Source organism: Flavobacterium sp., from assembly GCF_040402955.1.
Lineage (GTDB): Bacteria > Bacteroidota > Bacteroidia > Flavobacteriales > Flavobacteriaceae > Flavobacterium.
This window is the reverse complement of record NZ_JBBALQ010000012.1, coordinates 1-45106: the sequence shown is the minus strand read 5'-3', so window position 1 is coordinate 45106 and position 45106 is coordinate 1. Positions and strand designations below refer to the sequence as shown.

36 protein-coding genes and 1 tRNA gene are annotated in these 45106 nt (G+C 31.9%); 21 read left to right on the top strand and 16 right to left on the bottom strand.

Annotated features, from left to right (window positions below; genetic code table 11):
* Together ABWP78_RS06730 and ABWP78_RS06725 are read right to left on the bottom strand one after the other, a co-directional pair.
* On the bottom strand, positions 1-1626 hold a 1626-nt coding region (locus ABWP78_RS06730; RefSeq protein WP_353170012.1), incomplete at its 3' end, for a hypothetical protein.
* Positions 1627-2033: 407 nt separating this feature from the next.
* Positions 2034-2106 (bottom strand) — tRNA-Met (locus ABWP78_RS06725).
* A gap of 247 nt (positions 2107-2353) precedes the next feature.
* Here ABWP78_RS06725 and ABWP78_RS06720 point away from each other — a divergent pair.
* On the top strand, positions 2354-3106 hold the full coding sequence (locus ABWP78_RS06720; protein WP_353170011.1) for a DUF2490 domain-containing protein: 753 nt from the start codon (positions 2354-2356) through the stop codon (positions 3104-3106).
* Between the two features lie 96 nt (positions 3107-3202).
* Here ABWP78_RS06720 and groL read toward each other — a convergent pair whose 3' ends face one another.
* From groL to ABWP78_RS06680, 8 genes are all read right to left on the bottom strand, one after another.
* Positions 3203-4828 (bottom strand): chaperonin GroEL, encoded by a 1626-nt coding sequence (groL, locus tag ABWP78_RS06715; RefSeq protein ID WP_353170010.1) that lies wholly within the window; start codon positions 4826-4828, stop codon positions 3203-3205.
* Positions 4829-4926: 98 nt separating this feature from the next.
* Complete coding sequence (locus ABWP78_RS06710) at positions 4927-5202, bottom strand: co-chaperone GroES (RefSeq protein WP_291240988.1); 276 nt, start codon at positions 5200-5202, stop codon at positions 4927-4929.
* A 137-nt stretch (positions 5203-5339) separates the two neighbouring features.
* A complete protein-coding gene (secG, locus tag ABWP78_RS06705; protein ID WP_353170009.1) occupies positions 5340-5678 on the bottom strand; it encodes a preprotein translocase subunit SecG in 339 nt (112 codons plus the stop codon).
* Between the two features lie 10 nt (positions 5679-5688).
* Positions 5689-6519: a tetratricopeptide repeat protein gene (locus ABWP78_RS06700; RefSeq protein WP_353170008.1), complete on the bottom strand. Its 831-nt coding sequence runs from the start codon at positions 6517-6519 to the stop codon at positions 5689-5691.
* Positions 6520-6620: 101 nt separating this feature from the next.
* Positions 6621-7124: an LptE family protein gene (locus ABWP78_RS06695; protein WP_353170007.1), complete on the bottom strand. Its 504-nt coding sequence runs from the start codon at positions 7122-7124 to the stop codon at positions 6621-6623.
* 15 nt (positions 7125-7139) lie between these two features.
* Entirely contained in the window at positions 7140-8408 is a 1269-nt protein-coding gene (locus ABWP78_RS06690) for a sigma-54 interaction domain-containing protein (protein ID WP_353170006.1), read from the bottom strand.
* Positions 8409-8443: 35 nt separating this feature from the next.
* Complete coding sequence (miaB, locus tag ABWP78_RS06685; protein WP_353170005.1) at positions 8444-9949, bottom strand: tRNA (N6-isopentenyl adenosine(37)-C2)-methylthiotransferase MiaB; 1506 nt, start codon at positions 9947-9949, stop codon at positions 8444-8446.
* A gap of 161 nt (positions 9950-10110) precedes the next feature.
* Complete coding sequence (locus tag ABWP78_RS06680; RefSeq protein WP_353170004.1) at positions 10111-12522, bottom strand: DUF7619 domain-containing protein; 2412 nt, start codon at positions 12520-12522, stop codon at positions 10111-10113.
* Positions 12523-12688: 166 nt separating this feature from the next.
* Between ABWP78_RS06680 and topA the strand changes: the two genes are divergently transcribed.
* From topA to ABWP78_RS06645, 7 genes are all read left to right on the top strand, one after another.
* A complete protein-coding gene (gene topA / locus ABWP78_RS06675) occupies positions 12689-15190 on the top strand; it encodes a type I DNA topoisomerase (RefSeq protein ID WP_353170003.1) in 2502 nt (833 codons plus the stop codon).
* Positions 15191-15194: 4 nt separating this feature from the next.
* The gene (locus tag ABWP78_RS06670) at positions 15195-16337 is read left to right on the top strand and encodes a formimidoylglutamase (protein WP_353170002.1); all 1143 of its coding nucleotides are present in this window, start codon (positions 15195-15197) and stop codon (positions 16335-16337) included.
* A 137-nt stretch (positions 16338-16474) separates the two neighbouring features.
* Entirely contained in the window at positions 16475-17851 is a 1377-nt protein-coding gene (gene porK, locus ABWP78_RS06665; protein WP_353170001.1) for a T9SS ring complex lipoprotein PorK/GldK, read from the top strand.
* Positions 17852-17914: 63 nt separating this feature from the next.
* Complete coding sequence (porL, locus tag ABWP78_RS06660) at positions 17915-18550, top strand: type IX secretion system motor protein PorL/GldL (protein ID WP_353170000.1); 636 nt, start codon at positions 17915-17917, stop codon at positions 18548-18550.
* Between the two features lie 54 nt (positions 18551-18604).
* A complete protein-coding gene (porM, locus tag ABWP78_RS06655; RefSeq protein ID WP_353169999.1) occupies positions 18605-20146 on the top strand; it encodes a type IX secretion system motor protein PorM/GldM in 1542 nt (513 codons plus the stop codon).
* A gap of 18 nt (positions 20147-20164) precedes the next feature.
* Positions 20165-21064, top strand: coding sequence for a type IX secretion system ring subunit PorN/GldN (gene porN, locus ABWP78_RS06650; RefSeq protein ID WP_353169998.1), 900 nt, complete (start codon positions 20165-20167; stop codon positions 21062-21064).
* Between the two features lie 242 nt (positions 21065-21306).
* Entirely contained in the window at positions 21307-22362 is a 1056-nt protein-coding gene (locus ABWP78_RS06645; protein ID WP_353169997.1) for an NAD(P)/FAD-dependent oxidoreductase, read from the top strand.
* On the opposite strand, the gene ABWP78_RS06640 is transcribed toward ABWP78_RS06645, so the two are convergent.
* The gene (locus ABWP78_RS06640; RefSeq protein WP_353169996.1) at positions 22351-22743 is read right to left on the bottom strand and encodes a DUF983 domain-containing protein; all 393 of its coding nucleotides are present in this window, start codon (positions 22741-22743) and stop codon (positions 22351-22353) included. The genes ABWP78_RS06645 and ABWP78_RS06640 overlap by 12 nt on opposite strands.
* Positions 22744-22806: 63 nt before the next feature.
* Between ABWP78_RS06640 and ABWP78_RS06635 the strand changes: the two genes are divergently transcribed.
* Complete coding sequence (locus ABWP78_RS06635; RefSeq protein ID WP_353169995.1) at positions 22807-24717, top strand: ABC-F family ATP-binding cassette domain-containing protein; 1911 nt, start codon at positions 22807-22809, stop codon at positions 24715-24717.
* 66 nt (positions 24718-24783) lie between these two features.
* Here ABWP78_RS06635 and ABWP78_RS06630 read toward each other — a convergent pair whose 3' ends face one another.
* The 5 genes from ABWP78_RS06630 to ABWP78_RS06610 all read right to left on the bottom strand — a co-directional run bounded on the left by ABWP78_RS06630 (position 24784) and on the right by ABWP78_RS06610 (position 31421).
* Positions 24784-26931: a S46 family peptidase gene (locus ABWP78_RS06630; RefSeq protein WP_353169994.1), complete on the bottom strand. Its 2148-nt coding sequence runs from the start codon at positions 26929-26931 to the stop codon at positions 24784-24786.
* Between the two features lie 178 nt (positions 26932-27109).
* The gene (locus ABWP78_RS06625; protein ID WP_353169993.1) at positions 27110-28390 is read right to left on the bottom strand and encodes a zinc-dependent metalloprotease; all 1281 of its coding nucleotides are present in this window, start codon (positions 28388-28390) and stop codon (positions 27110-27112) included.
* Positions 28391-28441: 51 nt separating this feature from the next.
* Positions 28442-29443, bottom strand: coding sequence for a GTPase ObgE (gene obgE, locus ABWP78_RS06620; protein WP_353169992.1), 1002 nt, complete (start codon positions 29441-29443; stop codon positions 28442-28444).
* 99 nt (positions 29444-29542) lie between these two features.
* Positions 29543-30817, bottom strand: a complete 1275-nt coding sequence (locus ABWP78_RS06615) for a hemolysin family protein (RefSeq protein ID WP_353169991.1) — start codon at positions 30815-30817, stop codon at positions 29543-29545.
* A 31-nt stretch (positions 30818-30848) separates the two neighbouring features.
* On the bottom strand, positions 30849-31421 hold the full coding sequence (locus ABWP78_RS06610) for an adenylate kinase (protein WP_353169990.1): 573 nt from the start codon (positions 31419-31421) through the stop codon (positions 30849-30851).
* 80 nt (positions 31422-31501) lie between these two features.
* On the opposite strand from ABWP78_RS06610, the gene ABWP78_RS06605 reads away from it, so the two are divergent.
* From ABWP78_RS06605 to ABWP78_RS06550, 12 genes are all read left to right on the top strand, one after another.
* Positions 31502-32053: a HEAT-like fold family protein gene (locus ABWP78_RS06605; RefSeq protein ID WP_353169989.1), complete on the top strand. Its 552-nt coding sequence runs from the start codon at positions 31502-31504 to the stop codon at positions 32051-32053.
* 60 nt (positions 32054-32113) lie between these two features.
* Entirely contained in the window at positions 32114-33265 is a 1152-nt protein-coding gene (locus ABWP78_RS06600) for a 5-(carboxyamino)imidazole ribonucleotide synthase (protein ID WP_353169988.1), read from the top strand.
* A gap of 312 nt (positions 33266-33577) precedes the next feature.
* Positions 33578-34063: a 5-(carboxyamino)imidazole ribonucleotide mutase gene (purE, locus tag ABWP78_RS06595; protein WP_353169987.1), complete on the top strand. Its 486-nt coding sequence runs from the start codon at positions 33578-33580 to the stop codon at positions 34061-34063.
* A gap of 243 nt (positions 34064-34306) precedes the next feature.
* The gene (locus tag ABWP78_RS06590; RefSeq protein ID WP_353169986.1) at positions 34307-36331 is read left to right on the top strand and encodes a M3 family metallopeptidase; all 2025 of its coding nucleotides are present in this window, start codon (positions 34307-34309) and stop codon (positions 36329-36331) included.
* Positions 36332-36391: 60 nt separating this feature from the next.
* Positions 36392-36739: a hypothetical protein gene (locus ABWP78_RS06585; RefSeq protein ID WP_353169985.1), complete on the top strand. Its 348-nt coding sequence runs from the start codon at positions 36392-36394 to the stop codon at positions 36737-36739.
* 52 nt (positions 36740-36791) lie between these two features.
* A complete protein-coding gene (locus ABWP78_RS06580; protein ID WP_353169984.1) occupies positions 36792-37259 on the top strand; it encodes an SRPBCC family protein in 468 nt (155 codons plus the stop codon).
* Positions 37260-38164: 905 nt separating this feature from the next.
* Positions 38165-41008: an aminomethyl-transferring glycine dehydrogenase gene (gcvP, locus tag ABWP78_RS06575; RefSeq protein WP_353169983.1), complete on the top strand. Its 2844-nt coding sequence runs from the start codon at positions 38165-38167 to the stop codon at positions 41006-41008.
* 166 nt (positions 41009-41174) lie between these two features.
* Positions 41175-41546 (top strand): group III truncated hemoglobin, encoded by a 372-nt coding sequence (locus ABWP78_RS06570; protein ID WP_353169982.1) that lies wholly within the window; start codon positions 41175-41177, stop codon positions 41544-41546.
* A 129-nt stretch (positions 41547-41675) separates the two neighbouring features.
* On the top strand, positions 41676-42734 hold the full coding sequence (locus ABWP78_RS06565; protein WP_353169981.1) for a 3-oxoacyl-ACP synthase III family protein: 1059 nt from the start codon (positions 41676-41678) through the stop codon (positions 42732-42734).
* Positions 42735-42874: 140 nt separating this feature from the next.
* Positions 42875-43405: a methyltransferase gene (locus tag ABWP78_RS06560; protein WP_353169980.1), complete on the top strand. Its 531-nt coding sequence runs from the start codon at positions 42875-42877 to the stop codon at positions 43403-43405.
* A gap of 68 nt (positions 43406-43473) precedes the next feature.
* A complete protein-coding gene (locus tag ABWP78_RS06555) occupies positions 43474-44322 on the top strand; it encodes a glycosyltransferase family 2 protein (RefSeq protein ID WP_353169979.1) in 849 nt (282 codons plus the stop codon).
* An 85-nt stretch (positions 44323-44407) separates the two neighbouring features.
* Positions 44408-44968, top strand: a complete 561-nt coding sequence (locus ABWP78_RS06550; protein ID WP_353169978.1) for a hypothetical protein — start codon at positions 44408-44410, stop codon at positions 44966-44968.
* The last annotated feature ends 138 nt before the right edge of the window (positions 44969-45106 follow it).

Below are 45106 nucleotides of genomic sequence, written 5' to 3'. Positions count from 1 at the left end.
ACAAGTTGTCGTATTAAATGTAGCAGTTTGATAACATGCTGTTGTTGGTTGAACAAGAGCGGCCACTATAGTAATACTAAAAGTAGCTTTACAAGTTGGATCGGCACTATTAGGGGTGTAAGTAATTGTATAAGTACCCAATGTACTAGTTGAAGGAGTAATGACTCCAGTTAAAGCATTGATAGTTAAACCCATTGTACTGGTAAAAGTACCACCTGTAGGACTAAAAGTTGGGGTTTGAGTTGAAGCCGAACTACAAATCGAAGAATTAGGATAGGATAGTGAAGCGGTACAAGCTGCGGGCAAAGTACAACCGTCACCACTTAATGTTTGACAAACCGTTGCTGCTGATTGCGTTGGCGCAGTCGTATTTGTTAAAGATAAATTTGACACCGTTGGAGCACCCGAATTAGTAACAGTAAAAGCTACTTCTGTAGCTGAGGCTTGAGCAATATCAAAATTTCCTGCGCTTGCAAAAGTACATTGATTAATTGTGACTTCAGCTTGACCCGTAGCTTCATCTCCATATATATGTTTTCCTGATGCAGTTGCATTATTACCCGAGAAATTACATCTTACTAAATTTAATTTTGCAATTCCTGATAGAGAGGACAGACCACCTACTATTCCAGTATTAACAGAAATAGCACCACCTCTTCCAGATGCTGCTCCAGTACCTGCTTGATTGTTTGTAAAACTACAATCGGTAACATTAACAGTTGATTCGCCTCTACCAATACATATAGCACCACCATTAGCAGTACTTGATGTTTGATCGGCTAAATTATTTTCAAAACAACTTCCAGTAATAGTTACTAGATTGGAACCTGCAGTAGTACCTCCCATAATACAAATGGCACCACCATTAACGGCATTATTTTTTTCAAATCGTGTATTGGTAATCGTAACATTATTTCCGTTACCCTTAATCAATACTGCTCCTCCATCACCATTATTCGATTTATTATTTGTTGCAATAACACAGTTACTGATATTTAAAACGGAATTATTTCCAACTAAATCAATACCACCACCAAAAGAGACAGCAGCATTACATGCATTAGTACTGTTAGCAAAGGTAACGTTTGAGCCAGTAGTAATGTACAATGCACCATTACCGTTATTTCCATTATTAAAGAATATTACATCATTAAAGGCAACTGTTTGACCGTTTACTGTAACAACCTTTCCAGCAGATACTGCATTGAATTCGGTTGCGCTAATTGCAGCTATATTAATATTGTTTGCAGTGATATTTAACCAATAATTAGTGTTTGCACTAGCAAAATTATTATCAAACACAGTTTTTAGTGAACCCGCACCAGTAAATGTTAAATTTGCTTTAGCAACAGTCAGATTAATATTTCCAGTACCAGAATACGTACCGGTATCAATAAAAATAGTATCTCCTGGAGCAGCTGCAGTATAAGCCTCTAAAAGCGTCAGCTTTGGCGTTGCCGGTGAAGTTCCGATATTGGTATTATTTCCTGCAGCAGTACAATAAACATCTCCTGTTGTTGAATTGTCATTAACATACCAATTGGCCGAAAATGCATTTGAAAAAAATAATAACGTTACTAATAAAATAAAACTTTTAAATTTAAAAAAATTGTGATTCTTTGACATATATTTACTTTTAAGGATAATTAATCTTTAACTAAATTGTTAATCATTAAATCCAAAAGTAAAAATTAGATGAATACATAATATTGTAAAAAAAACTGAAATTTGCGTTTCAGTTTAAATAATATAAGTAAAACAAATTCTACAAAAAATAAATAAAACAAAGTATTTATAACTGATACAGAAACATTTATTTGTACTAAAAATAGTTTTTTTTTGGAAGTTAGAAAATAAAATGATTAATTAAATTATTTTCAGTAGAACCAAAAAATAAATTATTATTACCTAATAAATATCATAAAATAATAAGATTAGATAAAAATTTATCTAATCTTATATGAACTATTGAAACATTGCCTAGAAAATATTTTACAAAAAAAAAGCCATTCATTTCTGAATGGCTTACTTAGTAGCGGGAACAGGACTCGAACCTGTGACCTTCGGGTTATGAGCCCGACGAGCTGCCTACTGCTCTATCCCGCGATATATGTTTAATGCTATTTTCTTTTTTAATGAATTAAGAAATGTTTCATCATTAATTCTTTTGCAAATATACAACCAATTTTGGTTCTGACAAGTAAAACTTAAAAAATTATCAAACCATTTTATATGGGCATCATTTACAACAAATTACAAATGATTAAACGAGATGTTAAAATAGTAAAAGCAGAAGTTTAATTCCAAAATATTAAATTTATGTATTAATTTTACGTTTCAAAAAATTAAAAAGATGCATTTAAAATATAAAATTATTTTCGGGTTAACTTTTATGTTTACTACGGTATTTGCACAAAAAACAATTCAAGGCCAAGCCAATTGGCTAGTATATACGGGTCAATACAAACTAACCAACAAGTTTGGTGCGCATATAGAAGTGCAATGGCGTGGTGACGCTAATTTTCAACAAAACAGACAGAATTTATTCCGAATTGGCGGTATGTATTACATAAACAATCAAATTACGTTAAGCGCAGGTTACGGATTAATTAAAACTTTCAAACCTTCATTAACTGATTTTTTTACAGAAAACAGAGCTTGGGAACAAATACAATACAATCACAAATGGTTTGATACTAAAAATTTAATGACGCATCGTTTCCGTTTAGAACAACGTTTTGTGGATAATATTATTTTAAATAGTGATAATGAAATCGTAATTGAAGCGACCAATTATCAAAATAGATTAAGATATTTAAATCGTAATTTATTTCATTTATTTAAATTTAATACTGACAGAAACAAAGCGTATGTCATTTTACAAGACGAAATTTTTTTTAATTTAGGAGACAATAAAGTGAATGCTAATTTCTTTGATCAAAACAGACTTTTAATTGGTTTCGGAATTAATTATGAAGATACCATTCGACTAGAAGTTGGCTATTTAAATCATTTGGTAACACCTGAAATCGGAAAAAACATCATGAATCATAACGTTTCTATGAGCATTACGCATAATTTAGATTATACAAATTCTAAGAAATAACAAAGTTTCTAAAAAACCAAAACCGTCCTGATAAAAAATCGGGACGGTTTTTTTAATTTTATTTGCTTTTGCCTTCGAGAGCCTCAGACAACCCAATTACATCATTCCTGGCATTCCGCCTCCCATATGTCCTGGATTTGATTCTTCTTTAATTTCGATTAACGCACATTCTGTAGTTAAAATCATTCCAGCCACTGAAGCCGCATTTTCTAAAGCCACACGAGTTACTTTTTTCGGATCGATAATTCCGGCTGCTAACATTTGAACGTATTCGCCAGTTTTTGCATTAAATCCAAAATCACCTGAACCTTCTGTTACTTTTGCAATTACTACAGAACCTTCTCCTCCAGCGTTTTCAACAATAGTACGTAAAGGTGCTTCAACGGCACGAGAAATAATTTGTATTCCAGTAGCTTCATCTGCATTTTCCGATTTTAAAGTCGCTAAAACAGTTTTGGCACGCACTAAAGCAACACCTCCACCAGCAACAATTCCTTCTTCTACAGCCGCACGAGTGGCGTGTAATGCATCGTCTACTCTATCTTTTTTCTCTTTCATTTCAACTTCGGAAGCTGCTCCAACATAAAGTACCGCTACACCGCCAGCTAATTTAGCCAAACGTTCTTGTAACTTTTCTTTATCATAATCTGAAGTTGACGTTTCCATTTGGGCTTTAATTTGGCTAACGCGACCTTTAATTAATTCCTTATCACCTGCTCCGTTTACAATGGTAGTATTGTCTTTATCAATAGAAATGGTTTCAGCTGTACCTAACATTTCTAAAGTTGTGTTTTCTAACGAATAGCCGCTTTCTTCAGCAATTACAGTTCCGCCAGTTAAAATCGCGATGTCTTCTAACATAGCTTTTCTTCTGTCTCCAAAACCTGGTGCTTTTACTGCGGCGATTTTTAATCCACCACGTAATTTGTTCACAACTAAAGTAGCCAATGCTTGCCCATCAACGTCTTCCGCAATAATTAACAACGGTCGACTTGATTGTGCAACTGGCTCCAAAATAGGCAATAACTCTTGTAAATTTGAGATTTTTTTATCGTATAATAATACATATGGATTATTTAATTCTGCTACCATTTTATCTGCGTCTGTAACAAAATAAGGTGATAAATAACCTCTGTCAAACTGCATTCCTTCAACTACATCTACGTAAGTATCTGTTCCTTTTGCTTCTTCAACGGTAATTACACCTTCTTTTCCTACTCTTGTAAATGCTTTCGCAATTAAATCGCCAATAGTTTCATCATTATTTGCCGAAATAGAAGCCACTTGCTTTATTTTTTCTGAAGAATCACCAACTGATTGGGTTTGCTTTGCTAAATCGGCAACAATTGCTTCAACAGCTTTATCGATTCCACGCTTTAAATCCATTGGATTAGCTCCAGCAGCTACGTTTTTCAACCCTTCTTTTACGATAGCTTGAGCCAAAACAGTTGCGGTTGTAGTTCCATCTCCAGCTAAATCATTAGTTTTTGAAGCTACTTCTTTTACCATTTGCGCACCCATATTTTCTAAAGGGTCCGCTAATTCAATTTCTTTTGCAACCGAAACTCCATCCTTAGTAACCGTTGGTCCTCCAAATGATTTTGAAATAATTACATTTCTTCCTTTTGGTCCTAATGTTACTTTTACTGCATTTGCTAATGCATCCACACCACGTTTTAAACCGTCACGTGCTTCAATATCAAATTTTATATCTTTTGCCATTTTTTTATTGCTTTAGGCAGAAGGCCTTACGCTATACGCAAACCAACTGCTATTAATTTTATTTTATTTAGTTAAAGCTAATTGCTTAAAGCTTACTGCTACAAAATCGCATAAATTTCGTCTTCACGCATAATTAGATAATCTTTACCTTCGTATTTTAATTCTGTTCCAGCGTATTTACCATACAAAACGGTATCGCCAATTTTTACAGTCATTGTATAATCGGTTTTACCTGTTCCGACAGCAACAACAGTTCCTTTTTGAGGTTTTTCTTTTGCTGTATCTGGAATAATAATTCCAGAAGCAGTTGTCGTTTCTGCAGCAGATGGTTCAATTACTACTCGATCTGCAATTGGTTTAATATTTAATGCCATAATTTTATTGAATAGGTTTGTTATTGTATTAATAATTTAATTTCAGAAATTATGCCAAACACAATTTCTGACAAATTTACTTAAAATAAAAATGCCAGCACTGACAGGCTGGCATTATATAATATTTATCGCAAAAATTATTTTGCAGTATCCGCTGGTTTTGCAGCAGGAGTTGTTGCTGGTTTAGCTGGCGCATCTTTAACAATTGCCGGCGCTGCATCTTCGTCAACTAATTTAGAACCGGTTGAACCGCTATTAAAACTTAAGGTTGAAAATAAAATCAAAGCGATTAACGTTCCGCCTAATACCCAAGTTGTTTTTTCTAAAAAGTCGGTTGTGTTTTTCACACCTCCCATTTGACCTCCTCCTCCAAAAGAAGAAGATAAACCGCCACTTTTAGGATTTTGAACCATAATAGTCAAGATTAATAAAAAACATACGATGATGATTAATGCTAAAAAAATTGTAAATGACATAACTTCTGTATTAATTATTTTGTTGTAAAATTTTTATATTTTTAATTCGTTCTGCAAAGAAACTACTTTTTTCTGGATATTTCAAAATTAATATTTCATAAGCTTGTATGGCTTTGGTATATTTTTTTTGTTCGAGATAAATTTGTGCCAACGTTTCTGTCATAATTGAAGAAGGCGTTTCGTTGCTTTTAGCAATATTTATTGGTATTGACGTAATATCTTTTACTTGTGGAATTTTCGGATTTAGTTCGATAAACTTTTCTATTAAATCGAATTTTTTTTCTAATTCTGAAGATACTTGAATTTGTTTTTCAGTCTCTTCACGAACAATTGGTGCGATTTTAGCCAACTGAAGCCATTCTGAAAAGGAATGGGTTTCATTTTTTTCAAATTGCAAGGGTTTCCCAATTTCTAATGCTGCTTCTACTTCCTTATTAGATTCTTTCTGTTCCGAAATAGAAATTATCTCTGTTACATTGCTTGATTCTGATTTAGTATCTATAGTGTATGGCCGTTTTTCTTCTTCAACATATTCAAAATCTGAAACAATTATACTCTGAATTTCAGCTTGATATTTATCGTACACTTCTTGTTGGAAAATTTTAAAATCATCAGAAGTAATAAAATCAAACAAAACACTTCTATCTGTTGTGTGAGCAGCTGTTTTCTTTAATTCGTAATTATATCTAAAACTCTCTTGATTGTACAATCCTTTTAAATACAAAGCACGCGCACTTTGATAAAAAGGAAATTCATTTACAATAGTTTCTAGTACTAAAGTTTGTTTGTCGTTAATAGCTTTAGAATTATTGAGTAGATTTATATAATCGTTTGTATTCATTTTATGTGAGATTCAAGTAAAAAGATTGAAGTATTAAGATTATAAATTTATTTTTTTTAATATTAATTATTGAATTTGATTTTTGATATTGCAATTGAAAACTACCATTTGGCTAAAGATTCATTAAAAATATCTAGTGTAATTCTTTCATAAATGATTTCCAACGCTTCGTTTAAAACTGCAGAAGGCAATAAATTGGCATCATAATCGTGAAAAAATGAAAAACGCTTTTCAAAATTATCGTCTTCTGAATTTTTACTTGAATACCTCACATTTATGGTAATTGTCATTCTGTTTTGTGAAGATTGTTGATTCGCATTGGACGCCATTGGTGTGATGCGATATTCTACAATTTCTCCTTCATATAACAAATCGCCACCAGAGGGCACCAAATCTAAATTGGTTTGATTTTGTATGGTGTTTTGTAATTTTTGCGTGAAGGTTCGTTCGATACCTACCTCAACAATTTCAGCATTATTTTGAAAATAATTTACTTGAAACGTTTTTGCATTTATTTTTCCTGTTCCTGTAAAGTTGTATTTCACGTTACAACTTACAAGTAAAAACAAGGTTAAAATTGCGGTTATTTTAATTTTTAATTTCATCTTTTTGTTCTAAAACTACAAATCAAATTGTTTTATTTTTCTATATAATGTTCTTTCAGATATTCCTAATTCATCTGCAGCTGCTTTTCTTTTTCCTTTATTTTTTTCTAACGATTTTTTTATTAATTCTATTTCTTTGGCTTCTAGACTTAACGTTTCCATTTCGTCAATAGCTTCGGTATACAAATAATTGTTGTTAAAATCGTCATCGTCGTCAAACTCTTCTTGTTCAATTTCCTCTTCAACTGGCAACCCTTTTCTATTTATTTCTTGTTCAAAAATAGTGTTTTTTTCTTCAGAATTTCCATAAATTTTTTGAATAAGCGATTTGTTATTTTCTTGCACTTTAGCATTTTCATTTTGCATCAGTTCAAGTGTGAGCTTTTTTAAATCGTTTAGGTCGCTTTTCATATCAAAAAGTACTTTGTACAAAATTTCGCGTTCATTACTAAAATCAGAAGTGTTTTTTTTCTCGCCTACGACTTGAAGCGAATTACTTTCCATATTGGGCAAATACGATTTTAATGCCGATAATGAGATGTCTCTATTGGTTTCCAATACCGAAATTTGTTCCGCTGAATTTCGCAATTGCCTAATATTTCCGCTCCATCGATAATGCAATAAATAGTTGACAGCATCATCTGATAATTTAATTGGAGGCATTTTGTATTTGTGGGCGAAATCGGCAGCAAACTTGCGAAACAACAAGTGAATATCCTCTTTTCTTTCACGTAAAGCAGGCAAATTAATTTCAACGGTGCTTAAACGATAATATAAATCTTCTCTAAATTTTCCTTTTTCAATAGCTTCTAACAAATTTACATTAGTCGCCGCAACAATGCGAACATTCGTTTTTTGGACTTGAGAGGAACCTACTTTAATAAATTCGCCATTTTCCAACACACGTAATAATCGTACTTGTGTGGTTAAAGGTAATTCGCCCACTTCGTCTAAAAAAATAGTTCCGCCATTGGCTACTTCAAAATACCCTTCTCTTGTTCCTGTTGCGCCAGTAAAAGACCCTTTTTCGTGTCCAAAAAGTTCTGAATCTATGGTTCCTTCTGGAATGGCGCCACAATTTACGGCAATGTATTTTCCGTGCTTTCTGTGTGATAAAGAATGAATGATTTTTGGTATACTTTCTTTACCGACTCCACTTTCTCCAGTTACCAATACAGAAATATCCGTAGGAGCAACCTGAATGGCTTTTTCTACTGCACGATTGAGTTTTGGATCGTTTCCAATAATCTCAAAGCGTTGTTTTATGTTTTGAACTGATTCCATAAGCCCCCTAACCCCCGAAGGGGGAATAAAAAAAATTAAATACTATTTTGTTTAGCCCATGTTGTTCCCCCTTCGGGGGTTAGGGGGCTATTCATAATTTCTGAATACCCAACAGCTTCTCCAATTAATGTTCCGCTGGTACAATCTGATATTTTTACTAATACAAAATCACCCAGTTTATAATTTTCTTTTGGAAAAACTACAACCGTACTTTGCGAATTTCTTCCACTCCACTGTTTGTCGGAACGTTTAGAATCTTTTTCAACTAAGACTTCAACAGTTTGACCTAAAAATCGCTGTGTACGTTCTAATGCGATACGTTGCTGTAAATCGATAATTTCATTTAATCTTCGTTTTTTTACTTCTTCAGGTACGTCGTCTTCCATTTTTCTGGCCGCTAAAGTCCCAGGTCTTTCAGAATAAGCAAACATAAATCCGAAATCGTATTTTACATATTCTAACAAACTTAAGGTATCTTGATGATCTGCTTCTGTTTCTGTTGGAAATCCAGCTATGATATCTTGTGAAAGAGAAATATCTGGAATAATTCTGTAAATATTGTCAATCAACGTAATATATTCTTCACGAGTATGTTGACGGTTCATTTCTTTTAAAATTCTGGTACTTCCACTCTGAACGGGTAAGTGAATGTAATTACAGATGTTATGATGTTTTGCCATAACCTCAATTACTTCAATATGCATATCTTGCGGATTTGATGTAGAAAAACGAAAACGCATTTTTGGAAATTGTGACGCACATCTGTCTAATAATTGAGCAAAATCTACCGAAGTGGCTTTTTGCATTTCGCTGGCTTTTTCAAAGTCTTTTTTCAAACCGCCACCGTACCAAAGGTAACTATCAACATTTTGACCTAACAAAGTTACTTCTTTGAACCCTTTACTCCATAAATCGGCAATTTCTTCAATAATACTTTCTGGTTCACGACTGCGTTCTCTTCCACGAGTAAAAGGCACTACGCAAAACGTGCACATATTGTCACAACCACGAGTTATAGATACAAATGCTGTAATTCCATTGCTACTTAAACGAACAGGTGAAATATCGGCGTATGTTTCTTCACGAGAAAGTATCACGTTTATGGCATCTCGACCGTCTTCTACTTCCTTTAATAAATTCGGAATGTCTTTGTAAGCATCTGGTCCTACAACCATATCTACAATTTTTTCTTCGTCTAAAAATTTTTCTTTTAAACGTTCTGCCATACAACCTAAAACTCCGACTTTCATTTTCGGATTGATATCGCGTTTTATGGCATTATATACTTGTAATCGCTTACGAACGGTTACTTCTGCTTTGTCTCTTATGGAACAAGTATTTACTAAAACCAAATCGGCTTCTTCTAAAACTTGCGTCGTATTATATCCTTCATTTGCCAAAATAGAAGCCACAACTTCGCTATCGGCAAAGTTCATTTGACAACCATAGCTTTCTATAAATAACTTCTTTTGGTTGACTTGTTTTGTCTCCAAAACCAATGAAGTGCCTTGCTTACTTTCCTCTATAATCTTTTCTTCCATAAACGGTAATATAATTTTATTTTCGAAAACTGTTTTTTCAAAAATTCAGAAAGCAAAGATAGTACTAAATTTTACTATCTGCCAAATTGTCAGCATCAGTTTAACACAATTTAATAAAAAAAGCAACTCTTTCGAATTGCTTTCCTTTAATTACTCTTTTATTATTCTTTAATTATCGTGACACCACTGCTTCCCTTTTCGGTATTGACTTTTACTAAATACGTGCCTCTTTGTAACGAAGAAACATCTACATTTTCTGAAAATCTTGGAATGGCTAGCACTATTTGTCCAAGTGTATTATAAATTTGCAAAGATTGCATTTCTAAACTATTTTTTGTCTTAATCGTAAAATTGTCTTTAACTGGATTTGGATATAAAACAAATTCATTTTCAAAAACAAAACTACTAGCATTTAACAATTGATAGGTAGAAGTAGCGGTATTGGTTATGATTGGGAAATTATAATCAAAATAAATACCTGCCGAATTACTAACCGAACTATTTACCGCTAATGTTGGTAACGATTTAATTTTAAACACTACATAGCCATCATTTGTAGCATCTTCAAAAGGTAGGTTGATATTTTCAAAAATAAATTCTACTTTGTTACCTGTTATTTTTGTATAACACGTGTGGCTACTATTTATAACTTGAAGCGAAGAAACATCAAATTTTGTAGTATCAATCATGTCTTTTACTACAATGTTTTGTGCAGGATAGGTTCCAGTGTTTTCAAAACGAATTTGATAATGCAAATATCCTCCAATTTTGCTTGGATCAATTACAGCACCTTCTAAACATGTTTTATCGTTAGGGTCGTAGGAATTAACAACTAATTGTCTCAGTCCAACTTCATTATCAATACTGTTTTCATCATTTATTAAAGGTGTAACCACACCATATATACTTATTGTGTTTCCTGCATTTAAGGCTGGCGTTTCCATTGGTGAATTCAAGTTTAATTTCACTTGAATTTCTCTGCTTTCAAAGGGTAACAAATTAGAGTAATTCCAAGTTAAAGTACGTGAATATCCGTCATTGCTTTCGCTAGTAAAAACAGGCAAAGTAGAAACTACATCTAAGGCATCTTGATTTTCAAACCCAAAAGTAACGGTACCGTTTTCTACTTGGTTGCCTTTGTTTTTATAGATAATTTTATACAACGCATCAAAGCCTGGGCGCGCTACATCAATTGGAATAACTGTAACCTCTACATCATGATGCACGCCATTTGGAGTAACACAAAAATTTTGTGTAAACGGACTTGCTTGTGTTGGGAAAACTATTGTTGCAGTTGTTGGTGTAATATTGAAATAACTTGGGTTTTCTAAAATAGGTGTTAGCGTGTGAGTACCTAAACCAACAGGAATTGAATAATTTCCTATTCCACTAGCAATAAAACTACCCGTTTGCGTACCATTTGAAATATTAATTTTTAGATTTTGATAAACACCATCACTGTCATCACAACCGTTGTTAGTACTATCCAAACGTGTGGTCCCATTAATGGTATGATAGGTGCCACCTGGCGTAAAGCTACAATAACTATTCACATGGCAAGTAAAAGCAATACTGTATTCGTTGATTATGCTTTGTACTAAACTCAAATCTTCTTCATCAGCACAAATATATTGTAGGTTTGGATTTTCTGAAAAATTTAAAACTTCCCAACTACTATTATTATTTTTTAAAAACAAACTCGTTAATTGATTATGTTTACAATACAAATACTGCAAATTCGTTAAGCTCGAAACATTTAAACTTGGCAATTGATTATTACTACAAGATAAAAACGATAAACTGGTTAAACCTGAAACATTTAAACTTGTTAATTGATTATTATAACAATCTAATCGTTGCAAATGTGTTAAACCCAAAATATTTAAACTCGGTAATTGATTACTAGAACAATCCAATCGTTTCAAATTTGCTAAACCCAAAATATTTAAATTTGGCAATTGATTATTATAACAATCCAAAGAGATCAAATTTGTTAAACTCGAAACATTTAAACTCGGTAATTGATTATCATTACAAGATAAAAACAACAAATTGGTTAAACCTAAAACATTTAAACTTGTTAATTGATTATTATAACAATCCAATTGTTGCAAATTTGTTAAGTTAGAAACATTTAAACTCGATAATTGATTTTGTACACAAGAAAAAATTATTAAATTTGTTAGACCCGAAACATCTAAACTTGTTAATTGATTATTTGAACAATTCAAATTCTGTAAATTTGTAAAAAATTCTATTCCAGTAAAATTTGAGATATTAGAAGTATTGATGTTCAGCCATTTAATGGCTTGAGCTTCTGAGACCTGTATTTCTCCATCATCATTTGTATCGATATCGTTATAAGAAGTGACATACCAATTTCCTGCATTATAAACAGGTGTTTGTGAGGAAGCAATAAAGTTCGTTGAACTAGCTTGTAATAACTTTGCCTTAAAATTGGCATCCGGGAAGTTTACTATTTGTGATTGTGCAAAAAAAGTAATAAGAACGGTCAAAAAACTGTAGGTTTTTTTCATAATATTTGAGAATTTATCAAATGTAATGTCTTTCATCACATAAACATTTATATAATTATTTATTAAATTTATATTTTTTTATTTTGATTAATGAATTCTCATTTTTACAATTTATGTAAACCGATTTAATAAATCAAAAAAACGACACCTATATACATTAATCAAAAAAATAATATACTTTTGCCAAATCAAATAAATGAAAATGGCGAAGAATTTAGTTATCGTGGAGTCACCTGCAAAGGCAAAAACCATTGAAAAATTTTTAGGAGCAGATTTCCAAGTGGAATCAAGTTACGGACATATTGCAGATTTACCTTCAAAGGAAATTGGTGTAGATGTACATGATAACTTTAAACCTAAATATGAAGTATCTACAGATAAAAAAGCATTAGTAAAAAAACTAAAAGACTTATCTAAAAAAGCAGATATGGTTTGGTTAGCTTCCGATGAGGACCGAGAAGGAGAAGCTATTTCTTGGCATTTGTCTGAAGAATTAAAATTAGATCCCGCCAAAACAAAACGTATCGTTTTTCACGAAATTACAAAAACCGCCATTTTAAAAGCGATTGAAAATCCGAGAGATATCAATTATAATTTAGTAAACGCACAACAAGCTCGAAGAGTTTTAGACCGTTTAGTGGGTTACGAATTGTCTCCCGTACTTTGGAAAAAAGTAAAAGGTGGTTTATCTGCCGGACGTGTGCAATCGGTTTCTGTACGATTAATTGTAGAACGCGAACGTGAAATTCAAAATTTTAAAACTGTTGGAAGTTATTCTATTAGTGCTGAATTTACGAATGAAGCCGGAAAAACAGTTAAAGCCAAACTAAATAAAAATTTCAATACAAAAGAAGAAGCACATCAATTTTTAGAAAAAAATATAGCTGCTGATTTTAAAGTTGCCGATTTAGAAACAAAACCAACGAAAAAAACGCCTACAGCACCATTTACGACGTCTACTTTACAACAAGAAGCCGCTCGTAAATTGTATTTACCTGTTGGAATTACAATGCAAATTGCTCAACGTTTGTACGAAGCCGGTTTGATTACTTATATGAGAACAGATAGTGTAAACCTTTCTCAAGATGCTATGGCTGCCGCACAAGCGGAAATTACTTCTTATTATGGAGCAGCATATAGTAAACCAAGAAATTACAATACAAAATCTAAAGGCGCTCAAGAGGCACACGAAGCCATTCGTCCTACAGATATGAGTCGTCATACCGTTGATATTGACAGAGACCAAGCCCGTTTATACGATTTAATTTGGAAACGTACTTTAGCTTCGCAAATGAGTGATGCAGAATTGGAACGTACAAACGTAAAAATTATAGCAAATACTCACAATGATTACTTTTCTGCATCAGGCGAAGTAATAAAATTTGATGGTTTCTTAAAAGTATATTTGGAAGGAAATGACGATGATGATGAAGAACAAGAAGGCCTGTTACCGGCATTAAAAGTAAACGAAAAGCTGGCTAATAAATTTATTACTGCAACAGAACGTTTTACTCGACCTGCAAGTAGATATACCGAAGCGTCACTTGTAAAAAAATTAGAAGAATTAGGTATTGGTCGTCCCTCTACTTATGCGCCAACAATTTCCACCATTATCAACAGAAATTATGTTGAAAAAGGAAGTTTTGAAGGTACAGAAAGAAAATACGAACAATTAACTTTAATTGGTAAAGAAATAAAATCGCAAACTTTAAAAGAAAACTCTGGTTCCGACAAAGGAAAATTAGTTCCAACGGATATTGGCGGCATTGTGACTGACTTTTTAGTAAAAAACTTTGAAAGTATTTTAGATTATAATTTTACTGCAAAAGTAGAACAAGATTTTGATGAAATTGCAGCTGGAAACGAAGATTGGCACAAAATGATGCGCAACTTTTACGATCATTTTCATCCTATTGTAACCAAAGTGGAAACAACAGCAGAACGTGAATCTGGAGAGCGAATTTTAGGAACCGATCCAAAAACGGGAAAACCTGTAAGTGTTCGATTAGGAAAATACGGTGCAATGGCACAAATTGGTGCTATTGATGACGAAGTAAAACAATTTGCAAGTTTAAGAAACGAGCAAAACCTAAGTAATATAACATTAGAAGAAGTTTTGGATTTGTTTTTATTACCAAAATCTTTAGGAACTTACGAAGGTGAAGAAATTGAAGTAAACAACGGACGTTTTGGACCTTATGTGAAGTTTGGAACACAATTTATTTCACTTTCAAAAGGAGAAGAACCATTAGATGTAACAATGGAAAGAGCCATCGAATTAATCGATGAAAAAACCAAGGCAGACGCTCCAATTGCTACTTACGATAATTTACCCGTACAAAAAGGTGTCGGCCGATTTGGACCTTTCTTAAAATGGAATGGTATTTTTATCAATGTGAATAAAAAATACAACTTTGATAATTTATCGCAAGCCGATATCACTGAATTAATTGAAGACAAACAACAAAAAGAAATTGAAAAAGTACTTCATTTTTGGAAAGAAGAAGGTATTAAAGTAGAAAAAGCACGTTGGGGAAGATCTGTAATTACAAAAGGAAAAATAAAAATTGAACTGAGTAAAGATATAGATGCTACAAAATTAACTCTTGAAACAGTAAAAGAGATGATTGAGAAGAAAGCACCAGCAAAAAAAACAGCGACAAAAAAAGCGCCTGCAAAAAAAGCCGTAGCTAAAAAGAAATAATTTTATGATATTCGAATATTTACAACCTGTATCAGAAGAAATTCAGGAATTTACAACTCAATTATCTAATCAAACATTAGGTAAAAAAATTGTAATTCATACAGCTACCGATTATCCTAATTTAGAAAATATATCCATTGCACTTATTTGTGTAAACGAAAATAGAGGTGCGAATTTAGAAAATGAAAATTACAATTTTAACGATTTTAGAAAAGCATTTTATCAATTATTCCCAGGTAATTGGAACAAAGGCATTGCCGATTTAGGAGATGCTTTAGTTGGAAATGAAACAAGTGACACTTATTTTGTGTTAAAAACCATTTGTGCTCATTTAATTAAGCAAAAAATTATACCTTTGGTCGTTGGTGGTTCTCAAGATTTAACTTACGCCATGTATCGTGCTTTTGATCAATTGGACCAAATGGTAAATTTAGTCGCCATTGATAATAAATTCGATTTCGCAAAAGATGAAAAACTAGAATCCGATTCGTATTTATCAAGGATAATTGTAGAAGAGCCAAATAATTTATATAATTTTTGCAGTATGGGATATCAAACCTATTACACATCGCAAGAAGAAATAGATTTAATTGAAAAATTATATTTTGACACGTATAGATTAGGAGAAATAAGCAAAAATCCAGCCATTGTAGAGCCTGTTTTTAGAGATGCAGACATTGTTAGTCTTGATTTAAAATCTATAAAATCATCCGATTCAGGAAATGCAACAGAATTTTATCCAAACGGATTTGATGGAAGAGAAATTTGTACATTAGCCCGATATGCTGGTATCAGTGATAAAGTAAGTGCTTTTGGGATTTTCAATCAATTCTATAATAAAAATGAAAACCAACTTATAGCCCAAATTGCTTGGTATTTTATAGAAGGATATCACTTAAGAAGTTACGAATATCCATTTGAAGAGAAAACAAATTACATTAGATACATCGTTTTAGCAGAAGACGAAGAGTTAATTTTTTACAAAAGTAATCGATCTGAAAGATGGTGGATGGAAATAAATTACAATACCGTATATAATAAAACAGTTAAAAAAACGTTATTACCGTGTACAAATGATGATTATGTAGCGGCTTGTAATGCTGAAATCCCCGAAAGATGGTGGAAAGCACATAGAAAAACCCACTAAAAAAATCGTTAAAAGCATAGCAAAAATCGATAAAATGCACTTTTTTTTATTTTATTTTGCTTTTGCTATTGTATATGTCAAAATAAATAGATAGGTTTGAAGCCTAAAATAAAATAAAATTTTATAACCCAATTAATATGAAAAAGTTTTTAGTATTATCGGCGGCATTAGCTTTATTTACAAGCTGTGGAAAAGGCGATAAAGGTGAAGTGGTAGGAGTTAAAGGCAAAAAATGGTTTTCAGAAAAACCTTTTGGTATGACACTTATCCCCGGAGGTGCATATGCTATGGGTAAGTCAGATGATGACGTTGCCAATGTACAAGACGCTCCCACTAAAACTGTTACCGTGGTTTCATTTTATATGGATGAAACTGAAACTACAAATAGTGAATACCGCCAATTCGTAGAATGGGTAAAAGATTCTACAATTAGAACAAGATTAGCTGTTAAAGCAGATGTAGATGGTGCCAAACCAGCTGCAGGTGGAAAAAACACAGGTAGTATTGGTGATTTTGCTTTTGCTGATGCAGATCCAGCTAAAATGACAGCGTATGACAAATATATGTATGACAATTATTATAGTATTGGTACTGATGATGATCTATATGCAAATAGAAAAACAAATAAAAAAGTTAAATTAATAAAGGAAACTTCTAAATATCCAGATGCGGCTTATGTAGAAGTAATGGACTCCATGTATTTAAAAGAATCAGAATCGTTTAATGGGTTAAAAACGATGGATGTAAGTAAATTAAAATTCAAATACAATCAAGTTGACTTAAACAAAGCGGTTAAGAAAAAAGGACGTAAAAACTTTTATGAAGATGCAAAACCTTTAGAAATATATCCAGATACAACAGTTTGGATTAAAGATTTTGCCTATTCTTATAATGAGCCAATGCACAATAACTATTTTTGGCACCAAGCTTATGGAGACTACCCAGTAGTGGGTGTATCTTGGGATCAAGCAAAAGCATTTTGTGCTTGGAAAACGATGTACAAAAACTCGTATGTGAAAAAACAAAAAGGAAGAGATCAAGTAAATTCTTTCCGTTTACCTACTGAAGCAGAATGGGAATATGCTGCAAGAGGCGGAATTGAATCAGGAACTTATCCTTGGGGTGGACCCTACGCTAAAAATGACCGTGGGTGTTTCTTAGCCAATTTCAAACCAATGAGAGGAGATTATGCAGCAGATGGTGCATTATATACTGTGGAAGCAGATTCATTTGAACCAAATGATTTCAATTTATACAATATGGCAGGAAATGTAGCTGAATGGACAGATTCTTCTTACGATGCTGGAGCATACGAATTTGTTTCTTCAATGAATCCAAACGTATCTGATAAAGCAAACCAAAGAAAAGTAATTCGAGGTGGGTCATGGAAAGATGTAGGTTTCTTCTTACAAGTTTCCACACGTGATTTTGAATATAAAGATTCTGCAAGAAGTTATATCGGTTTCAGAACCGTACAAGATTACATGGGAACACAAAAAACAGGAAATAAATAAAATAATAAACAAGAATTTAACAAAACTAAATAATTATAACTTAACAAACTAAAATTTTAAATTATGGCAATTTTAAGCAAAAAAGCAATGAATTTCGCTTACGGTATGGGAGCAGCAGTAGTAATCCTTGGAGCACTTTTCAAATTAATGCACTGGCCTTTCGCAGGAGTAATGTTAGTAGTTGGATTAGGAACTGAAGCATTCATTTTCGGTTTATCTGCTTTTGAAGTACCTGAAAAAGATTTAGACTGGTCTTTAGTGTACCCAGAATTAGCTGGTGGAGACGCAAAATTAAAATCAGGGAAAAAAGAAAGTCCTGAAGAAGCACAAGGTTTATTATCTCAAAAATTAGACAATTTACTAAAAGAAGCTAAAATTGATGGGGAATTAATGACAAGCTTAGGAAATAGTATTAAAAACTTTGAAGGTGCTGCTAAAGGTATCGCTCCAACTGTTGACGCTATTGCTTCTCAAACAAAATATGCAGAACAAATGGTTAATGCTGCTACTTCATTAGAAGCTTTAAATAACTTGTACAAAGCACAAATTGATGGTGCTCAGAAAAATGCAGATGCAAATGCAGAAATTGCAGAAAATGCATCTAAATTAAAAGAGCAAATGCAATCTATGACATCAAACATATCTTCATTAAATGCGGTATATGGTGGAATGTTAACTGCAATGCAAAACAAAGGATAATTAGTTTTATCAAATAAATTAAACAAATTAATTAACTAAACTAATTAGAAAAAAATGGCAGGAGGAAAACTTACCCCTAGACAGAAGATGGTTAATCTGATGTATTTGGTTTTTGTGGCAATGTTGGCAATGAATATGTCAAAAGAAGTATTATCGGCTTTTGGTATCTTAAATGACAAAATCACAGAATCAAATGGTATTGCAGATGCAAGAAATCAATCAGCTTTCGATCAGTTAGCTCAAAAAGCAGAAGATCAACCAAAACAATATGGTGATAAAAAAGCTAAAGTTGACAAAATCAGATTATTATGTAAAGAATTCTACAGTTATGTAGAAGGATTAAAAACACAATTCACTAAAGATGTTGAAAGAAAAGAAGATGGAAGTCTTAATTTCGAAGCAATGGATAAGGGTGATATAATTGATGAATACTGGTTTTCTGGTGACAGACCATCAGTAAAAGGTACTGAATTTTTAAATAAATTTAGCACATTTGCATCTCAAATTAAAGCAACGGGTGGAAGCTCAATTGTAGAAGCTGAGATGAAAAAAATTGAAAAAAGATTTGCTACAAATAAAGTAAAAACGGAAGACGGAAATGTGCCTTGGTTAGATTATAATTACAAAGGATTTCCTTTAATTGCATCTATAACTAAATTGTCACAAATTCAAGCAGATATTAAAACTACTGAAAGTGACATTATTAGTGGAATGTTCCAATCAGACTTAGTTGCAGCAGCGTCTTTAACAGCATACCAACCTATTGTAGTGCCAGACAAAACAGCTTTCTTCCAAGGAGAAACAGTAACTGGTAAAATTATATTAGGAAAATTTGATCCAAATTTAGTTGCAAAATCTGTAATTGTAAATGGTCAATCAGTAAAAGCGGAAGCGGGTCAAGCTAAATTCTCTTTTGGAGCAGGTAGTGTTGGTGAAAAAGATATTACAGGATCTTTCAACTTTGATGAAAATGGAAAATTAGTTAGTTTACCAATTAAAGGTAACTATGTAGTAGTACCAAAACCAAACCAAGCCATTGTTTCTGCTGATAAAATGAATGTGGTATACAGAGGTGTAGATAACCCAATTTCGGTATCTGTTCCTGGTATTCCTTCAAGTGATGTAAAAGCAAGTGCGCCTGGGATGAGATCTTCAGGAAAACCTGGACAATATGTTTTAAACCCAGGACAAGGTAAAGAAGTAACCATTAATGTTTCTGCTACATTACCTAATGGTGGTGGTACTTTTTCAAGTAAACAAACGTTTAGAATTAAAGGTATCCCAGCTCCTACTGGTAAAATCAGAGGTGAGGTTTCTGCAAAAGGACAAAAATCTAACCTAGAAGTATGTACTATTTCTGCAGCTTTAGAAGATTTTGATTTCCCTGTAACTATCAATGTTACACAATTTAACGTCAAAGTACCAGGACAGCCAACTGTTGTGGTTCAGGGAGCTAAAATGAATGGACAAGCTATCTCAGCAATCAAAAAAGCAGGTAGAGGTGATGTTGTTACAATTTCAGAAATTAAAGTTAAGTATGTTGGTATCATTCAACCTGCTAAAAATGTTTCGCCTTGTACATTTGAGGTACAATAATTTAAATAAAATAAAAAAATGAATTGGAGAAATTTTTTATTAGTAACGGTATTTGGTTTGAGCACACTTTCGTTTGCGCAATCTAATTTACTAAATGCAAAAACAGCTGCTGAAATTGGTAAAAAAACCGAAGCAGAAAAAAATGCAGACAACGACAAACCTTTACCTTATGGCTATATAGGTGATAGAGATGTTTTTATGGGAAAAACCGTTTGGGAACTTATTGATGTAGACCAAAGAGTAAATTACCCAATGTATTATCCTGTAGATGATTCTAAAGATTTAGGTTCAGAAAGAAAACCGCTTTTTGAAGTGATAATGAAAGGAATTGATGATGGAAAAATTACTGAAGTATATGATTCAGGATATTTTACTGTAAAAAAGACTTTTGATGATATTCAAAAAGCAAGAGTTTTTATAGATACCTCAGATGCTGGTATTGATCAATTAGCAGCTGGAGATCCTATATCAGAGGAATTTATAACAAAGCAAACTATTGATGCTTTTCATGTTAAAGGATATAAAATAAAAGGGTTTTGGTATTTTGACAAACGTCAAGGGGATTTGAGATACAGATTACAAGGTATTTGTCCTTTAGTTCCTGATGTTTATACAATGAACAAAGAAGAAAATAAAAATGACGCACCGATTGAATTGTTTTGGATTTATTTTCCATCTTCAAGAGATGTATTACACGAAGCTAAGGCCTTTAATGAAAAAAACTCTGCTATGCCATTTACGTTTGACCATTTGTTAAACGCACGTCGTTTTAATGCCGTAATTTACTTGGAAGAAAATGTATACGGCGATAGAGAAATTAAAGATTACATGAAGGAAAACGCACAAATGCAATTATTAGAATCAGAAAGAGTAAAAGAAAAAATACGTAATTTCGAATTAGATATGTGGAATTACTAATTAAAAATTTCTCCAATTATAAAAAAACTCTTGCTTCGGCAAGAGTTTTTTTTGTTTAATAACTATACAGCAATACAATTTTAAGTAAATTTGTAATACCATTTAATCTTTGAAAAAGCTGTTTTAATTTTGCCATTTAGATATTTAGTTTATTCTTAATTTTCTTAATTCCTTAATGTTTTAATATAAAATCTTCTGCAGTAAATTAAAAGTTAAAATAGTATAACAATATATAAAACAACATGGAAGTAGATTATCTTATTATTGGTTCAGGTTTAGCAGGAATTTCTTTTGCAGAAACGTGTTTGTTACACCATAAAAAAATAATGGTGCTAAATGACAATTCTCAAAACTCAACTACAATAGCAGGTGGATTATACAATCCAATAGTTTTAAAACGATTTACAAAAATTTGGGAAGCAGAAGCCCAATTGGCTACTTCAATTCCTTTTTATAGAAAGTTAGAAGATAAATTAGGCACTACTTTTTTGTATGAAATTCCGTTATTGCGTAAATTAAATAACATTGAAGAACAAAATAATTGGTTTGCAGCTTCAGACAAACCTACCCTATCAAAGTTTATAAGTAGCGAATTAGAAACTCTAAATAATGATGCTGTAATAAGTAGTTATAAATTTGGAAAAGTGGATGAAACAGGTTTCTTGGATACTAAAAAATTAAAAGAAATCTATACCAATTTCTTAATAACAAAAAATTGCTATTCAGAAGAGACTTTTTATTATTCTAAATTAGTAATAAAAGATGATTATATAGAATATAAAGATATTCGAGCCAAACAAATTGTATTTGCAGAAGGTTTTGGAATACACAGCAATCCGTATTTCAACAATTTACCACTTGATGGAACAAAGGGAGAACTTTTTATTATTAAAGCTGAAAACTTAAATTTGAACGAAATTATCAATTCGAGTATTTGGATTTTACCAATCGGAAATAATCTATATAAAGTGGGAGCTACTTATAACTGGGAAGACAAAACTACAACGCAAACCGAAGAAGGCAAAAACGAACTACTTTCTAACTTAAAAGAATTAATTTCTTGCGACTTTGAAGTTATAGATCATTTAGCGGGAGTACGACCAACTGTAAAAGACAGAAGACCACTTTTAGGAAAACACTACCTCCACAAACAATTATATATTTTAAACGGTTTAGGTACTCGAGGTGTACTTTTCGCACCGTATTTATCAGATAAGTTATATCAATATATTGAAAATGGAATCCCATTAGACAACGAAATTTCAATAGAAAGGTGTTATAAAAAACTATTTAGATAAGTTTTCTTTCCAATTTTTATCAAAGTGAACAAAAATATTTATCCAAATATTTCTTGACATTCGCATAATAAGGGTATTGCTTAAAATTAGAGCCACAATAATTGAAATAAAAGCCGTTTTTAAATTGGCTTGAAATACAAAAAACGAAAGTAAAAAAGTAATTATACCAATCAAAACACCAAGTCCATAACTTACAAACATAGCACCAAAAAAGAAAGAAGGCTCTATTTGATAAACTAGTTTACAGTGCGAACACTTTTCGTGCATGGCATAGATTTTCATAATATTAAAAGGGTTTGCATCTAGATACATACTTTCTTCATGGCATTTAGGACAACAACCTATTATCATCGCGTAAATTTTTGATCCTTTTCCAAACATTTTTATTATTTTGATGTAAAGGTAGAATAAGTATAGTACTTTTGCACCTTATTAGAAAAAAACATGCTGAACATACACAATCTTTCTGTTTCCTTTGGTGGAACGTATTTATTTGAAGAAGTTACTTTTAGAATGGGCGCTGGCGACAGAGTGGGTTTAGTAGGTAAAAATGGAGCAGGAAAATCGACTATGTTGAAAATTTTAGCTGGCGATTTTAAACCCGATTCTGGGCAAATTGCAACTGAAAAAGAAGTAAGAATTGGATTTTTACGACAAGATATCGATTTTGAAGCCGGAAGAACCGTCTTAGAAGAAGCCTATCAAGCCTTTTCAGATATTAAAGAAGTGGAGAAAAAGCTAGAAGAAATCAATCATCAATTGGTAACCAGAACCGATTATGAAAGCGAGGCATATTCTCAAATTATAGAAGATTTATCCGATTACACACATAGATTTGAACTTTTAGGAGGTTATAATTATGTAGGTGATACAGAAAAAATATTATTAGGTTTAGGATTTAAACGAGAGGTTTTTAACAACCAAACAGAAACGTTTTCTGGAGGTTGGCGTATGCGTATCGAATTGGCAAAACTATTGCTTCAAGCGAACGATATTTTGCTTTTAGATGAACCTACCAATCACTTAGACATAGAAAGTATCATTTGGTTGGAAAGTTTTTTACGAAATTATCCTGGAGTAGTAGTTATTGTATCGCATGATAAAATGTTTTTGGATAATGTTACCAATCGTACGATTGAAATTTCATTAGGAAAAGCATATGATTTTAATAAACCGTATTCGCAATATTTAGAATTACGTCATGAAATTCGTGAAAAACAATTGGCGACACAAAAAAATCAAGCCAAGAAAATTGAAGAAACCGAAAAATTAATTGAAAAATTTCGTGCCAAAGCCTCTAAAGCCTCGATGGCGCAATCTTTAATAAAAAAATTAGACAAAGTAGAACGAATTGAAGTGGATGAAGACGACAATTCCGTGATGAATATCTCGTTTCCTGTTTCAAAAGTTCCTGGAAGAGTGGTCATAGAAGCAGAACACGTAACAAAAGCCTACGGCGACAATACAATATTAAAAGACATTTCACTTTTAGTGGAACGCGGCAGTAAAATTGCATTTGTAGGTCAAAATGGACAAGGAAAATCGACTTTTATTAAGGCCATTGTAAACGAATTTAAATTTGAAGGCTCAATAAAATTAGGACATAACGTTCAAGTGGGTTATTTCGCTCAAAATCAAGCAGAATATTTAGATGGTGAAATTACGTTATTGCAAACTATGGAAGATGCTGCAACGGATACCAACAGAGCAAAAGTAAGAGATATGTTGGGGTCGTTTTTGTTTCGTGGTGATGATGTAGAGAAAAAAGTAAAAGTGCTTTCTGGAGGCGAAAGAAATCGTTTGGCTTTGTGTAAATTATTATTACAACCCATCAACGTTTTGGTAATGGATGAGCCAACAAATCACTTAGATATTAAATCGAAAAATGTGTTAAAAGCGGCACTTCAAAAATATGAAGGCACGCTCCTACTCGTTTCTCACGATAGAGATTTTTTACAAGACATGTCGAATTTGGTGTACGAATTTAAAGACCAAAAAATTAAAGAATATTTAGGCGATATCAATTACTTTTTAGAACAACGCAATTTAGAAAATATGCGTGAAGTGGAAATAAAAGATATTGAGAAAAAAGAAGCTACAAACAATACAAATTCCAAAGCTTCTTACGAAGACCAAAAGAAAAACAAATCGTTACAAAATAGATTGTCTAAAATTGAAAGTCAAATTAAACAATTAGAAATTGACATTCAAAACGACGATAAAGAATTGGCTTCTAATTACGACAAACACATAGAAAACGCCTCTTTTTTTAAAGCATACAACAAGAAAAAAGCGGAATTAGATAAACTACTTTCAGATTGGGAAATGGTTCAAGAAGAAATAGATAATTTGTAATATATTCATAACAAAAAAGAGTCCCGATTTCTCGAGACTCTTTTTTTATTTGTAAACTTGAGTAAATTATTTCACTAAAGTCATTTCGTCTACAATGTGTTTTGCACCAGAGAAATTTTCAATTACCCAAAGTACATAACGAATATCTACGTTAATTGTTCTTTGTAACTTTTGGTCAAAAATAACATCACCAGCCATCGCTTCAATGTTTCCATCAAAAGCCAAACCGATTAATTCTCCTTTTCCGTTTAATACTGGAGAACCAGAATTTCCACCTGTAATGTCGTTATCTGTTAAGAAATTAACGTGTAAAGAACCATCTTTATCTGCATAACGACCGAAATCTTTTTTAGCATTCATGTCTAATACTTTTGTAGGTAAATCGAATTCTAAATCGCCTTTTTTGTATTTTTTAACTTGTCCATCTAAAGTAGTATAGTTATTTACTTTAGCGTCATTTCTTTTGTCAGCTGGTAACGAACGAACTTTTCCGTAAGTTAAACGTAATGTTGAATTTGCATCTGGATACAAAGTAGTACCAATTTTAGATTCTCTTAAACCTTCTACTAATAAACGGAAAGACGCACCGAAATCGTTTTGCGCTTTCATTAACTCTTCGCTTCTTTTTCCAATATGAGATGTTAAATCATTTGATAAAACATATAAAGGGTCGCTTGTTAAAGTTACATCGTTTGGATTTGCTAAATAACCTTTAATTTTCTCTACTGAAGTGAAGATACTTGCCTCAAAAGCTGTAGCTACATAACTTGTAAAATCACCATTATTTTCTTTTGCTAATTTTTCAACAGTAGGCGCTAATGCATAACCTGCTTTTTTAGCATATAATGACAACTGAGCAGCTAATATATCTTTTTCTGCAGGAATATGTAATTCCTTAGACATTTCATTTGCCATTTCTTCAATAGCTGGAGCCATTTCAGCACGTTTAGCGGCATCTGATTTAGTATACATTTCTAATTGTCTACCTAAAGATCTACTTATTGTACCAAAAGCTGATGTTCTAAATAACTGCTGTAAATAATTATCATGACGCGATTTTTCATTCGTCATTCCATAAAATTTATTTATTGTAGCAACTACATTACCATATTTTGCTTGATTTGCCGGTTGATTTGCCCAAGTGTTAAATTTAGCTTCTTGAGCAGCTTTAGATTTTGCTGTTCCAAATTTTGTTAAGGCATCAATCATACCTTGACGGTTTTTCCAGTAATTCGCAACTCCTGCAAACTTAGAAGCGTAAACTAAATTTAAAGCATCAGATTGAACCATATATTTTTTCATATTGTCCATTCCGGTTTTAGAACCTTCTACCCAAGCTGGATAAGCAAATTTTACATTTTGCTCAATTCCACTAGCTGGCATCCAACGATTTGTACGACCTGGATATCCTAAAATCATAGCAAAATCGTTTTCTTTCACACCGCTTAAATTAACTGGTAAGTGATGTTTAGGGTTTAACGGAACATTGTTTACAGAATATTCAGCTGGATTTCCGTTAGCATCTGCATAAATCCTAAACATAGAAAAATCCGCAGTATGACGAGGCCATTCCCAGTTGTCTGTATCTCCACCAAATTTTCCTAAGCTTTCTGGAGGCGTTCCTACTAAACGAACATCTTTATAATCTTGATATACGAAATAGTAATATTCATTTCCTTGAAAAAACGAACGAACTGAAACGGTATACTTACCGCCTTCATTGTTTTCTTTTTCAATTTTAGCAATTTCTTGATTGATTGCTTTTTCTCTATCCGCTTCACTCATTCCTGGTGTTACAACTGATAAAATTCTTTTTGAACAATCGTCCATACGAACGAAGAAACGTACAAATAAACTTGAAGGTTTTAATTCTTCTTTTCTGTTTGCTGCCCAGTATCCGTCTTTTAAATAATTTTTTTCTGCTGAAGATAATTCTGCAATCGCATCATAACCACAGTGGTGATTGGTTAATACCAAACCATCTTTAGAGATTAATTCTGCTGTACAACCTCCGTTAAACTGCACAATAGCATCTTTTAAACTGTGGTTGTTAATACTGTAAATTTCTTGTGGGGTTAATTGCAATCCCATTTTTTGCATATCACGGTGATTTAAACGTTCAATGAACATTAAAAACCACATACCTTCATCTGCTTTAACACTCATTGGCATCAGCATAATTCCAGCAACTAAGGATAAAATAATTTTTTTCATTTTAATTTTAGGTAAAGTTAATTAATATTAAAGTAGTCGATAACTTGAAATAAATGTTACAATTTTTTAACTATTTTTTGTTTACAAAATATTATTTTGTAGAACTTATAAGTATTTAATAAAAAACAGTTAAAAGTAAACTCTCAACTGTTTTTAAAAATTTATTAAAATTATAGAATTACTCTATAATTATTTTTTTTGTTATTTGAGCTCCTTTGCTTTGAATCGTTACAAAATACATACCACTCAATGCATTATCTAGTTCAATATTTTGAACTAAATCAGTTGTTTGATTGTATTCTGCATTAAAAATTTCTCTTCCTAAAGCGTCAATAATTATAACAGAATAATTATCTGTAGATTCAGATAATTGAATTGAAAAAATACCTTTATTAGGATTTGGGAAAATAGAAAAATTATTTTTTACAAAATCATTATTTACTAAAACGTTTGTTTGTAATTGAGAGGATATTGTATTATGCCAAGCTAGCATTCTATTGGCTTGCCCGGCTGTAAACATGTACATACACGCATCATTAGTATAATCCATATAGTTCATAGTTAGTGCCGCAGTAAATCCATCACAACCTGCTACAGTCCCATCAGATGGACAAGAATACGTTGGAGTTCCTAGTGGTGGCGTATCACAAACTCGGTCACCTTGGGTAGCGCAATTTGTATTGGTACAACTTTGAAAAGTGTGGTATAAGTTAAAGAAGTGTCCTAACTCATGCGTTAAAGTTCTACCCAAGTTGTATGGAGCACCTGGAACATATCCAGAACAACTTGTTGGTGTTCCGGTCATTGAAGCACCAAAAGCATTATTATCAATAACAACTGTCATCCCTTGTGATGGTGAACCCCCTAAAGGAGAATATCCTAAAATTCCTCCACTTATATTTCTTACTACTAAATTACAATATCCTGACCATTCAGAATCGCTATCGGCATTAGATAAGAAATGAGTACCAAAAGTTACTGCTAACGTTCCGTTTGACAAACCAGAACTCGTTGGATGATTTTGAGTGGCAATTTCCCATGAAACATCCATATTCCCAATGTTAACACCTGGATAATAGATACTTGCAGCTGTCCAAAGTGATAAGTCGGAATTGGTAGCATTATAATCTGCATTTAATATGTTTAGTTGTTTTTGCGCTAATAATCGTAAACAACTTTTTACGGTTTCAGTACTAGAATTAACTACAGAAGGATAGTGAACAGCAACAGGTATTCTAATAGTAGCATTGGTGCTAAATGTAGAGTTACCATTTTTCTTTTGTTGTGCATTTGATAGTCTCTCTAATTCGCTTTCAAATTGTTTTTGCAAATCTAAATATTGTTGTTTCATTTCTGGATTAGACAACATTTTTTCCATGTATGCATCAGTTCCGCATGTTCTTTGTTGACCAAAACTTATGGAAACAACAAAAAGCAATAAAAGTAATTTTGTTTTCATTTGATTATTTTATTATTAAGTTTCAAAAATATAAAAAAAATTGAATAAATGCTAAATATTCAACATTTTCCACAACTTATCTTTCAATTCTGTTAATCCTTGTTGCGCAACAGAAGAAATAAACATATAATCAAGACCTTTTAGTTCCTTATCTAATTGTTGTTTCATTTCTTTTTGTAATTCGTCGTCTAACATGTCGCATTTAGAAATCACCAATAATCTGTCTTTATCTAACATTTCCGGATTATATCGTCTTAATTCATCAAGAAGAATTTCATATTCCTTCTTAATATCATCGGCATCAGCTGGCACTAAAAATAATAACGTAGAATTTCTCTCAATATGTCTTAAAAAATAATGCCCTAAACCTTTACCTTCAGCTGCACCTTCAATAATTCCAGGAATATCTGCAATTACAAAGGATTGAAAATCTCTATAAGCTACAATCCCTAAATTGGGTTTTAAAGTAGTAAATGCATAATCCGCAATTTTTGGTTTTGCAGATGTTAAAACAGATAATAAAGTAGATTTTCCAGCATTTGGAAACCCTACTAATCCTACATCGGCAAGAACTTTTAATTCTAAAATAACATCTACTTCCTCTCCAGGTATTCCTGGTTGTGCATATCGGGGAGTTTGATTTGTAGAACTTCTAAAATTCCAGTTGCCTAAACCTCCTTTTCCGCCACGAGCTAAAATTTTTATTTCTTCATCATCCGTAATTTCAAATAAAATTTCGCCCGTTTCTTTGTCTTTTACAACTGTACCTAATGGCACTTCTATAAATTTATCTTCTCCATCATGTCCTGTACTTCTGCTACTTCCTCCATCTCCACCATGTCCTGATTTTACATGTCGTAAAAATTTCAAATGAAATAAGGTCCATAAATTTTTACTCCCTTTAATAATCACATGACCTCCACGACCACCGTCTCCACCATCTGGACCACCTTTTTCAATAAATTTTTCTCTGTGTAAGTGAGAAGAACCCTTCCCGCCTTTACCAGATGCAACATATATTTTTACGTAGTCTACGAAATTTCCTTCAGTCATTTTCTTGTTTTTTAGTTTTCAGTTGTACAACAATCTGAAACTATTCTAAATTATTAATTTTTAATTTTTATGCAGACTAAAAACTGCGAATACAACTACTTATTCCGTAATTGCTTTTATTAAAATTTTATCAATCTTAACACCATCCATATCCATTACTTCAAACTCTAATTTATTCCATATTAATTTTTCTCCTTGTTTTGGGATACTTCCTAGTTCTGTAATCATCAAACCACTAACAGTAGTTACTTCATAATCATTAAGCATATCATCTAAATCGAAATAGGTCATAAAATCGTGTAACGAATACTGCCCGTCAACCAACCAAGTTCCATCTTCTCTTGCGAGTAATTGATATTCTTCATCAGAAAAATCAGCTGCGTCACCTACTAATGCTTCTAAAATATCATTTAATGTAATAATTCCTTGAAAAACACCGTATTCATCTGTAACTAATGCATAATGAATTTTAGACTTTTTAAAATTTTCTAATGCTTTATAAGCCGAGGTATGTTCAATAAAATATACCGGCTCAATCATAATTTTCTGTAAATCGAAATCGCCTTTTTCAATATTTGCAAATAAATCTTTTAATAAAACTACCCCAATAACTTCATCCAAGTTTTCATTACAAACAGGATATACAGAATGCAACTCATCTAAAATTTTAGCTTTTAATTCTTCGTAACTTTCATCTAAAGCCAAATAAACAATACTTTTTCTGTGTGTCATTAAAGAATTAACTTTTCTGTCGCCAATATGAAACACCCGTTCCACAATATCTTGCTCAATTTCTTGAACTTCTCCTACTTCAGTTCCTTCTTTAATGATGGCTTTTATTTCTTCTTCAGTAACCTTGCCATCTGCTGTTGGTTTAATCTTAAATATTTTTAAAATAAAATCTGTAGATGTAGTCAACAACCAAATAAATGGAGCAGTTACAATAGACATAATTTTCATAGGAACCGCTACAGACTTAGCAATGGTTTCGGGATAATTTAACCCAATTCTTTTAGGTAATAATTCACCAAAAACTAAGGAGAAAAAGGTTAATATGACAACAACAACTCCAACTGCTAAAGAATGTGCATAATGAAAAGTTATTGAATAAGTAGCAAAAAATGTTTCAACATCAGTTGTAATTTTATCGCCAGAATAAATACCTGTTAAAATACCAATTAAGGTAATGCCAATTTGAACCGTAGACAAAAATTTGTTTGGCGAATTGGCTAAATCTAAAGCTGTTTTTGCACTCGTGTTGCCTTTTTTGGCAGCGGTTTCTAACCTGTTTTTTCTTGCTGATATGAGTGCGATCTCTGACATGGAGAAAATTCCATTGAGCAGTATCAACAAGAATATTATGACTATTTCCAATTTTTATATAGTTGAATTAAATGCAATGTATTTAAAATTTATCGATTATGGTACTTAAACGGTCTGTGATTTCTTCAATCGAACCAATTCCATTTACAGTATAAAACTTTCCTTGCGCATCGTAATATGACATTAAAGGTGCTGTTTTTTCGTTATATTCTTGGTATCTGTTTCTAATTTTTTCTTCGTCTTGATCATCTGGTCTGCCTGACGTTTTACCCCTTTCTAATAAACGTTTTACTAAAATTTCATCATCAGCTTCTAAAGCTATTATTGCAGTAATTTCTTCGTTTTTAGACGTTAAAAAAGCATCTAAAGCTTCTGCTTGAGCAATTGTTCTTGGAAAACCATCAAACAAAAACCCTTTTGATTGACTGTTTTTTTCTACTTCGCTTTGTAACATTTGAATGGTAACAGAGTCTGGAACCAAATCACCTTTATCCATATAGGTTTTGGCTAAAAGTCCTAATTCTGTTTCGTTTTTGATATTAAATCTAAAAATATCACCTGTAGATAAGTGTGTTAATGAATATTTTTCTTTTAAAAATTCTGCTTGTGTTCCTTTACCAGCACCTGGTTTTCCGAATAAAACAATATTAATCATTGTGTTGTTAAAGTTAAAATAAACCACAAATTTACAAACTATTAAACATATAAAAACATTATTATGTGTTTTTTTAAAAATTGATTATTTTTACATCGATGAATCAAGCATTTTATAAACTGCTATCGGAAAGTACTGCACATCGAATAAGTCGAGAATTTATTCGCGATTATGTATTTCAAAATCCAGAAAAATTACAATGTTTAATGAAAATTGGTCTTAATGAAAAAGATAAAATTCATAGTAAAGCGTGTTGGTCTTTAGAATTGATTTTCGAAATCAAATTAGAACTAATTCTTCCTTTTTTAGAGCATTTTTTAGCAAAAATAGAACATTTTAATGACGATTCTGCCATTAGACCTATTTCTAAAATATGTATGTTTTTATCTAAATCGAAAACTATAAAACTTTCCGAAAGCCAAGAAACAAAAATCATAGAAACCTGTTTAGATTGGCTCATTCAGGATAAAAAAGTAGCGGCAAAAGCCTATTCTATGCGAACTTTATACAATTTCGGGAAAAAATACCCTTGGATTAACGAAGAATTAAAAAACATACTTCAACAAGATTATTTTAAACATTCCGCAGCGTATAAAGCTGCTGCAAAAGATATTTTACGAAAACTAAAATAGATGCTAATTGCGAAACAAATTCAAATTAGTATCTTTGCACAATCACAACAATAACAACTAATGAATTATTTTTCTTCAGATTTTAAATTAGGAATTTTAGGTGGCGGCCAATTGGGCAAAATGCTTTTGACAGAAACCCGAAAATTTGACATTACTACTTATGTTTTAGACCCAAGTAAAGATGCCCCAGCGCAATTTGGAGCAACTAAATTTTTTGTTGGAAGTTTATTGGATTATGAAACGGTGTACCAATTTGGTAAAAGGTGTGATACTATTACCATTGAAATTGAAAACGTAAATTTGGACGCTTTAGCAAAATTAGAAGAAGAAGGACATATTGTTTTCCCTTCACCAAAAACGTTGCGATTAATTCAGAACAAAGGAAAACAGAAAGATTTTTATGTAGAAAACAACATTCCAACATCAAATCATCAGCGTTTTGTAGATTTAAATGATTTAAAAAAAGCATTAGAAAAAGACGAGTTAGAATTTCCTTTTGTTTGGAAGTGCGCCCAATTTGGATATGATGGAAATGGCGTGAAAATTTGTCGTTCTACAATGGATTTATTACATTTACCTGAAGTAGAATGTATTGCAGAAGAAATGGTGCCGTTTAAAAATGAGTTAGCCGTGATTGTTGCCCGAAATGCAAATGGTGAAGTAAAAACCTATCCTGTTGTGGAAATGGAATTTCATCCTGAAGCCAATCAGGTGGAATATGTAATTTGTCCAGCCCGAATTGATGAAAAAGTAGCACAATTAGCTATAAAAACGGCTTTACAAGTTTCACAAGCTTTTAATCATGTAGGTTTATTAGCTGTAGAAATGTTCCAAACCGAAAACGACGATATTTTAGTAAACGAAGTTGCACCAAGACCACATAATTCAGGACATCACACTATTGAAGCAAGTTATACTTCGCAATTTGAAAACCATTTACGTTCAGTTTTGAATTTACCTTTAGGAAATACAGATAGTAAAGTTGCTGGAATTATGGTAAATTTGGTGGGTGAAGAAGGTTTTTCTGGACCTGTAATTTACGAAAACATCGAAAAAATAATGGCAATTGATGGCGTGACACCACATATTTATGGAAAAAAAGAAACACGACCATTCAGAAAAATGGGTCATGTCACCATAGTAAACGAAGATATGGCAGCAGCTAGAAAAATTGCTGAAGAAGTGAAGGATTTAATTAGAGTAATTAGCTAATAAGATAATGTGTCAATTAGAAAATGATAAAAAGAATTTTAAAACTTGTTTTTTATTCCTCGATTCTATTTTGTGTAGTATCATTTATATCATTATCATATTCAATGATTTACTCAAGATTTAATAACATATTACCTAAATTTAATATTGGTTTTCCATTTGAAATGTATTATCAATTTGAAGTTAAAGGAGTATGCGATGAAAAATCTTTATTGCACGGTAGTCATTTTATCAACATTATTTATAATTTTATAATATGCTTTATTGTTATAATTTTATTCAACTACAAACAACAAACAAAAAATAACAAAAATGAGTAAAGTAGCCATTATAATGGGGAGCATTTCGGATATGCCAGTGATGCAAGAAGCCATTGACATTTTAAACGGATTTGATATTGAAACCGAAGTTGATATTGTTTCGGCACATAGAACACCCGAAAAGTTATTCGATTTTAGTAAAAACGCACATACTCGGGGAATTTCAGTAATTATTGCTGGAGCTGGTGGTGCGGCACATTTACCAGGAATGGTTGCAGCTATGAGTCCGCTTCCAGTAATTGGTGTTCCCGTAAAATCAAGTAATTCAATTGATGGATGGGATTCTGTTTTATCTATTTTACAGATGCCAGGTGGTGTACCTGTAGCAACGGTAGCCTTAAATGGCGCAAAAAATGCTGGAATTTTAGCTGCACAAATTATTGGAATTTCTGATAAATGTGTGTTAGATAAAATTATATTCTACAAAGAAGGTTTACGTGATACCGTCTTAAAAGCATCTGAAAACTTGAAAAAATAAAAAACCCCAGCTTATTACTAAGTCGGGGCCAAAAACTATTCACAATTAAGTGACAACTATAAAAAAAATTCTATTTGGGGGTAAAAAAAATGATTTACTTCATTTTTTCTTTTACAAATATACGTATTTTATCGATAAAAAAAGTGTTTAGTCGGATTTTTTTGAAAATATTTTTAAAGTATTCCTAAAGCACTGAGCTATAAACTGATAATAAACATTAAATACTACAAAAAACATACATATATGTCAATTTTAACCGAAAAATTCAACACAAAATACAATTCAGCACCATTTGCTTCAATAAAATTGGAAGATTATTTCCCAGCTTTTGTTAAAAATATAGAAAAAGCACGAATTGAAATTAATCAAATTATTCATTCTACCGAATCGGCTACTTTTAAAAATACTATCGAAGCATTAGAATATTCTGGTGAAGCGTTAGATCGATTGTCAAGTATTTTTTTTAATTTAAATTCGGCAGAAACTTCAGATGAAATGCAAAAAATCGCACAAGAAGTTACGCCATTACTTACAGAATTTGGAAACGACATAGCTTTAAACGAAGATTTGTTTAAAAAAGTAAAATCCGTTTATGAAAACAAAAACAATATAAATTTAACAACAGAACAAACAACTTTACTTGATAAAAAATACAAAGGTTTTACTCGAAATGGAGCCTTACTTTCAAATGATAAAAAAGCACGATTAAGAGAAATTGATACCGAATTGGCGCAATTACAATTGACTTTTGGTGAAAACACCTTAGCAGAAACCAATAATTTTGAATTACATATTACTAATATAGCGGATTTAAAAGGGTTGCCAGATGGTGCTAAAGAAGCTGCTGCCGATTTAGCCAAATCTAAAAACAAGACAGGTTGGCTATTTACTTTAGATTTTCCAAGTTATATGCCATTTGTAACTTACATTGAAAAAAGAGAATTAAGAAAAGAAATGGCAATATCATTTGGTAAAAAAGCCTTTCAAAATAACGAATACAACAACGAAGAAATTACTAAAAAAATTGTAGCGCTTCGTCATGAACGTGCTAATTTATTAGGATACGAAACGCATGCACATTTTGTTTTAGAAGAACGAATGGCTCAAAACCCAACGAAAGTTCTTTCTTTTTTAAATGATATTTTAGAAAAAGCCAAACCAGCTGCTAAAAAAGAATTTGAACAATTAACTGCATTTGCGAAGGAATTAGACGGAATTGAACAATTAGAGAAATGGGATTCTGCGTATTATTCGGAAAAATTGAAACAAAAATTATTTAATTTAGATGATGAAGTTTTAAAGCCTTATTTCAAATTAGAAAATGTGCTAAACGGTGCTTTTACAATTGCAGAAAAACTTTTTGGAATTACATTTAACGAAGTTTTTGATATTGACAAATACCATCCAGATGTGCAAACTTTCGAAGTTTTAGATGAAAATAAAAACTTAGTTGCGATTTTTTACACAGATTTCTTTCCAAGAAAAGGCAAAAGAAATGGCGCTTGGATGACTTCTTTTAAACCTCAATATATTAAAGATGGAACTAACGAAAGACCTCACGTTTCTAATGTGTGTAATTTTACGCCACCGACTGCTACAAAACCTTCTTTATTAACGTTTAATGAAGTCACTACTTTGTTTCACGAATTCGGTCATGGATTGCATGGTATGTTAGCCAATACCGCCTACCCTAGCCTTTCGGGGACTTCAGTGTTTTGGGATTTTGTAGAATTGCCGTCTCAAATAATGGAAAACTGGTGTTACGAACCAGAAGCATTGGCTTTATTTGCTAAACATTATGAAACAGACGAAATTATTCCACAGTCATATGTGGAGAAAATTAAAGAATCGGCAAGTTTTTTAGAAGGAATGGCGACTTTACGTCAATTGAGTTTTGGCTTATTAGACATGGAATATCATGGGAAAAACCAACCGATTGATAACATAAAAGCATTTGAAAAACAAGCTATGGGCGACACGTCATTATTTCCAGATGTTGCTGAAAATTGTATGAGTGTTTCCTTTTCGCATATTTTTCAAGGCGGCTATTCTTCTGGATATTACAGCTACAAATGGGCAGAAGTTTTAGATGCCGATGCGTTTGCTTATTTTCAAGAAAAAGGCATTTTCAATAAAGAAGTCGCAACCAAATTTAAAGAAAATGTTTTATCAAAAGGTGGCACCGAGCATCCAATGACGCTATATAAAAACTTTAGAGGTCAGGAACCAAATGCAGATGCTTTGCTGAAAAGAGCGGGGTTGATATAGTAAAAAAAATGAAGCTAATTTAACCAAAAAGCTAGATTGAATTTTAAATAAATTAATGACATGAATAGCTTAAATCCTATATATAAAATAAATAAATTAATTTATGTAATTAATTTATTGCTCTATTTAGCCGTTTCACCCGGAATGGCATTTCAAATAATTTTAGGAATAACTCAATTTATTAGTGCAATTTATTTAACCAAAAACTTCTATAAAAAAGTATCGAATTTTACAAGAAAATTATTGAAAACATATTGGACATTAACTATAATAGTATTTATTTCAATGGTTTTTATTGGAGATATTTTTTCAATAGTAGGAATTATAATCTGCTTTCTCCTTCCAATGCTAACTGCAACATTCTTTATGTATCTATTTTATAAATGTAGAAAAGAAATTAACGGATAAAATAAATAATCCTAACAGGTTTTAAAAACCTGTTAGGATTTATATTGGAAAAATGACAACTATAAAAATCACTACAAACTACTACGCTCCAATTGAAAAAGTTTTTAATATAAATAGAAATATCGATATTCATCAACAATCTGCTAGTAAAACAAAAGAAATTGCCATTGCTGGAATAACTTCTGGATTAATCAATAAAAACGAAACCGTCACTTGGAAAGGCAAACATTTTGGTTTGTATTTAACACATCAGAGTCTTATTTCTGAAATGATATTTCCTACTTATTTTGTTGATGAACAGCTAAAAGGAAACTTTAAAAGTTTCAAACACCAGCATTTTTTTGAACAAAAAGAAAACTATGTGGAAGTTACAGATATTTTAGAATACGAAACGCCTTTTGGTATTTTTGGTAAACTTTTCGATAAATTATTATTGAAAAAACATTTAACCAATTTTATAATTCACAGGAATTCGGTTTTGAAAAATTTAGCAGAGAATCAAACCTGTCAGGTTTACTGAAACAGAACTAAAATCAGCCACCACAAAATAGGAATACTTTCCACCCAAAAACTAGTGTAATATTTCGTGTTTTTTGTCGAAGAAAATCTAATAAAAAGTCCTATTATAATTGCTATTACCACATCGAAACGTTCAAACCGTAATATTAAACTCAGAATGCAAAAACAAATTAAAAACAAGTAACCTAAATATTTAGTTTTTTTTATACCAAATTTCTGAGGAATCGTTTGTAAGGTTATTGCATCATGCTGGGAATCATAAACTTCAAGTGGAATTAACAACGCGCATATCAGAAAAAATAATTTGGCTTGTAAAATCGTATCGTAAAAAAACATCATTTTTGTTTCTAAAGTTGGAATGTAACTCACCACATAAGTGACACAAAAACTCACAACAGCTATTTTTAAAAACCAATATTTTCGTAAAAACGGATACAAAACAACCAAAAAAAAGATTTGTAAAAATGCGATTTGAAAACTTAATTTTAACTGAAAAAAGCAAAATACAAAAGTCAAAAATGCGACAATTGTAACTACTAAAACAGATTTATTTTTGTGCAATGAAAACTTAGTAGATTTCCAAAATTCGTAATTTTTTAAAACTGAATAGCCAAATACACTACCAGAAAAAATCGCTCTTTCCAAAAACACGTTAGAAGAAATGTTTAACGATAGCTCCACTACTTTTACTAAAGAAAAAATAGCAAAAGCAACATGTAAACTACTTTTGATGTAAAAAGCGAAAATTTTCTTAAACACGAACATTCAACAAAAATAATGAAAGTGTTAATAACAAGCTATTTTAGTTGATAAAAATCAAAAAAAATCATTAAAAAAGCAATTATTTTTAGCAGATTAATAATTACTTTTGTATCAGATTTAAACACAACCTATTTTTATATATAAATGAAAACAGATGCTTTTGCTTTAAGACACATTGGAACAGGTGAAAAAGACCTAAACCACATGTTAAAAACTATTGGAGTAGATTCAGTAGATCAATTAATTTACGAAACTATTCCTACAGATATTCGTTTAAAAAACGAACTAAATCTGGAAAAACCGATGACTGAATATGAATATTTAAATCATATTCAAGAATTGGGTAAAAAGAATAAAGTTTTCAAATCATATATTGGATTAGGTTATCATCCAGCAATTGTTCCTGCGGTAATTCAAAGAAACGTTTTTGAAAATCCGGGTTGGTACACAGCATATACGCCTTATCAAGCGGAAATTGCGCAAGGTCGTTTAGAAGCTATTTTAAATTACCAAACTACCGTTATTGAATTAACCGGAATGGAAATTGCCAATGCCTCTTTATTAGATGAATCTACAGCTGCAGCTGAAGCAATGACTTTGTTGTTTGATGTTCGTACTCGTGATCAAAAGAAAAATAATGTTTCTAAATTCTTTGTTTCAGAAGAAATTTTACCACAAACATTGTCTGTTTTACAAACCCGTTCTACGCCACTAAATATAGAATTAGTAGTTGGAAATCACGAAACATTTGATTTTTCATCTGACTTTTTTGGAGCTATTCTTCAATATCCAGGGAAATTCGGACAATTAAACGACTATACTTCATTTATAACAAAAGCGTCAGAAAATGAAATTAAAGTTGCTGTTGCAGCTGATATTTTATCTTTAGTGAAATTAAAATCTCCAGGTGAAATGGGAGCTGCGGTTGTAGTTGGTACTTCACAACGTTTTGGAATTCCAATGGGTTATGGTGGACCTCATGCTGCTTTTTTCGCCACAAAAGACGAATACAAACGCTCGATGCCAGGAAGAATTATTGGTGTTTCAATTGATGTAAACGGAAATCGCGCCTTACGTATGGCTTTGGGAACACGCGAACAACATATTAAACGTGAAAAAGCAACTTCAAATATCTGTACCGCACAAGTTTTATTAGCTGTTATGGCTGGAATGTATGCGGTTTATCACGGACCAAAAGGGTTAAACTACATTGCCAATAAGGTGCATAATTCAGCAAATACGGCTGTAGAAGCTTTAAACAAAATTGGAGTTTATCAAACGAATATCTCGTATTTTGATACTATAAATGTAAAAGCGGATGCTGCAAAAGTGAAAGCTATTGCTGAAAAAAATGAAGTGAATTTCTTCTACATTGATGCCGATACCATTTCAATTTCATTCAATGAAACTACTTCTATTTCTGATATCAATCAGATTGTTGGTATTTTTGCTGAAGCCAAAGAAAAAACATTTGAACCTATTACTGAATTAGTAGAAACTACTGTAATATCAGAAAATTTAATTAGAAAATCAACTTTCTTACAACATGATGTTTTTAATAATAATCATTCTGAAAGTCAGTTGATGCGTTATATTAAAAAATTAGAACGCAAAGATTTAGCATTAAATCACTCGATGATATCATTAGGTTCTTGTACCATGAAATTAAATGCGGCTGCCGAAATGCTTCCATTATCAATGTCGAATTGGAACAATATTCATCCATTCGCACCATTAGACCAAGTGGAAGGTTATTTAACTATGTTAAACAAATTGGAACAACAATTAAATGAAGTCACTGGTTTTACAGGTACAACATTACAGCCTAATTCTGGTGCACAAGGTGAATATGCAGGTTTAATGACCATTCGCGCATATCATTTATCACGCGGCGATAAACACAGAACGGTTTGTTTAATTCCATCATCTGCACACGGTACAAATCCTGCTTCGGCAGCTATGGCTGGAATGGATATTATTGTTACAAAAACAACACCAGAAGGAAATATTGATGTAGAATATTTAAGAGAAAAAGCTATTTTACATTCAGCTAATTTGGCTGCTTTAATGGTGACCTATCCATCTACTCACGGTGTTTTTGAAAGTTCAATCATTGAAATCACAAACCTAATTCATGAAAATGGCGGATTAGTTTATATGGATGGTGCGAATATGAATGCGCAAGTTGGATTAACTAATCCAGCTACAATTGGCGCCGATGTTTGTCACTTAAACTTACACAAAACGTTTGCTATCCCTCATGGTGGTGGCGGACCAGGTGTTGGACCAATTTGTGTTAACGATAAATTAGTGCCTTTTTTACCATCTAACCCAATTGTTAAAGTGGGTGGTGAACAAGCCATTACAGCTATTTCAGCAGCTCCTTACGGTTCGGCTTTAGTATGCCTAATTTCGTATGGATACATTTGTATGTTAGGTGCAGAAGGCCTAACAAATGCAACAAAATATGCCATTTTGAATGCCAATTACATGAAAGCGCGTTTAGAGGCTCATTATCCAATTTTATATTCAGGTGAAATGGGAAGAGCGGCTCATGAAATGATTTTAGATTGTCGTGCATTTGAAGATAACGGTATTAAAGTAACTGATATTGCGAAACGTTTAATGGATTATGGCTTCCACGCCCCTACCGTTTCTTTTCCAGTTGCAGGAACATTAATGATTGAACCAACAGAATCGGAAGATTTAGCAGAATTAGATCGTTTTTGTGATGCTATGATTGCTATTCGTAAAGAAATTAATGCGTCTACAAAAGATGACACTCAAAATATTTTAAAAAATGCACCGCACACGTTAGCTATGGTTACTTCAGATGAATGGGTTTTTCCTTATACCAGAGAAGTTGCAGCATTTCCATTAGAATATATTGCTGATAATAAATTCTGGCCAACAGTTCGTAGAGTTGATGAAGCGTATGGCGATAGAAACTTAGTTTGTTCATGTGCGCCAATTGAAGCGTATATGTAATATTGAATTACGATTTTAGAATTACGATTTACGAAGTCTAAAAATGAAATAACTTTAAAATCTCAAATTCCGATTTTGTGAATTTGAGATTTTTTTTGAAATATGATAAATATCAATTTCTTCAAAAAGGAAAGTTGTAAATTTGAAGTACAAAAAATTCAACACAATGAGAGATATAGAAACCCGTAAAGACATTCTTTTAATAATACGAAATTTTTATGATAGTTTATTAAAAGATCAATCCATAAATTTCTATTTTACAAAGGCTTCACTTGTTGACCAAAATTTAGAGGAGCATTTTGATGTTTTAGCTACATTTTGGGAACAAGGACTATTTTTAAAAGGAGGGTATAGCAACAATATGTTCCAAATACATAAAGACATTCACGATAAACATCCTTTCACACACGAACATTTTGAAATTTGGTTAGACCATTTATACAGTGCTATAACTGAAAATTTTGAAGGAAATAAAGCCGATCAAATGAAAACAATGGCATTAAATATGGCAACTGTAATGAAAATAAAATTTCAATAAATTCTGAAATTGACAAAAAAATGCAAATATTTTAACAAATTCGTAATAATTACTTAATTTGCAAATTGTTCAACCGTTTTGAATTTCAATTTAGTATTTTAGTGTAAATTAGTTTCAAATTTTAAAATTATGACTATAAAAATAACAGGTACTGGAAGTTATATTCCTACAGAAGTAATTTCAAACAAAGATTTTTCTTCTCATGTTTTTTTAAATGAAGATGGTACTTCTTTTCCTTTAACGAATGATGTAATTACAGAAAAATTTCATGGAATTACAGGAATTCTGGAAAGAAGATATGCATCAGAAGAATTAACGACTTCCGACATGGCTACAATAGCCGGAAAAAGAGCCATTGAAAATGCCAATATCGATCCTGAAACTTTAGATTATATAATTTTTGCTCATAATTTTGGAGATGTAAAAAAAGGCGCTATTCAAGGAGATATGTTGCCTAGTTTGGCTTCAAAAACAAAACATAATTTAGGTATAAAAAACCCTAAATGTGTGGCTTACGATGTGCTTTTTGGATGTCCTGGTTGGGTAGAAGGCATGATTCAAGCTACGGCGTTTATTAAAGCTGGAATGGCAAAAAAATGCTTAATTATTGGTGCTGAAACGTTGTCTCGAGTAGTTGATCCACATGATAGAGATTCTATGATTTATTCTGATGGTGCTGGCGCTACAATTCTTGAAGCAAGTGATGAAAATGGAGGAGTTTTAGCCCATGAATCAGCATCTTTTACTTATGACGAAGCAAATTATTTATTTTTTGGAAATTCCTTTAATAAAGAGCATGACCCTAATGTTAGGTATATAAAAATGCATGGTCGAAAAATTTACGAATTTGCATTAAGCAATGTTCCAAAAGCTATGGCTGCCTGTTTGGATGCGAGTGGAATTAAAATTGATCAAATTAAAAAAATACTAATTCATCAAGCCAATGAAAAAATGGATGAAGCCATTATTCAAAGGTTTTACAAACTTTACAATCAAACACCGCCAGAAGGCATTATGCCCATGACCATTCATAAACTTGGAAACTCAAGTGTAGCAACGGTTCCTACATTATACGATGCTTTACTAAAAGGAGAAATTGAAAACCAAGAAATTCATAAAGGTGAAGTCATATTATTTGCATCGGTTGGAGCAGGTATGAATGTAAATGCCATCGTATATCAATTGTAATTATTTTTGTTTCAAGTTTCAGGTTAAAAGTTTCAGGTTTATTTACTATTTTTACACTTTTGTTTTAAACCTGAAACATTAAACTTGACCCGAGGCAAAACCGAATTGTATGAAGCACAGCGGAATAAAACAATATTAAAATGTACGAAAAAACATATCCTAGTAAACGATTCAATATTACTTTAGAATTTCTAAAAAAACATATTTCAACGTCTGAAACTATTTTTGATTTAGGTGTTCCCAATCCGTTTTCAAAAATTATGGTAGAAAATAAATACACCGTTATCAATACAAAAGGAGAAGATTTAGACACCAATCAAACTGCTTTACGCGAAGAACACTACGAGGTATTTACTGGTTTTGAAATTTTTGAACATTTATTGAATCCGTACACCATTTTAGAAAATGTAAAATGTGATAAAATTCTTATTTCAATACCCCTGCGTTTATGGTTTTCATCGGCTTACAGAAGTAAAACAGACAAATGGGATAGACATTACCACGAATTTGAAGATTGGCAATTGGACTGGTTATTAGAAAAAACAGGATTTCAAATTATAGATTGTGTTAAATTTACACATCCTGTAAAGAAAATTGGTCTTCGTCCTTTATTGAGATGGTTTACTCCGAGATATTATTTGGTTTACGCAGAACGAAATCCCAAAATATAAATCCCAAATCCCAAATTACTCTACAATTTAAGTTGGAATTTGGAATTTTTAAAATTGGACTTTTCAATATGAAATACTACATTATCATTCCTGCATACAACGAAGAAGCATTTATGGCTTTAACGTTACAATCTTTGGTAGCGCAAACCGTTTTGCCAACGAAAATTGTAGTGGTTAATGATAATTCTAGTGATAGTACCGCTGAAATAGTAACTCAATTTTCCGAAAAATATCCGTTTATTACTTTAGTAAATAAAAAATCTGATGCCAATCATCTTCCTGGAAGCAAAGTAATTCAAGCGTTTCAAGAAGGAGAAAAACACATTGATGACCAATACGATATTATTGTGAAAGTGGATGCCGATTTGATTTTTCCAAATAACTATTTCGAAACCATTATAAAACATTTTCAATCTGATGCAACAATTGGAATGTTTGGCGGTTTCTGCTATATTGAAAAAAATGGCGATTGGATTTTAGAAAACTTAACCGATAAAGACCATATTAGAGGGGCTTTAAAAGCATATAGAAAAGAAACGTATAAGCAAATTGGAGGCTTAAAATCTGCGATGGGTTGGGATACTGTGGACGAATTATTATGTAAATTTTACAATTGGAAAGTCGTTACCGATGAAAGTTTACACGTAAAGCACCTAAAACCAACCGGAGCCAGCTATACTAAAGCTGCAAGATATAAGCAAGGTGAGGCCTTTTACAGTTTAGGTTATGGATTTATTATAACCGCAGTTGCCTCTTTAAAATTAGCTTCAAGAAAAGGAAAACCTTTTTTATTTATCGATTATATTTTAGGGTTTTGGAAAGCAAAATCTTCAGGAAAACCTTTATTTGTTACTCCAGAACAAGCCAAATGGATAAGAAAATACAGATGGAAAAAAATGAAAGAAAAGTTGTTTTAATCAAAATTTCTATATAATAATCATAATACACTACAATTAATATAAATATTTATCTATTTTTGTTTTACCCCAAATTAAAATAAAAATGTTAAATACTAATACAATCTTAGTAATTGACCACCATCCGCTTACTTTAGATGGCTATATTGCGTCAATTTTAAAAATTACAAATAACGTTTATGATTTTAGCTTTTTAAAAGCTATTAATTGCCTACAAGGCTATAAAATTATTTCAGAAAGTTACATAGAAAATAAGCCAATTGATGCTTTACTTTTAGACATTGACTTACTACCTTATCTTGAAAAAAACATATTTTGTGGTGGTGATTTAGCTTTATTTTTTAAAGAAAAGTTTCCAAATTCAAAAGTAATTTTTATTACATCTGTAAAGGAAGGAATAAAACTCAACAAAATTATTGAAACAGTAAAGCCGGCAGGACTTTTACACAAATTGGATATTGATGCCCTTATTTTAAAAAGTTTATTTGAAAAAATAAGTAAAGGCAATACTTGTTGCTTTACTCCTACTATAGTTAATGCAATAGCAGATTATAACAAACAGCAATTTTCATTTGATGCCAAAGACATTGAAATTATCCATTTAATTAAAAAGGAATTAAAACAAAAAACTTACCTGATTATTTAGGTATTACGCTCAGTGCTATTGAAAAAAGAAAAACCAAAATTAAACAACAAGTACTTGGGAAAAAAGGTAATGATAAAGAGTTGATTGGAAAATCCGGTCAAATTGACCACCACTTTCCAGTTTAAATTGACCACCATT

Coding starts and splice junctions, on each gene's coding strand:
- groL (WP_353170010.1), bottom strand. CDS start 4,828: ATGGCAAAAGATATAAAATTTGATATTGAAGCACGTGACGGTTTAAAA.
- ABWP78_RS06710 (WP_291240988.1), bottom strand. CDS start 5,202: ATGGCATTAAATATTAAACCAATTGCAGATCGAGTAGTAATTGAACCA.
- ABWP78_RS06555 (WP_353169979.1), top strand. CDS start 43,474: ATGAAATACTACATTATCATTCCTGCATACAACGAAGAAGCATTTATG.
- ABWP78_RS06585 (WP_353169985.1), top strand. CDS start 36,392: ATGAATAGCTTAAATCCTATATATAAAATAAATAAATTAATTTATGTA.
- topA (WP_353170003.1), top strand. CDS start 12,689: ATGGCGAAGAATTTAGTTATCGTGGAGTCACCTGCAAAGGCAAAAACC.
- secG (WP_353170009.1), bottom strand. CDS start 5,678: ATGTCATTTACAATTTTTTTAGCATTAATCATCATCGTATGTTTTTTA.
- ABWP78_RS06670 (WP_353170002.1), top strand. CDS start 15,195: ATGATATTCGAATATTTACAACCTGTATCAGAAGAAATTCAGGAATTT.
- ABWP78_RS06630 (WP_353169994.1), bottom strand. CDS start 26,931: ATGAAAAAAATTATTTTATCCTTAGTTGCTGGAATTATGCTGATGCCA.
- ABWP78_RS06610 (WP_353169990.1), bottom strand. CDS start 31,421: ATGATTAATATTGTTTTATTCGGAAAACCAGGTGCTGGTAAAGGAACA.
- ABWP78_RS06700 (WP_353170008.1), bottom strand. CDS start 6,519: ATGAATACAAACGATTATATAAATCTACTCAATAATTCTAAAGCTATT.
- ABWP78_RS06590 (WP_353169986.1), top strand. CDS start 34,307: ATGTCAATTTTAACCGAAAAATTCAACACAAAATACAATTCAGCACCA.
- ABWP78_RS06695 (WP_353170007.1), bottom strand. CDS start 7,124: ATGAAATTAAAAATTAAAATAACCGCAATTTTAACCTTGTTTTTACTT.
- ABWP78_RS06560 (WP_353169980.1), top strand. CDS start 42,875: ATGTACGAAAAAACATATCCTAGTAAACGATTCAATATTACTTTAGAA.
- obgE (WP_353169992.1), bottom strand. CDS start 29,443: ATGACTGAAGGAAATTTCGTAGACTACGTAAAAATATATGTTGCATCT.
- ABWP78_RS06635 (WP_353169995.1), top strand. CDS start 22,807: ATGCTGAACATACACAATCTTTCTGTTTCCTTTGGTGGAACGTATTTA.
- gcvP (WP_353169983.1), top strand. CDS start 38,165: ATGAAAACAGATGCTTTTGCTTTAAGACACATTGGAACAGGTGAAAAA.
- ABWP78_RS06565 (WP_353169981.1), top strand. CDS start 41,676: ATGACTATAAAAATAACAGGTACTGGAAGTTATATTCCTACAGAAGTA.
- porM (WP_353169999.1), top strand. CDS start 18,605: ATGGCAGGAGGAAAACTTACCCCTAGACAGAAGATGGTTAATCTGATG.
- ABWP78_RS06645 (WP_353169997.1), top strand. CDS start 21,307: ATGGAAGTAGATTATCTTATTATTGGTTCAGGTTTAGCAGGAATTTCT.
- ABWP78_RS06550 (WP_353169978.1), top strand. CDS start 44,408: ATGTTAAATACTAATACAATCTTAGTAATTGACCACCATCCGCTTACT.
- porN (WP_353169998.1), top strand. CDS start 20,165: ATGAATTGGAGAAATTTTTTATTAGTAACGGTATTTGGTTTGAGCACA.
- ABWP78_RS06680 (WP_353170004.1), bottom strand. CDS start 12,522: ATGAAAGACATTACATTTGATAAATTCTCAAATATTATGAAAAAAACC.
- ABWP78_RS06580 (WP_353169984.1), top strand. CDS start 36,792: ATGACAACTATAAAAATCACTACAAACTACTACGCTCCAATTGAAAAA.
- ABWP78_RS06600 (WP_353169988.1), top strand. CDS start 32,114: ATGAATTATTTTTCTTCAGATTTTAAATTAGGAATTTTAGGTGGCGGC.
- purE (WP_353169987.1), top strand. CDS start 33,578: ATGAGTAAAGTAGCCATTATAATGGGGAGCATTTCGGATATGCCAGTG.
- miaB (WP_353170005.1), bottom strand. CDS start 9,949: ATGGAAGAAAAGATTATAGAGGAAAGTAAGCAAGGCACTTCATTGGTT.
- ABWP78_RS06625 (WP_353169993.1), bottom strand. CDS start 28,390: ATGAAAACAAAATTACTTTTATTGCTTTTTGTTGTTTCCATAAGTTTT.
- porK (WP_353170001.1), top strand. CDS start 16,475: ATGAAAAAGTTTTTAGTATTATCGGCGGCATTAGCTTTATTTACAAGC.
- ABWP78_RS06640 (WP_353169996.1), bottom strand. CDS start 22,743: ATGTTTGGAAAAGGATCAAAAATTTACGCGATGATAATAGGTTGTTGT.
- ABWP78_RS06570 (WP_353169982.1), top strand. CDS start 41,175: ATGAGAGATATAGAAACCCGTAAAGACATTCTTTTAATAATACGAAAT.
- ABWP78_RS06720 (WP_353170011.1), top strand. CDS start 2,354: ATGCATTTAAAATATAAAATTATTTTCGGGTTAACTTTTATGTTTACT.
- porL (WP_353170000.1), top strand. CDS start 17,915: ATGGCAATTTTAAGCAAAAAAGCAATGAATTTCGCTTACGGTATGGGA.
- ABWP78_RS06690 (WP_353170006.1), bottom strand. CDS start 8,408: ATGGAATCAGTTCAAAACATAAAACAACGCTTTGAGATTATTGGAAAC.